This window comes from Janthinobacterium sp. 1L-D-8-B-C4 (assembly GCF_057291295.1).
In genome coordinates this window covers 168,684-226,354 of sequence record NZ_JBXAVX010000004.1, presented here as the reverse complement: position 1 = coordinate 226,354, position 57,671 = coordinate 168,684, and the positions used below count along the sequence as shown (strand labels likewise).

Below are 57,671 nucleotides of genomic sequence, written 5' to 3'. Positions count from 1 at the left end.
GCGTGGTGGCGTGGGATGTACAGGTGACCAACCAGAACGATGAACTGGTGGCCAGCTACGACATTCTGACGCTGGTGTCGAAGCGCGAGTGAGTGTTACAAGCCCAGGCCGAAGGGGTTATCGATGCTGTGCGCCGGCTCGGTGAACCACTTCGGTCCCACCTCCGTCATGTAAAAATGATCTTCATGGCGGATGCCGAATTCGCCCGGAATGCAGATCATCGGCTCGTTTGAAAAGCACATGCCCACATCGAGCGGCGTGGTGTCGCTGCCGACCAGGTAGGGCCACTCGTGGATATCGAGGCCGATGCCGTGGCCGGTGCGGTGCGGCAGGCCGGGCAGCTTGTAGCCGGGGCCAAAGCCATCCTCTTCCAATGACACGCGCGCGGCGCGGTCGACGTCGCCACACGGCAGGCCCAGCCGGGCTGCCGCAAACGCCGCCGCCTGGGCTTTCTTTTCGCTGTTCCACACACTGCGCTGGCGTTCGCTGATGGCGCCAAACACATAGGTGCGCGTGATGTCGGAAATATAGTTCATCACCTGGCAACCGGTGTCGATCAGCACCGTGTCGCCCGCTTTCAGGGTCTGCACGTAGTTTACGCCATGCGGATAGGCGGTCGCCTCGCCAAACAGCACGATGCAGAAATACGAGCGCGGCGCACCCACCTTGCGGTGCGCTCGGCTGATGAATTCTTCCACTTCCACCGTCGTGATGCCCTCGTAAAGCATGCTGGCCGTGGCCACGTGCACGGCCAGTGTCATGTCCATCACGCGCTGCATCAGGGCGATTTCGGCGCTGGACTTGCGACTGCGGCAGTACGCCGTGACTGCGCGCGCGTTTTCCAGCGCGTAGCCAGGGGCCAGCGGCTTGATGCCGTCGTAGATAAAGAAGGCGGCGCTTTCGCAGATGCCCACGCGCGGTGGTTGCTGCGCATTTTGCGCAATACCCATGCGCGCCAGCACGTCGACGAACAGCTGGTACGGGCTTTCATGCTCTTCCCAGCAATTGACACGGCCTTCGATCAGCATGAAACCTTGCAAGGTGCTTTCTTCAAACGCGGGAGCGATATATTCGAGCGCGCCGGACGCAGGCAGGATGGCGCCGACCATGCGTTCGCTGGCATACCATTTGGTGCCGGTGAAATAGGTGAGGTTGGCGCCCGCGTTCAGGTAGATGGCAGATACGCCCAAAGCGCGCATCTGCGCTTGCGCGGTGGCGATGCGTTGTGCGTGTTCGTCCGTGCCGATGGCGGCCATGCCGGCCGTCATGTCCGTCAAGGTGGACAGTGCTGCTTCAATTGATTTGCCGCCGATACCGATGCCGACGTTGCTGACGCTGCTCATACCTGCTCCAAGATGGGTTCTGAAGGCAGGCATGATAGCAGCCGCCCCCGGGGAAGGGGCGGCGGAAAAGCGACTTACTTTTCCAGCTGCGTGCGTACGCGGGCGATCGCCTTGCGTACCTGGTTCGGCGCGGTGCCGCCGACATGGTCGCGCGCGGCAACCGAGCCTTCCAGGGTCAGCACTGCGAACACGTCGTCGCCGGTCAATGGCGAGAACGCCTGCAACTGCTCCAGCGACAAATCGGCCAGGTCGCAGCCGGCGTCGACGCAGGCGCGTACTGCCAGGGCGACGGCTTCATGGGCGTCGCGGAACGGCAGGCCTTTCTTGACCAGGTAGTCGGCCAGGTCGGTGGCGGTGGCGTAGCCTTGCAGGGCGGCCGCGCGCATCGCTTCCGGTTTCACCGTGATGCCGCCGGCCATGTCGGCGAAGATGCGCAGGGTGTCGATCACGGTGTCGACCGTGTCGAACAGCGGTTCCTTGTCTTCCTGGTTGTCCTTGTTGTAGGCCAGCGGCTGGCCTTTCATCAGTGTCAGCAGGCCGATCAGGTGGCCGTAGACGCGACCGGTCTTGCCACGCGCCAGCTCAGGCACGTCCGGGTTTTTCTTTTGCGGCATGATCGACGAGCCGGTGCAGAAGCGGTCGGCGATGTCGATGAAGCCGATGCGTGGACTCATCCAGATCACCAGTTCTTCGGCCATGCGCGACACGTGCATCATCAGCACGGCGGAAGCGGCGCAGAACTCGATGGCGAAATCGCGGTCCGAGACGGCGTCCAGCGAGTTGTGGCAGACGTCGTCAAAGCCCAGCGTCTTGGCCACGCGCAGGCGGTCGATCGGGAAAGTGGTGCCGGCCAGTGCGGCCGCGCCCAGCGGCAGGCGGTTGACGCGCTTGCGCGTATCGGCCATGCGCTCGGCGTCGCGGCCGAACATTTCGACATACGCCAGCATATGGTGGCCAAACGTGATCGGCTGGGCTACCTGCATGTGGGTAAAGCCCGGCATGATGGTGTCGGCGTGCTGCTCGGCCAGGTCGGTCAGGGCGCCGCGCAAGGTGGCCAGCAGGGCAGTGATGTCGTCGATGGCGGAACGCACGTACAGGCGGATGTCGGTGGCCACCTGGTCGTTGCGCGAACGGCCCGTGTGCAATCGCTTGCCGGCGTCGCCCACCAGTTCGGTCAGGCGTTTTTCAATATTCAGGTGGACGTCTTCCAGGTCCAGCAGCCATTCGAACTGGCCGGCGGCGATTTCCTGCGAGATCTGCGCCATGCCACGCTGGATTTCTGCGTAGTCGGCCGGGCTGATGATGGCTTGTGCATGCAGCATTTCCGCATGGGCCAGCGAACCTTCGATATCGAACAGCGCCAGGCGCTTGTCGAAAAATACGGAGGCGGTATAGCGCTTGACGAGGTCCGAGACCGGTTCGGAAAACCGGGCCGACCAGGCTTCGCCCTTTTTGGAGAATTGATCAGTCATGAAAGAGGTCCTTTAGTGTACGGCGATTATAAACAAGGTTGGCCTGCATCAGGGCTTTTAGGGGCGCAGACAGGGTTGAGAAGGCCGGAAATGGGGCTTGCACGCATCAAAATGCGGCCTGTTGCGGGTTTTTCGGCCGTTTCTGCGTTTCGTCAGGGCTGTTTGTATTCTGTTCCGCGATTTGCGCGTTTGGTCGCAATCCGATGGCGTTGACGAGGGGGCAAGTTTAAAGTTCAATCATCGCAGCACACAACCACTGATCCCAGGGACTTGACCATGAACATCGCCAAAAACATCGAAGCCATCGCCATTGCCATCATCGCCGTTGCCGCCGCAGCCAGCATGGCCACCGCTTCGGTGCCGAAAGCGGTGGCCAACGCTGGCGCCAGCGCCGACGCCGTCACCACCCATGTGGTCTATGTCAGCGCCAAGCGCCTGAGCGCCGAAGAAAAAGCCGCACTGTAAGCGTGCTTCGGTCATGACTGCAGGCGCTTGTCGCCCTTTTCTTCTGCATATATTCCATCGATGGCACGATCTGGCGACGTCCGGACTTCCCTGACCATCGATATCCGTGGTTTCCGATGGTTCCGCGTCGAGTATCACGCACCGGTTTTCGTACCTCCACCAATCCAGAGACGATCGTATGGCGAAGGCCTTTTGCCCAGCCTTGCGTGGGCGCGTGAGCGAGCAGGCAGCTTGCCAGCGCGGCGAAGACACCTGGTTGGTGCCGGCGTCAGCACCGGACATTCTTGAGCCATGTTTTTTCTCTCGCCGATGACGCTTCCATTGGACGTCGCCAGGGCGTATCCGCGCCTGTGCAAAAATAATTGACGCAAGCTGTCACAACGCGCCGGCGCCGAACGTCTAAGTGATATGACCAGCGCATGGTGCGCGGTCATCAACCAACCACTGAGGTCATCATGTCCAATACCGCCCGCCTGCCTTTCTTTTCTCTCGCCCCCAATTCGCTCAAAGCGATGATCAATCTGTCGAAGTCGGCCAGCCAGGGCGCGATCGGCGAACGCATTTTCGAGCTGGTCAACCTGCGCGTGTCGCAAATCAACGGCTGCGGTGTGTGCGTCGACATGCATTGGCGCTTCCTGCTCAAACAGGGCGCCGAGCCGCGTCATCTGAATGCCATCGCCGGATGGCGCGAAGCGCCGTTCTTCAGCGCCCGCGAACGCGCCGCGCTGGCCTGGGCGGAAGCCGTCAATGCGCTGCCGCAGCGCGACGATACCGACGCCGCCTATCGCGAACTGCGCGAGCATTACACTGAAAACGAGGTGGTGGAACTGAGCTACGCCATCGCCGCGATTCGCGGTTGGAACGTGCTGAACCTGTCGCTGCGCAACCAGATTCCGGAAGAGCCGGCGCCAGGTTTCTAAACCCCCGCCGATCAATGTAGTATTGGGAAACAAGACCATCACCATGAGCCATCACACCGACACCGACTACCTGGCCCTCTTTACGGCGCTGCGCCCAAGGCTGTTTTCGATCGCCTATCGCATGCTGGGCGTGCGCGCCGATGCCGAGGATGTGCTGCAGGACGCCTGGCTGCGCTGGCATGGCGGCGACAAGGCGCAGATCCAGTCCTGCGAAGCGTGGCTGGTGTCGGTGGTGACCCGGCTGGCCATCGACCGCCTGCGCTCAAGCAAGGCCGATCGCGAGACCTATGTTGGCTGGTGGTTGCCCGAGCCGCTGGTCGAGCTGGATGAAAACACGCCGGAACGCGCGGTGGAGCTGGCCAGCGATGTCTCGTTTGCCTTCATGTGGGCGCTCGAGAGGTTGTCGGCCGACGAGCGCGCGGCCTTTTTGATGCGCCATGTGTTCGATGCCGACTATGTGGAAATTGCCGAAGTGCTGGGCAAGACCGAAGCCACTTGCCGCCAGCTTGCCCATCGTGCCCAGGTACGGGTACGCCAGGAGCGCCCGCGCTTCACCGTGCCCAGGGATGCGCACCGAGAACTGCTGGCGAAATTTACCGAGGCCGCCAGCAAGGGCGACCGCGCGGCGATGCGCGCCCTGATGTCCGACGACGTGCAACTGGTGGCGGACGGCGGCGGCAAGGTGAATTCCTTCCTGCATGTACTGAAAGGCGCGGGACGGGTCGCCGGCGTCTACTGGTCGCTGGAGCACCAGTTCCCGGCGCAAGTCCGCTATCGCGCCGCCCTGATCAACGGCGAACCTGGGCTGCTGCGCTATGTGGCCGGCAAGCTTGAATCGGTGCAGTCCTTCATCGTCGACGGCGAACGGGTGGTGGCGGTGTTCATCATGCGCAATCCCGACAAACTGCGGTCGGTTCCGCAAACCATCTGAGCGGGCTGCGGCCCTGCTTCACTATTCAAAGGAAAAAACATGAGTACCGAAATCAAGGTGCGGGTCGCTGTCGTCTATCACAGCGGCTACGGCCATACCGAACGTTTCGCCCAGGCAGTCGCGCAAGGCGCCGAACAGGCCGGCGCCGATGTCCTGCTGGTCAGCGTGGAACAGGCCGACTTGCACTGGCAGGAGCTGGAGCGCGTCGACGCCATCATTTTTGGCTGCCCCACTTACATGGGCAGCGCCTCGGCGGCGTTCAAGCAGTTCATGGATGACAGCTCGCCCCACGCATTTCTAGCGCAGAAGTGGCAGCACAAGGTCGCGGCCGGTTTCACGAATGCGGCAAGCCGCTCCGGCGACAAGCTGCAAACGCTGCAGCAACTGGCGATCTTCGCCGCGCAGCATGGCATGCACTGGGTTAATCTCGGCCTGCAGTCCGGGCATAACCGCTCGACCTCGACCGAAGACAGCCTGAACCGCCACGGCTTTTTTATCGGCGCCGCGGCGCAGTCCGATGCCGACCAGCCTGCGGAAAACACCGCCACGCCGGCGGACCTGGCGACGTGCGCCCACCTGGGCGCCAGGGTGGCCCTGGTGGCCAGCCAGCTCGCCCATGGGCGTGCAGCACTGGCCTGAGCCGCCGGTGCATGAGGTGAGTATCGATCGCTGCGTTTCATCGCAGCTTTTTGTATTCTGTCCCGCGTTTTGCGCGCTTTGTCGCAATCCGGTGGTGCTTGCAGGGCGATGCGCCTAAAGTTCAATCATCGCAGCACACAACCCACCGAACCACTCACGCAAAGGACATCATCATGAACATCGCCAAAAACATGGAAGCCATTTTCGTTGCCATCATCGCCATCGCTGCTGCCACCAGCATCGCCACCGCCTCGGTACCGAAGTTCCGCGCCGCGCCAGCGTCCGTGGTTGCCAGTGCCGATGTCACGCATGTGGTCTACGTCAGCGCCAAACGCCTGAGCGCCGAAGAAAAAGCCGCGCTGTAAGAATTTCGATCATGCCACAAGCAGTTCCCGCAACAGCATCCGCAGCACACCGCAATACCACATCACAGGCAGTCAGGACGGGCGGCGCCCCCGGTTCTTTCCAGCCTTGCTGACAGCCATGCCAGTCATCATTGCCCGCGTCAACTACCAGCGCAAAAAAGTGGCGATTCCGCCTTTGATCTTGCTGCAATGCAGCACCCGTCTGTGAGTATAATCCTGCGCTTGCGTGTCTGTACCCAGCATGCTCGTCAACAGGAAGTCTCACTCACAACCAAAGGAATCTTCGTGCATCGTTCGCTTATCAGCGCCGCCTGCTGCGCCCTGTTCGCTCTCGCCACACCCTCGCTGCATGCCCAGCAAGCCCCCAATGCCGCCGCTCCCGTCTCCGGCATCGACATGAAAACGCTCGACACGGCAGTGCGTCCGCAAGACGATTTCTACGCCTACGTCAACGGCATCTGGACCCGCAACACCGAAATCCCGGCCGACAAATCGGTCTGGGGCACGTATATCGAATTGCGTGAAATCGCCCAGGGCCAGCTGCGCGCCCTGATCGACGCCACCGTCAAGAATCCCGGCAAGGCCGGCAGCGAAACGCACAAGATCGCCGACCTGTACACCAGCTTCATGAATGAGAAGGCGCGCGACGCCGCCGGCTTCAAGCCCCTGCGCGTGGAACTGGCGCGCGTGGCAGCCATCAAGGACAAGAAGGAATTGCCGGCGCTGTTCGCCTTTTTGCAACGCAGCGGCATCCAGACGCCATTTTCGGCCGGTGTCGCGCCCGATGCGCAAGACCCGGAAAACTACACCGTCAATATCAGCCAATCCGGCCTGGGCCTGCCTGACCGCGACTATTACCTGAAGGACGACGACGCCAAGCTGGTGGCCGTGCGCGCCAAATACCTGAAGCATATCGAAACCATGCTGGCCATGAGCGGCGACAAGGCTGCCGCCGCGCATTCCGCCCAGGTGCTTGACATTGAAACGCGCCTGGCTGCGGCGCAATGGACGCGCGTGCAGATGCGCGATCCCGTCAAGTCTTACAACCGTGTCGCCTTCGACCAATTCGGCGAGCTGGCGCCGGCGTTTGACTGGAAGGCCTACTTTGCCACCGCCGGACTGGCGCCAAAGGCGTCGTCGGCAGTGGTGCGCCAGCCCAGCTTTTTCACTGGCTTTTCGGCAGCCGTGGCCGAGATTCCGCTGGAATCCTGGAAGAGCTACCTGAACTGGCGCATCGTCGAAAGCTATGCGTCCTTCCTGGACAGCGCCACCGTCAAGGAGCGCTTCGCCTTCGAAGGCACGGTGCTGCGCGGCGTGCCGCAAAGCGAACCGCAGTGGCAACTGGCGCTGCGCTTTACCGACAACGCCATCAGCGACGCGGTCGGCAAGCGCTATGTGGAAATGTACCTGCCGCCTGAAACCAAGCCGCGCGTGATGGCCATGTTCGACAATTTCGTCGCTTCGTTCAAAGAAGGCATCGACAATCTGGACTGGATGAGCCCGGAGACCAAGAAAGAAGCGCAACTGAAGCTGGCAGGCCTGAAGCCGAAGATCGCCTATCCTGAAAAATGGCGCGACTACAGCAGCATGAAAACCCAGCCGAACGACCTGATCGCCAACGTGCGCGCCGCGCGTGCCTGGGGCCGCCAGAACAACCTGGACAAACTGGGCAAACCGGTCGACCGCGACGAATGGTCGATGACGCCGCAAACCGTCAACGCCAGCTACAGCCCGGCGCTCAATTCCATCACGATACCGGCCGCGATCCTGCAGCCGCCATTCTTTAACGTGAAGGCCGAAGACGCGGTCAACTACGGCCTGCTGGGCATCACCTTCGGCCATGAAATCAGCCATGCGTTCGACGATTCCGGTAGCCAGTACGACGCCCACGGCCGCCTGCGCAACTGGTGGACGGCGGATGACCGCACTGCCTTCAAGGCGCGCGCGGCAGGCCTGGTCAAGCAGTATGGCAGCTACAGCCCGGTGCCTGGCTACCATATCAACGGCGAGCTGACCCTCGGTGAAAACATCGGCGACAACTCCGGCCTGTCGCTGACGTATAACGCTTATCGCCGCTCGCTCGGTGGCAAGCCTTCACCGGTGATCGATGGTTTGACGGGCGAGCAGCGCCTGTACATCGGCTTCGCGCAGAAATGGCGCGCCAAGCTGCGCCCCGAAGCGGCCATCGCGCAGATCAAGAGCGATCCGCATTCGCCCGGCGAATTCCGCGCCAAGGGCACCGTGATGAACCAGCCAGGCTTTTACGAGGCGTTCGGCATCAAGCCGGGCGACGCCATGTATCTGCCGCCGGAGCAGCGCGTGATCATGTGGTAAGGCTGTAACGATGGTCCCGCCGGCCCGCGATACTACGCGTCAGGGCCCGGCGGGACCAGGCCGTGCTGCTCCCGCAGATGGCGCGCCAGATGCCGGCCATGGCCGGCATCGATCACCTGTTCGGCTGTCGGCAAATATTTATCCACCACCTCATCCATCAGATGGCAGGCATCCTCGAACGGTTGCCTGCACTGCATACACTCCAGCCGCTCATCTTCACTCAACAAATAGCTCCGCTTTCTTTGGCTGGTGTCCGCCAGGTCGACATACCACGTTTCGCACTCGTAGCACTGCACCGAAATATGGCCGCAAGACGGACAGCGCAGGAAGACAAGGTCTTCGTCGCCGCAGCAGTGGAAGTGGGTATAGTCGACGTCGCCGTCGGTCAGCAGGGCGGGGTTGTGGGGTGTGATATCGGACATGCTGGTGAGGTTGGATCAATCGAGGTGCATTGTCAACTCGAAGGCGCTTCCCTTTTCCGAGTAGCGCCAGCCCTTGTCCAGTGCCTGCCTGATGGCGTCCTCGACAATCGAGGGCGTTACAGCACGCGTATCGCCCACCAGCCAGTCATGAGGACGTGCCAGGTTGGTAATCACAAGCAGCGTGCTGCCGCCACCATCGTCATATTCCAACTGCAAGAGTCAGCGTGCGCCCATCGCAAGCCTGTGCGGGCGTTATGCGCGAACGTACCGACCATCGATGTGGCATGGCATGGACCATGATGCCACGACTGCCTTTTTTGCGATTGACATGCTTCCTGGCCTCCTTACTGCCAATGCATCAAACAAGGCGGTATCAGCAGCAGCAAGGCCAGCACCAGGTAGATCAGCTGTAGCGGGATCATCCACTTGGCCCAGGTGATCCATGGTACCCGCGCCAGCGCCAGTACGCCGACGGTGATGCCGGAGGTGGGGATCATCGGCGTGGTGAATTCGCCGAACTGGAATGCCAGGATCGCCGTCTGGCGCGTTACGCCGACCAGGTCGGCCAGCGGCGCCATGATGGGCATGGTGAGGGCGGCCTGGCCACTGCCGGAGTGGATGAAGAAGTTGATCACGGTCTGCATGAAGAACATTTTCTGCGCGGCGAACACGGGGCTCGATGAGGCCACCAGCGGCGTCAGGGCATGCAGCATGGTGTCGATGATCTGGGCGTCGCGCGCCAGGATCATGGTGGCGCGGGCCAGGGCGATCACCAGCGCCACGCCGACCATGTCGCGCGCGCCCTGCACGAAAGACGCGACCAGGCTGTCGGCATCCAGGCGCCCGACCAGGCCCACCACGATCGCCATCACCAGGAACAGGGCGGCGATTTCGTCGATGAACCAGTCGTACTTGACCACGCCCACCACCATCGTCAGCAAAGTCCCCAGGAAGATCCACAGCACGGCGCGGTGGGTGCGCGTCATGCCGGCGAAGCTGTCCAGGTCCATCGTGTGCTCGCGGCGCTTTTCGATGTCGAGCTGGTAAGTCGGGCTTTTCTCGGGGTGGCGCTTGATGCGCGCCGCGTACCACATCAGGAACAGGATGCTGACGGCGGTGGCGATGCTCCAGACGATCAGGCGGTAGCCGATGCCGGAAAAGATCGGCACGCCGGCGATGCCCTGCGCGATGCCAACATTGAAGGGGTTCAGGAAGGCGGCGGAAAAGCCCACTTGCGAACCGAGAAACGGAATCGAGACGCCGGTGATGGTGTCGTAGCCCAACGCCAGCGCCAGCGGCACGAAGATCAAAATGAAGGGGATCGCTTCCTCGTTCATGCCGAAGGTGGCGCCGCCGAGGGAAAACATGGTGAAGAAGACCGGGATAATGGCCGCGCGCACGAAGCGCGAACTGGTGTGGGCCTTGGCGATGGCCTTGATCAGCGAGTCGAACGCTTCGGTTTTCTGCAGCACCGCAAAGGCGCCGCCGACGATCAATACGAAACCGATGATCAGGCTGGCGTCGACAAAGCCCTTGATCGGCGACATCATCAGGGCGGCCAGGCCCTGCGGCTTGTTGGCCACGTAGTGAAACGTGCCGGGGATGATCAGCTGCTTGCCGTTGACCAGCTGGGTGTCGAATTTGCCACCCGGGACCAGCCAGGTGGCCAGTGCGATCATGGCCAGGATGGCGCACAGCAGCACGAAGGTATTGGGCAGCTTGAACGATTTTTTCATGTTGGACGATTTTCTTATTGGCTCAGCAGGCTGCCGCCGCGGTAGGCGATTGCACCGGCCACCTTGCCGACGTTCATGCCGCGCAGCACATGGCGGTGCGCGCTGCGCGCAAAGAACACGCCGGCCACCGTGCAGCGCAGGGTGGTGGTGTCGCCGCTGACAGGGTCGATCACGTCGGCCACCGCGTCGCCGGCCTCCAATACGTCACCCATTTCGCGCAAGTACACCAGCACGCCCGCATGCGGCGCCAGGATCGGCTCCACGCCGGCCAGCGGTGTGGGCACGCATTGCGGCGCTGGCAGGTCGTCGGCCGCACCGGAAATGTCCAATACGCCCTCGATGGCGAGGAAGCGCAGCAGGGCCCGGGCGTCCTGTTCGGCCAGCGCGTAGTTCACTTCCACTTCGCCGCGCAGCTCCACCGTCACCGACAAACAGGCGGCCGGTATTGGATAGCGGCCCTGGAAATGGCTGTCCAGGTCCCACCACAGGCGGCTGCACGCTTCGTCGAACGGCTCTTCGCCGGCCGCCAGTTCCAGCAGCACGGCGCGCGCGCCCAACAGGGCGGTGAGGGGCGCCAGTTGCGCCGCTAGCGGCGTGCCGGTGTACAGGTGCAGGGCAGCCTCATTGTCGCAATGCAGGTCGAGCACGATGTCGGCGTCGATCGCCATGCCAAGCAGGGTTTTTTTCAGGGTTTCCGCATCGGTGCGTGGCTGCCACGAGGCGACCGCGTCGCGCGCCTGCTGGCGGATCAGCGCCACGTTGGTGCCGGTATCCGGCCCCAGTTGGCCGTCGAGCGTGGTTTTCAGTTCATCGGCCACATGGCGGTAGGCGCGGTTGAAATTGATGCCGGTCGACAGGTCAAAACGGCCGAATGGCGCGCCGTGGATCGCTTGCGCCAGGCCGATCGGATTTGCCGCCGGTACCAGGATGATTTCGCCGAGGATCTTGCCGGCCGCTTCCAGCGCCAGCAGTTCGCGCCGCAGGAATTGCGCCACCAGCATGCCCGGCACTTCGTCCGCATGCAGGGCGGCCTGGATATACACCTTCTTGCCGCTGCGGCTGTCGGCCGCCGCGCTACCGAAATGGAAACTGCTGAGTTGATAGGCAACGCTGGCGTGCGGCGTGGAGATGGTGTGCTGGCGAACTTGCATGATGAGGCGCTCCAAAACGGGGCATGGTGGGTGGGTTTTGCGTCGATTATGTAGCATTATTTTCACTAAGTAAATAAATGAAAATCCTTTTACAGATATTGATTGAGTTTTGTTTTTGATATGAGTACAGTGGCTTGCGGCAGACGTTTTCAGAACCATGCCGCATGTCCTTTGCACGCAACAAACACAGGCCGCCAGTGATATGAAGTCAACCGCCAGTCCTGCCTCCGTCGCCGGCGTTCACGCGCCCGATGCGGCGTTTGCGCAGTCCGCGCTGGGGCAGACCCTGATGCGCGTGCTGGCCAGCGGTTCGGCTTCGCACCGGCAGATCGCCGACTATTTGCTGCGCAACCAGCTGCGCGTCACCGCGCTCGGCATCGAAGAACTGGCCGACAGTTGCCAGGTGTCGACTGCCACCATCAGCCGTTTTGCGCGCGATATCGGCCAGAAGAATTATTCGGCCATGCGCGGCGCCATGGCCGAAACCCTGCAGTCGCTGTTGCAGCCGGTGGACAAGCTGCGCCACACCATCGAACATCGCGCGCGCGCCACTTCGCCCGTCACGCAAAGCCTGGAATACGCGGCCGCCAATATCGCCGCCACCGCAGATGGCCTGTCACTGGCGCAGATGCAGGCGGTGGTACGGCGCCTGACGCGGGCCAGGGTGGTGTATGTGATGGGTTTTGGCCTGTCGGCCAACCTGGCCGGCATGCTGGTGCAGCACTTGCAGCCGTTCTGCCCGCACGTGGTGGAAGTGGTCGGCATCGGCGGCTCGGAAGTGGCGGCCGGCCACCTGGTCAACCTGACGGCGCACGATGTGCTGGTGGTGATCTCGTTTCCGCGCTATACGCTCGATTGCATCGGTCTTGCCAGCTTTGCGCGCGACCGCGGTGCGCATATCGTCGCGCTGACCGATTCGCCGGCCTCGCCGCTGGCCGAACTGGCCGACCATGCCTTGTTTGCGCAAAGCACCCATCCGGTACTGCCCAGCAGCGCCAGCACGGCGCTGGCCATGATCGAAGCGCTGGCCGTGGCGCTGATGGTGTCGAACAAGGGCAATGTCGAAAAAGCCGCGCGCCTGAGCGATGTCATTGCGGCCTACCTGTATGGCGGCGAACATGGCGTGCAGGGCCCAAGAAAATCGGCAGTAAAGCAACATAAAAGCAGGGCAGTTCAAAAAAAGCAATCCATATAAAAATTCAGGGTAAACACCATCGGGAGCTTACAAATGCAATTGGAAAATAGAAGCAAGCGCGCTTTGCCGCGCGAATCCGAACTGGCGCGCTCGGTACGGCTGGCGCTGGGGGCGGTCGGCATGACGGCGGCGCTGGGCATGCTGGGCACTGGCGCGCTGGCGCAGACGGCGGACGGCGAAATCGACCCTAGCTTGCGCCGCGTGGAAATCACCGGTTCGGCCATCAAGCGGCTCGAATCGGAAACCGCGCTGCCGGTGCAGGTGATCACGCGCGCGGACATTGAAAAGGCGGGCGTGACGACGGCGGCCGAACTGATGGCGCGCGTGTCGGCCAACGTCGGCGGCCTGACGGACGGCGCCAGCATCAATGTGGGCGGCGACCAGCGCGGCTTCAACAGCGCCAACCTGCGTGGCGTGGGCACCTCGTCGACCCTGGTGCTGCTCAATGGCCGGCGCATGGCCAACTTCGCCTCGCCCGGCGACGACACGGGCGTGGACCTGAACAATATCCCGGCCGCCGCGCTGCAGCGCGTGGAAGTGCTGCTCGACGGCGCTTCGGCCCTGTACGGCACCGACGCCATCGGCGGCGTGATCAACTTCATCACGCGCAAGGATTACCAGGGCCTGGACCTGAACGTGTATGGCAGCCGCACCGATGAAGGCGGCGCCGGCAAGCGCACCGCCAGCATCACGGCCGGCACCGGCAACCTGGAGACGGACGGCTACAATGTGTTTGCCGTGCTCGATGTGCAGAAGACCGATCGCCTGAGTACCTCGCAGCGCAAGTTCATTCCCAACCTGCAGATCCCGCAGCGCCTCGGCCATTTGCTGTCGAGCTTTACCAGTCCGGCCAATATTCGCCTCAGCAGCGCCCAGCGCACGCACCTGCAGGACAACGGTTTTCTCCTCAACGGCCAGCCGATCACGAACCGCCAGATCAATTTCGCGATTCCGAACTGCGCGCCGGCGGCCAATCTGTACCTGCCGAACGGCACCGGCGGCGTCGATGGCTGCACCTATGACTACATGGGCGACACCGAGCTGTATCCGAAGACCGACAAGCAGAACCTGCTCACGCGCGGCGTCTTCAAGATCAATAACGACCACCAGTTGTATGCGGAAGCGGCGTTGAGCCGCTCGCGCAGCTATTACGTGGGTTCGTCGGCGCGCGTGATCGGCTATCTCGATGCCAGCCGTGTGCCGCAACTGGCCAATGCCGGCTTCGGCACGGCGCTCGACGAAGACGGCGAGCCGGTCGGCAGCGAACTGGAACTGCGCATGCGCCTCAATGAAGCGGGCATGCGCACCAGCGAGCTGACCAGCGAAAGCCAGCGCTACGTGGTGGGCGCCACCGGCACCATGGCCGGCTGGGATTATGACGTGGGCCTGAACCATAGCGTCAACGTGGTCAAGGACCGCGACACGCATGGCTATGTGCTGTACGACCAGCTGCTGGCAGGCATCGCGGACGGCCGCATCAATCCGTTTGGTCCATCGAGTGCGGAAGGCCGAGCGCTGCTCGACAGCATCCAGGTCAACGACGAAGTGCGCCATGCGCGCGGCAGCATGGACTCGCTCGACTTCAAGTTCTCGCGCGCTCTGATGGCGATGGGTGGCGGCGACCTGGCGCTGGCGGTTGGCGGTGAAGTGCGGCGCGAACGCACCGAGTTCCGTCCCTCGGCTCTGCTGATGAGCGACAATATCAACAACGACGCGGCGCCCGAAGGCGGCGTGGCCACCAGCGACAGCCGCAACGTGCAGGCCATCTACGGCGAACTGCTGCTGCCGTTTACCAAGCAGTGGCAGGCGCAATTGTCTGGCCGCTACGACCATTACCAGCAAGTGGGCGGTGCGCTCAGTCCCAAGATCGGCCTGACCTTCATGCCGAACAAGCAGGTGCTGATGCGCGCCTCGGCCGGCAAGGGCTTCCGCGCGCCGTCGATGTCGGACCTGCACCGTCCTACCGTCTACAGCAGCACGGCGACCCTGCCCGATCCGGTCTACTGTGCCGAAGAGGGCAATGATTATTCGGTCTGCGCCGACAACTGGGATACGCGCCGCTACAGCAACGACAAATTGAAACCGGAACGCAGCCGCCAGTTCTCGGCCGGCCTGGTGCTGGAACCGAGCAAGCACTGGACCTTCAGCGCGGACTACTGGAACATCAAGCGCACCAACCTGATCAGCGAGATCGGCGACGATATTATCCTGGGCAACCTGGCCAAGTACGGCGACCTGGTGCACCGCGACGAAGATGGCCTGATCGATTACATCGAACTGCGCAAGGAAAACCGCGGCGGGCAAAAAGCCTCGGGCATTGACCTGACGGCCGACCTGCACGGCGTGAAAACGGCGTGGGGACGTTTCGGCGGCCACCTGAGCGGCACCTATGTGCTGGCATCGAAAATCCAGACCAGTCCCGGCGACGCCTATATCAGCAACCTGAATGCGTTTGTCACCGACGGCGTGGTGCAGCGCTGGCGCCATACGATCACCCTGGACTGGGACCTGGGCCCGTATTCGGCCAGCCTGTCGAACACCTATTCGACCGGCTACAAGGACCAGAACTCGGCCATCAATATCGACGATGGCAGCGTGGTGGCGGCCAACCGGGTCAAGGCCTACACGCTCTGGGACATGTCGGGCGCCTACGCTTTCAGCAAGCAGTTCAAGCTGCGCGCCGGCATCCAGAACCTGTTCAACACCAGCCCGCCGTATTCGAACCAGGCCTATTACTTCCTGTCCGGGTATGATCCAACTTATACGGATCCGCGCGGCCGGCGCTTTTATGCCAGCGCAAACTATAGCTTCAAGTAACAAGGTCGTTGTAGTGTGCGGCGCGCGTGTTGCGCGCGCCGTTTTCATCGTATTTGAAAGGCACCATGAAATCGATCACCATCCCGCTTCAACAATTGTGCAACGCCTTTGTGCTGATGGTGGCGCTGGCCATCACGGGCATGCAGGCCGTGGCCGCACCTGCCACGCCAGCCGTTCCCGCCAATGCGCCGCAAGGCACGCTGGTGATCATCGGCGGCGGCTTGCGGGCCGACAACGCCGAAGTGTGGCAGCGCATCGTCGACCTGGCGGGCGGCAAGGGCGCGCGCATCGCCGTGATGGCATCCGCTTCCATCAACCCTGAAAAATCGGGCGCCAGCATCATGGCCAAGCTCAATCAGTATGGCGCCGACGCCTTTTTCGTACCGCTGGGTGTGAAACTGGCCAATAGCGATTACCGCAAGGCGGCCGAAGACCCGGCCATCGTGACCCAGATCAAGTCGGCCAGCGGCATCTATTTTGCCGGCGGCGACCAGGGCCGCATCACCCAGGCGCTACTGCGCCCGGACGGCAGCCGCACCGCCGCATTGGAGGCCATCTGGTCGGTGTATCGCGGCGGCGGCGTGATCGCCGGCTCCAGCGCCGGCGCCGCCATCATGAGCACCACCATGTTCTACGATGCGCGCCCGGTGCTCGACATGCTGAAAATGGGCGTGACGGACGGGCGTGAAATTGCCCCTGGCCTGGGCTTTATCGGCAGCGACGTGTTCGTCGACCAGCACTTGCTGGTGCGCGGCCGCTTTGCGCGCATGATTCCCGTAATGCTGAAAAAAGGCTATCACATCGGCCTGGGCATCGATGAAAACAGCGCCATGATCGTCGACGCCAAGCGCGACGTGGAAGTGATCGGCTACAGCGGCGCGCTGCTGATCGACCTGTCGGGCGCCATCAGCGACCGTGGCGTGAAGAACTTCAATATCAGCAATGCCGCCATCAGCTACCTGGACCGGGGCGACAAGTTCAACCTGATCACCAAGGTATTCACCCCATCGCCGGACAAGGCCGACAACAAGCTCGATCCGAACCAGCCCGACATGCGCGAACCGGTGTTTACCAACGATATCCTCGGCAATAACGCCGTGCTGGACCTGATGGGCAACCTGATCGACAACGCCCAGCAGGAAGCGATCGGCATCGCCTTCGGCAACCCGCGTGATCCGTACCCGGACCTCGGTTTCGAATTTCGGTTCAGCAAGACCGTCAACAGTGTTGGCTACAGCTCGACCGAAGCGGAAGCGTATTCAGTGTTGAAACTGCGCCTCGATATCCGTCCGATCCAGCTGCGCCAGCCTTTGTACCGCTACAAATAAGCGTCAAGCCACCGCCAGGGTGTCGAGCAGCGCGATCAGCCTGGCGGTCTCGATCGGCTTGACGAAATGATGGTCGAAACCAGCCGCGCTGGCTTCCTGCCTGGCCTGCTCGTCGCCGTAGCCGGTCACCGCAATCAGTACCGCGCCGGCCAGTTCTGGCACCGCGCGGATCTGGCGCGCCAGCGCGTAGCCGTCCAGGTCGGGCAGGCCGATATCGAGCAGGAACACATCGGGAACGCAGCTCTGCGCGCGTTGCAGCACCTGCAGTGCATGATGTTCGATGAATACCTGGTGGCCCGTGGTTTCCAAAAACATGGCCAGCATCTCGGCCGCATCGACGTTATCGTCGACTACCATCACCTGCAGCGCGGTCCAGCCGGCGCCACGCTCCTGGGCGGCCGCCAGCGGCGAAGTGGTGCGCTCTTCCTCCGCCATCAAATGCGGCAGGCAGATGGCAAAGCGGCTGCCCAGGCCCAGGCCGTCGCTGCTGGCCACCACCTCGCCGCCATGCAGCTCGACCAGGCTTTTCACCAGCGCCAGTCCAATGCCCAGGCCTCCCTGCGCACGGTCGGTCTCGCGTTCGGCCTGGGCGAACAGTTCAAACGCGTGCTCCAGCACCTTGGCTGTCATGCCGATGCCGTTATCAAGCACGGCCAGCCTCACTTTACCGCCGTCGATATCGATGCTCAAGGCGATATTACCGCCATGCGGCGTGTACTTGGCCGCGTTGTTGAGCAGATTGGCCACCACCTGCACCAGGCGTTTCGGGTCGCCCAGTACCAGCGCCGAAGCTGCCTGGGTCTCTACCCTCAGGCGGTGGCCACGGCTTTCGATCAAGGGACGCACCTGCTCGATCGCATCGGCCACCACGCGCTTGATGTCGGTGCGCACCTTCACCAGCGGGATCATGCCGCGCGTGACGCGCGAGACGTCGAGCAGGTCGTCGATCAAACCGCTGATATGGCGTACCTGACGCCCGATCACGGCGCTGGCCTGCTGCACCCGGGCCGGGTCGGTGCTGGCCAGCTGCAGCAGGTTGGCCGCCGCCGAAATCGGCGCCAGCGGATTGCGCAGCTCATGCGCCAGCATCGCCAGGAATTCATCCTTGCGCCGGTCCGCCTCGCGTAGCGCCTGTTCGGTGCGCGTGCGTTCGCTCACGTCGCGAAACATCAGCGCGACCTTTTTTTCTTCGGCCGGCCCGACGCGGATCGCGTACACATCGAACCAGCGGTTCATCGGCTCCGAGCCTTCCATGAAGCGGATCGATTCGCCCGTCAACCCCACCTTGCCGTAGATGTCGAACCAGCGCTGTTCCAGGTCCGGCACCAGCTGCCTGGCGGTCTTGCCGACCGGGTCGACCAGGCCGGTCTGCCGCTCGAACGCCGGATTGACTTCCAAAAACAGGTAGTCGGCGGGCTTGCCCGCATCGTCGACGATGATCTGGATCACGGCCAGGCCTTCGTCCATCGAGTCGATCACTGTCACATACGATTGCTTGAGTTTTTCGCGCACGCGCACTTCGCCGGTGACGTCGGTGCAGATCGCCAGCACGCCAAGCACCCGTTCTTCATCCTGGATCGGACTGCAGCCATAGGTCCAGTACACGTCTTCGCGCCGGCCGTGGCGGGTCACCGGTACCAGCGCATTTTCATGCCAGGTCGCGCCGCGGCCGGCCATCACGTCATCGACGTCCGGGCCGATGATATGCCAGGCCTCGGCCCAGCACTCCTCGCCGCGCTGGCCCAGCGCGCTCGGGTGGCGCTCCGGTCCCATGGTGCGGCGGTAGGCGTCGTTGTAGAACTGATACAGCTCGTCGCCCCACCAGATGAACATCGGGTGATTGCTGGTCAACAGCAGGCGCAACGTCGATTTCAGCAGCGGCGGCCATTGATCGGGCACGCCCATTGGATGTGACGCCCAGTCGTGGCTGCGCATCAGGGCGCCCATTTCGCCGCCACCGGCGAGAAAGCCGGGCGGCGGCGTGTTTGACAAGTCGGTTTGCTTCACGTGATTACCTTTCAGTTTCAAACGGCCTGAAACCGGGCCATCACCACGCGATTGTAGCAAGCTCTTCAATCAAAACCGCTGTCTTTGTCGCTACAATGTGCTGCGGCGAACGATGAATGTTTGCCGCTTTTTTGCTCAACTCCGTTTTCAGGAACGCCATGCAGCTCACCATCATCCGATCTTTTCTTTCCGCTCTGGCGCTGGCCGCCTGCGTGCTTCCGCTCGCGCAGGCGGCACAGCCGGCCACCATGCGCCTCGACTACCAGCACAGCGGCAATGCACTGGGCGAGCACTATGCGGTCGAACGCGTGCTGGTCGAACCCCTTCCCTGGCCGGGCAGCATGGCGCGCACCATCGACGACAGCAACCGTGGCGTCAACATGGTGGAAGTGGTCGATATCAAGACCGGCAAGGTGCTGTACTCGCGCGGCTTTTCCACCATTTTTGGCGAGTGGAGCAGTACCGACGAGGCAAAAACCACCACCCGCGCGTTCCAGGAATCGGTGCGCTTCCCGCAGCCCGAGCAGCCGGTGCGCGTGCGCATATTGAAACGCGACGAGCGCGGTTTGTTTTCCATCGTCTGGTCTGTCGATGTCGACCCGAAGGCGCAGGACGTGATCCGCCAGCAGCCGCCAGCGCTGGTCAAGCCGATCCCCATCCGCGTCAGCGGTGCTTCGGCCGACAAGGTCGACCTGCTGATTCTGGGCGATGGCTACACAAGCGCCGAGATGGGCAGTTTTGAGGCGACTGCGCGCAAACTGGCCGACCATCTGTTTACTGTCTCGCCGTTTCGCGAGCGGGCGAACGATTTCAATGTGTGGGCCATGGCCGCGCCGACCCAGGAGTCGGGCGTGTCGCGCCCGTCGACCGGCGTGCATCATGCGTCGCCACTGGGCACGCGCTACGATATCTTCGGCAGCGAGCGCTATGTGCTGACCACCGACAACCGCGCGCTGCGCGACCTGGCCCAGCATGCGCCGTATGAATTCATCGAAATCCTCGTCAATAACGACACCTATGGCGGTGGCGGCATCTTCGGCCAGTTCAGCACGGCGGCGGCCAATAACGATTGGGCCAACTACCTGTTCGTGCACGAATTCGGCCACCATTTCGCCGGCCTGGCTGACGAGTACTACACTTCGCCGGTGGCCTACCAGTCGAATGGTGAACGCCAGGAACCGTGGGAGCCGAACGCCACCGCGCTGCGCGATCCAAACAAGCTGAAATGGAAAAGCCATGTGAAGGCGGGCACGCCGCTGCCCACGCCATGGCCCAAGGACGTGTATGACGCCCATGCCCGCGAATACCAGAAACAACGCGCGGCCCTGCGTGCCGCGAATCGCCCGGAAAGCGAAATGAGCGCGCTGTTCAAGGCCGACCTGGCGCGTACCGAGCAGCTGTTTTCAAAGGCGCCGCAGCGCCATGCGGTGGGTGCGTTCGAAGGCGCCAACTACGAGTCGACCGGTTTCTACCGGCCCGAGATGCAGTGCATCATGTTTGACCGGAGCGAGACCTTCTGCTCGGTGTGCCAGGATGGCATCAGCACCATCATCGACCTGTATGCCGGCACGCCGAAACGTTGACCCGCCATGAAAAAGACCATCATCATCATTCTCATCGCCCTGCTCGCTGTCTATGTCGTCAAGCGGATGGTAGTGGACCCGTATTTGTGGAAAAAGGCCATCGCCACGCCCGAACATGCCTTGAAAGTTGGGAGCTTTGTTTTCAACCAGCGGCGTGGCCATAATGGCAGCCAGAGCATGGAAAGCCAGTATTTCATTCTCAAGGTGACGGAAATCCAGGGCGACTACGTACGGATGTCCGTGATCAGGAAGCTGAGAGCCGGCGACCAGATCGTGCAGGGTGATTTTTCCACCACAAAACAGGCGTATGCGCAGGCCAAGGGCAGCATCAGGCAACTCGTCATTACCGGCATATCACGCGACGATCTGTATGGCAGAAGGACCGGCCGCGATCCGCTGCAGATCGATGATTATTTGCTGGAGAAATATCCAGCGCTGAAAACATCGCGCTATTATTTCGAGGATGTGCCCGAGAATAAAAGGAATCGCCCGGTACCCGGTGATCGGATGGAACGCGAAGAGTATTTCACCCTGGTCTATTCAAAAAAAGAAATCATTGAACATGGCCGGCTGGTCGGGTGGATACTGAATAACAGTCCCGAACCGGAATTGTCGAATATATCGGAGAAGATCGATCTGATACTGAATTAGTCTGTGGAACAGTGCGCCGCACAATAGGGGCACTGTCATGGCATGGTCATGGTATTACGGTAGAATTTGATTCAGATCAATGTTGCATCGCCGCAAACGCCGTTATAGTTGTCCCGTATCAAGGTATCTTGACCGCGCGCACCATGCCCTACGGACGCGCCGTCAAGCTGTTGCCATTTATGGAATTCAGACGGAAACGCCACAGACATGAAGATGCACGTTAGCGCAGAAGATGTTCAGCATCAGCTCAATCCCCATACCCCCATCGTTTTGCCGTATGCCCGCGCCGGCAGCGTGACCCTGGCCACCTGCGCACGCAGGCTCAATACGGGCGCGGCGCGCTGCATCAGTGCTACCACCCCCTGGCCCGACCTGCTGCCGCCGCAGCCGCGAGCGTGAGCATGACTCTTCCGCTATTCGGCTTGCAGGGCAAGCGCGGCCTGGTAGTCGGCATCGCCAATGACCAGAGCATCGCCTGGGGCTGCGCCCGTGCGCTGAGCGCGGCCGGTGCGCAACTGGCGCTGACCTGGCTCAATGACAAGGCGCGCCCGCACGTGGAACCGCTGGCGCAGCAGCTGGGTGCGGCCATCACGGCGCCGCTCGACGTTTCCGTGCCGGGCCAGCTCGAAGCACTGTTCGAACAAATTCAACAGCAATGGGGCGGCCTCGATTTCCTGGTCCACTCGATCGCCTTTGCGCCGAAGCAGGACCTGCACGGCCGCGTGACGGACAGCTCGGCCGCCGGTTTTGCGCAGGCGATGGATGTCTCGTGCCACTCCTTCATGCGCATGGCGAAACTGGCCGAGCCGTTGATGGGGCAGGGCGGCAGCCTGATGGCCATGACTTACCTGGGCGCCGAAGAAGTGATCGCCGACTACGGCCTGATGGGCCCCGTGAAAGCCGCACTGGAAGCATCGGTGCGCTACCTGGCGGCCGAACTCGGGCCGGCCGGCATCCGCGTCAATGCGATTTCACCGGGGCCGCTGGCCACTCGTGCGGCATCGGGCATCGCCCATTTCGACCGCCTGCTGGCCGACGCCGAAACGCGCTCGCCGATGCGCCGCCTGGCCAGCATCGATGACGTCGGCGCCCTGTGCGCCTTCCTGGCCGGCGACGGCGCGCGCTCGATCACGGGCGGCACCTTGTATGTCGACGGCGGCTACAACATTCTCAATTAACCGATGGCGGCAGTTTGCGCCTGGCCACCGGGCCGGGTCTGGCAATGCCGTCCAACAAGGAACTCCATGAAGACACCATCCGCAGCCATTTTTTCGACCGGCGGCGTGCCATCGCTGGGCATGCTGGGAGCAACAGCTGATTATGCGCGCGACTCGTGGCAGCGCATCGTGCTGTACGCGGACGTGATGCGCAAGCGCGGCAACCAGTATCAGGAGCACCTGGTCGAAGAGGTGCCGAACGTACTTGATTTTCCGGCCGAAGTGGTGATGACGGGCGTGGACTTGCCGCGCCCCGTCAACTATGGCCTGGTGCGTATCCTGGCGCCCGACCTGCCGCAGCCCGATCCATCGAAGCGCCCCTTCGTGGTGGTCGATCCGCGCGCTGGCCACGGCCCCGGCATCGGCGGCTTCAAGGCCGAAAGCGAAGTGGGTGTGGCCCTGCGCGCCGGCCACCCGTGCTATTTCATCGGCTTCCTGCCCAACCCGGTGCCAGGCCAGACGGTGGAAGACGTGATGCATGCGGAAGTGGCCTTCCTGGAAAAAGTGATTTCCCTGCATCCGCACAGCGAAGGCAAGCCCACCGTGATCGGCAATTGCCAGGCCGGCTGGCAGATCCTGATGACGGCGGCCATGCGCCCCGACCTGTTCGGCCCGATTATTGTCGCCGGCGCGCCCGTGTCGTACTGGGCCGGCTGGCATGGCCGCAATCCGATGCGCTATTCGGGCGGCATGATGGGCGGCAGTTGGGCCACCGCCCTGGCGGGCGACCTGGGTAACGGCCGTTTCGACGGCGCCAACCTGGTGCAAAATTTCGAAAAGCTCAATCCGGCCAATACCCACTGGAGCAAGCAGTACAACTTGTACGCCAACATCGACACGGAAGCGCCGCGCTACCTGGAATTTGAAAAATACTGGGGCGGCCATGTGTTCCTGAACGCCGTCGAGATGCAGTACATCGTCGATAATCTGTTTATCGGCAACCGCCTGGCGACAGCCCAACTGATTACTGCCGATGGCGTGCGCCTGGACCTGCGCAATATCCGCTCGCCCATCGTGGTGTTCTGCTCCAACGGCGACAACATCACGCCGCCGCCGCAGGCGCTGGGCTGGATCACGGACCTGTACCGCGACGACGCCGACCTGCAAGCCCACGACCAGACCATCGTCTACTCGGTGCACGACAGTATCGGCCACCTGGGCATTTTCGTCTCCGGCAAGGTGGGCCACAAGGAGCACCAGAAGTTCGCCAGCAATATCGATCTGATCAACCTGCTGCCGGCCGGCCTGTACGAAGCGAAGATCGTCGACAAGACAGCCGATACCCCGAACGCCGAACTGGCCAGCGGCGACTACGTGCTGTCGGTCGAGCAGCGCCGCCTTGATGACGTGCGCGCCATCGTGCAACCGAGCGTGGAAAACGACCGCAAGTTCGCCGCCGCCGCGCGTATCTCGGAAGTGAACCTGTCGCTGTACCGCAGCTTCATGCAGCCCTGGGTGCGCGCCGCAGTGACGCCGCAATCGGCGCGCATGCTCGAACTGATGCACCCGCTGCGCACGTCGTACGAGCGCTGGAACGACCGCAATCCACTGGCCCGACTTGTCGCAAAGGAAGCTGACAAGGTGCGCGCCCGGCGCATGCCGGTGGCGGCCAACAATCCTTTGCTGGCGCTGCAGGAAGCGTTTTCCAGCGCCATCACGGCGGGCCTGAACAGCTGGCGCGACCTGCGCGACGCGGCCACCGAACAGACCTTTGACTTGGTCTATGGCAATCCGCTGGTGCAGGCGCTGGCGGGCCAGGGCGCGGGCGTGACGCCGCGTCCGCATCCTGGCGTCACGCATGAACACAGCGAAGATGGCGCGATGCTGGACGACGAGATCTACCACGGCGGCCTGGTGGAAGCGGGCGTGCGCGCGCTGTTCTACGTCCATCGCCTGCGCACTGCCGCCGACGAGCGCCGCTTCAACCTGACACTCAAATTGCTGCAGCCCCTGTTCGAGCAAGGCTTGCACATGGATGATTTCCGCACCATCGTGCGGCGCCAGGCGCGCTTGCTGCAGCATGATTTCGAGGCCAGCATGGCGGCCCTGCCGGTGCTGCTGTCGCGCGCCCATCCGGAAGCGGTGCGCGCGATCGCCGCTGGCCTGGAGCAGGTGGTGCTGATGCTGGACGCACCCGCGCCTGAAGAAAAAGAGAGCCTGGCGCAGATGCTGGAGGTCTTCGGACGCGCCACGCAACAAGCCACCGAAACGAAGAACGCGGCAGCCAGAAAAAGCGCCGCGAAATCCGCCACTACCGCATGAAGGTCCAGATGAATCCCCATGATGAGTTGAATATCGTGCGCAACCGCACGTTCGAGCAGATCGCCATCGGCGACAGCGCCAGCATCGTGCGCACCCTGAGCGCCGACGATATCGCGCTGTTCGCGGTGATGTCGGGCGACGACAATCCGCAGCACCTCGACGCCGAATTCGGCGCCGCGTCGCGCTACCAGGGCGTGATTGCCCATGGCATGTGGGGCGCGGCACTGATTTCGGCCGTGCTGGGCACGCGCTTGCCCGGCGCCGGCACCGTGTATGCGGGCCAGACCCTGCGCTTTTTGCTGCCGGTGCGGGTCGGCGACACGCTCGATATCGGCGTGACCGTCACCGGGCGCGAAGCATCCACGCGCAAGGTGACGCTGGCCTGCCGCTGCGTCAACCAGCATGGCGAGATCGTGCTGGACGGCGTGGCCGAAGTGATCGCGCCAAGCGAACAAATCGAGCGCACGCGCGCCACCCTGCCCGAAGTGCGGCTGCACAATGGCGACGGCACGCGCCGCCTGGTGGAACAGGCGCGCAGCAAGGGCCCGATCAAGGTGGCGGTGATTCATCCCTGCGATGAACTGAGCCTGGCCGGCGCGCTCGACGCGCATGCGGCCGGCCTGATCACGCCTGTCCTGGTGGCGCCGCGCGCGCGCCTGGAAGCGGTGGCTGCTGCCGCTGGCCTGAGCCTGGCCGGCATCGCCATTGACGACGTGGAGCACAGCCATGCGGCGGCCGCGCGCGGCGCCGAACTGGCCGGCAAGGGTGAGGTCGAAGCGCTGATGAAGGGCAGCCTGCACACGGACGAACTGATGTCGGCGGTGCTGGCGTCGAGCGCCGGCCTGCGCACCAAGCGCCGCGTCAGCCACTGCTTTTTGATGCAGACGCCCGCCTATCCGCGCCCGTTCATCATCACCGACGCCGCCGTCAATATCGTGCCGACATTGGAAATCAAGGCCGACATCGTGCGCAACGCGATCGACCTGGCGCACGTGATCGGCGTGGCTTGCCCGCGCGTGGCGATCCTGGCAGCGGTGGAAACGGTCAACCCGGCCATGCCGGCCACGCTCGATGCGGCGGCGCTGTGCAAGATGGCCGACCGTGGCCAGATCACGGGCGCCATCCTCGACGGCCCGCTGGCGTTCGACAACGCCGTCTCGATCGCGGCGGCCACCGTCAAGGGCATCGTCTCGGAAGTGGCAGGGCGCGCCGACATTTTGCTGGTGCCCGACCTGGAAAGCGGCAATATGCTGGCCAAGCAGCTTGAATACATGGGCGACGCCGACACGGCCGGCATCGTGCTGGGCGCGAAGATCCCCATCATCCTCACCAGCCGCGCCGACTCGCGCGCCAGCCGCATCGCTTCGTGCGCGCTGGCCGTGATGCTGGCCAGCCACTACCGGAGCACGCCACCATGAACGCATTAAATCATTGCGCTGACGGCGCGCTGATCCTGGTGCTCAATTGCGGCTCGTCGAGCATCAAGTTCGCGCTGTTTGCAGCCGACCAGGGTTCCGTCGGACAGCAGCCCGAATGGAGCGGCAAGGTCGAAGGCATCGGCCGTGAAAAAACCCTGTTCCGCGCGGGCGGGCTGCCGCCCGAAACACTGGTGTTCCCGCAGGAACAGGCGCACCACGAAGCACTGGCGCATATCCGCGAAAAGGTGGTGGAACAACTTGCGGGGCGGCGCCTGCATGCGGTGGCGCACCGCGTGGTCCATGGCGGCAGCAAATATTTCGCCCCCGTGCTGATTGATGCGGCCGTGCTGGCCGACCTGAAGGCCTATGTGCCGCTGGCGCCGCTGCACCAGCCGTTCGCATTGGAGGCGATCGAGGTACTGCTCGAGTCGCGCCCCGATATCGCGCAGGTTGCGTGCTTCGACACGGCTTTTCATCACACCGTGCCGCAGGTCGAGCAGATGCTGGCGCTGCCCTATGATGCCTGGGAACGCGGCCTGCGCCGCTATGGCTTTCACGGCCTGTCGTATGAATACCAGTCGCTGGTGCTCGAGCAGCGTTTCGGCAGCGCCGCGCGCGGCAAGGTGATCGTTGCGCATCTGGGCAGCGGCGCCAGCCTGTGCGCGATGGAAAACCTGGCAAGCGTCGGCACCACCATGGGTTTTTCGGCGCTTGACGGCCTGATGATGGGCACGCGCTGCGGCGCGCTCGATCCGGGCGCCGTGATCTACCTGATGGAGATCGAAAAGCTGTCGCTGGAAAAAGTGGCGCATGTGCTGTACCACGAGTCGGGCCTGCTGGGCATTTCGGGCGTGTCGGCCGACCCGCCGGTGCTGCTGGCGCAGGAGGACCGGCAAGATGAAACGGGCGAGCGCATCCGCGCAGCGCTGGCGCTGTATGTCCGCCGCATCGTGCGCGAGATCGGCGCGCTGACGGCGGTGCTCGGTGGCCTGGACATGCTGGTCTTTACGGCCGGTATCGGCGAGCACAGCGCCGTGCTGCGCCAGCGCATCTGCGACGAACTGCGTTTTGTGGGGCCGGTGCTCGATGGCGAGGCCAATGCGCGCAACGCCAGCCTGATTTCGACGGCGGACAGCCGCATCGTGGTCGGCGTGGAGCCGGCCAATGAAGAATGGGTGGCGGCCCGGCATGCGGCGCGCGCGGTGCTTGCCTGAGAGGTGGAGTTGCCTGTTTGCAGTGTTTTCCCCTTTGAGTGCGCTAGCGCACTGTGTGGTTTTTGATTGTTCTCTACTATGAAGTCATGCCACTGCGGTGTTTCACCAGAAACCAGCGCAGTGCTGGCAAATTTTGAACATTTTGCCCGCCTTTAGTAAAAATAATTTAAACCATATTGAAAGGTCACATCATGAACAAATTACTCGCCGCCCTGATCGCTACCGTGTTTGCCACCGCAGCCATCGCACAAACCACCACGCCAGTTGCCAAAGAACAGGCATCGGCACAAAAAGACGTCAACAAGGCTGTCAACAAGGAAGCCAAAGTAGCTGCCGACGCGAACGAAGACGTCGCCAAGGCACAAGCCAAGGCTGACGAAAAGAAAGCTGACGCCCATAACAAGGCCGCCAAGACCAAAGCCAAGGCCCACGACAACGTGGTTGACGCCGATCCGGAAGACAAAATGAAAGCACAAGCCAAGGCCGATAAAAAAGACGCCAAAGCCGATGCCAAAGCTCACAAGGCTTCCGTCAAGGCTGATGAAAAACTGGCCAAGGAAAAAGTGGAAGCCAACGCTGACAAAGCCGTTGCCGCCACCAAAACCGCTGAAGTCAAGGCCAAGGCCGACGCTGACGTGAAAGCCGCAGCAGCCAAGTAATTGGCGATACCCGCCCGCAGGCCACTCCTGTGGCATGAAAGACAGCTTCGGCTGTCTTTTTTTTCGTCTGGGCGTTTGTGGCTGGCTGCCTGCCAGCCTTGATCGGCATCAAGTCCCCACGTTTTTGCCATGCCATAGTGTTTTTCCGGACAGACTGAAAGGGAAACATCATGGCGACCTCGAACACCACTCCGCAAGTACGCCGCTGCGCCACCATGGACGTGCACCGCCGCCTGCTCAATGAGAGTCCCGCCTATGCGCTTGCGCGCGACGATATCGAAAACATGACCTTGCTGCACCAGGAGGGGCGCGGCATGGCCGGGCGCGCTGGCGTGACGCAGATACCGGTGGTGGTGCACGTGGTGTGGAATACGGCTGCGCAGAATATCTCCGACGCGCAGGTCTCCAGCCAGATCGATGTGCTGAACCGCGATTTCCGCCGCGCCAATCCCGATGTCGAAGCCACGCCGGCGCCGTTCCTGCCATTCACGGCCGACGCGCGCGTCGAGTTCGTGCTGGCGACCAGCGATCCGCATGGCGCCACCACCACCGGCATCGAGCGGCGCCAGACCACGGTGACTTCCTTTGGCGCCGATGATGAAGTCAAGTCGCAGGCCTCGGGCGGGCTCGATGCCTGGCCGGCCGCGTCCTACCTGAATATCTGGGTCTGCCAGCTCGGTGGCGGCTTGCTCGGCTACGCGCAATTTCCGGGCGGCCCTGACGAAACCGACGGCGTGGTGATACTGCAGTCGGCCTTCGGCACCATCGGCACGGCCGCGCCGCCGTTCCACCTGGGCCGCACGGCCACGCATGAAGTGGGACACTGGCTGAACCTGAACCATATCTGGGGCGACGACGGCACCGGCTGCAGCGGCACCGACAATGTCGACGACACGCCCAACCAGGGCGGCGCGAACACGGGCCAGCCGCCGTTCCCCCAGCTGTCGTGCAACAACGGGCCGCACGGCGACATGTTCATGAACTATATGGACTATGTCGACGACCCGGCCATGTTCATGTTTACCGCCGGCCAGGTGGCGCGCATGCAGGCTTGCCTGGACGGCCCGCGCGCCGCCATCGGTACCGGTGGCGGTGGCGCTGGTGCGCTGGCGCCGCGCCAGAACTCCTCGCCGGTAGTGGCCTGGGGCGCCGGCCGGCTCGATATTTTTGTCGTTGGCACCGACCACGCCATGTATCACAAGGCCTGGGATGGCACGGCCTGGCAGCCGTCCGTCACCGGCTATGAAGCGCAAGGCGGCATCTGCCTGGGCCCGCCGCAGGCCGTGGCCTGGAGCCCTGATCGCCTCGATATTTTCGTCACCGGCACCGACAGCGCGCTGTATCACAAATGGTGGAACGGCTCGGCCTGGGGGCCATCGGTAGACGGGTTTGAATCGCTGGGCGGCCTGTGCGTTGGGGACCCGCGCGCGGTCAGCTGGGCACCGAATCGCCTCGACGTGTTCGTCGTCGGCACCGACCGCGCGCTGTATCACAAATGGTGGGACAGCACGGCCTGGAGGCCTTCATTGAATGGCTACGAAAACATGGGCGGCACCTGCCTGGGTCAGCCTGAAGTGGTATCCCGGGGCGCGAACCGGCTCGACATCTTCGTCATCGGTGCCGACCATGCGCTGTACCACAAGTGGTGGGACGGCGCCGCCTGGGGGCCATCGCTGACGGGTTATGAACGGCTGGGCGGCGTGTGCATGTGCTCGCCACGCGCGGTCAGCTGGGGGCCGGATCGCCTCGACGTGTTCGTCACCGGCGCTGATGGCGCGCTGTATCACAAGTGGTGGGATGGCGCGCAGTGGGGGCCGTCGATCGACGGCTTCGAGCTCCTCGGTGGCGTCTGCGTGGGCGAGGTGGAAGCCGTCTCGTGGGCCGAAAACCGGCTCGACGTGTTCGTTATCGGCACCGACAGCGCGCTGTACCACAAGGCTTGGGACGGCGCGGCCTGGCTGCCATCGGTCGATGGTTTTGAAAACCTGGGCGGCGCCTGCACCTCGCGCCCGCGCGCAGTCAGCTGGGGCCCCGACCGACTCGACGTCTTCGTCACCGGCACCGATGGCGCCTTGTACCACAAGGCCTGGGACGGCAACGCCTGGCAGCCAGCCGCCGACGGCTTCGAAGACCTGGGCGGCGTAATATCGTGTTTCTGAACAAGGAGCAGGCATGAGCATAGATCAGCCCAGCGGCAGCTGGACCCATTCCTTCGAGGAAGATAACGCCGGTATCGAAGTCTACCGGCCCACCGCCACGTTTGCTTTTCCGCCCAGCCGCAAGGGCAGGGAAGTGCTGGAGTTTTCCAGCGGCGAGGGGCCGGCAACCGTTGCTTCGCTGACGCCCGGCCCTGACGACCGGCCGCGCGCCGCGCCCGGAGCCATGATGCAGGCACAGGGCAAGGGGCGCTATGCCACCGCAGCCGGCAAGGTGCTGGAAATTATCGAAGCCACGCCCGCCATCCTCAAGCTGGCGCGACGTTAGGGAACCGGGCCGCGCAGCTTGTACGCGAGCGCCGTGCGGTTTGCCACGTCGAGCTTCTGGTACACGGCGTGCAGCTGGTTGCGCACGGTGGCGGGTGACTTGCCCAGCACTTTTGCGATGGTTTTATACGGCGCGCCTTCGGCCGCCATGATGGCCACCTGCCGTTCGGCCGGCGTCAGGTTGCATGGGGAACTACTTGAAACTGCAATGGCCATGCCGGTTCTCCTGTCGATCTGCAGGCATGCCGATGCATGCCTTGCAGGGATAACGGAGAACGGGTGGGAATATGCAAAACTATTTGTGTGAGGTGCAACAAACCAAAAGGCAAGGACTGGGGTCGGACCCTCAGGGGGAATACGTCCCGGTGGGACGTATTCCGATCGCGAAGCGACTGACCCCTTGCTTTTGGGTTACTTAACCGATCGCCGTCATCTTGATCGGCTTCAGTTTCGACGCCAGCGCCTTGCCCTTCCTTGAACGCTTGCCAAAATGCTCGGCCAGCGCGGTGGCGCCGAGCGACACATCCTGCGCCTTGGCGCCCCGGCCGATGCCCGACACCACCACGCCGCGCTGGGTAATCGGCTGCACGGCCAGCAGCTTGTCCTTGCCTTCCAGCTCGATCAGCTTGACGCCGGTGCCACCCTTGGTCAGGGTCTTCATTTCATCGAGGCCGAACACCAGCAAGCGCGTGCTGTCGGTCAGGCAGGCCACGGCGCTGGCCGCCGCGGCAATGACTTTCGGTTCGAGCGGTACATCGCCATCGTCGAGGGTGATAAAGGACTTGCCGCCCTTCAGGCGGCTGGCCATGTCGCCCGCCTTGGCCACAAAGCCGTAGCCGGCGCTGGTGGCCAGCAACAAATTGGTGGCGCCATTGCCCGCAAAGTAGTGCAGGATGCGCACCGCGTTGCCGGGCGTGCCGCCGCTCATGTCGCACAGGGTGGTGATCGGCACGCCGTCGCCGCGTGCGTTGGGCAGGGCGGACACCGGCACCGAATAGATCTTGCCGTTGTTGCCGAAGCCCAGGAGCGTGTCGACCGTGCGGCATTCGAAAGCGCCGTGCAGCGCGTCGCCGGCCTTGAAGGTGAATTGGGCCGCGTCGTGGCCGATGCCGGTACGCGCGCGCACCCAGCCTTTTTCGGAAATGATCACGGTCACCGGCTCGTCGACCACCTTCTGTTCGGCCACGGCTTTTTGCGCTTCCTCGATCAGGGTGCGGCGCGCGTCGCCGAACTGCTTGGCATCCGCTTCGATTTCGCGGATGATGGCGCGCTTCATCGAACCCGGGTTGTCGAGCAGGTCCTGCAGCGATTTTTCTTCCTTGCGCAGCTCGGCCAGCTCCTGCTGGATCTTGATCGTTTCCAGCCGTGCCAGCTGGCGCAAACGGATTTCCAGGATATCGTCGGCCTGGCGTTCGGACAAGTTGAACGCTTCGATCAGCGCCGCCTTCGGCTCGTCCGAATTGCGGATGATATGGATCACCTTGTCGATATTGAGCAGGATCGCTTCGCGCCCTTCCAGGATATGGATGCGGTCACGTACCTTGCCCAGCTTGTAGCCGGTACGGCGCGTGACAGTGGTGAAGCGGAAATCGATCCATTCGCGCAGGATGTCGCCCAGGCCCTTCTGGCGCGGACGACCATCGCCGCCTATCATGACCAGGTTGATCGAGGTCGACGATTCAAGCGAGGTATGGGCCAGCAGCATCAGCATGAATTCTGCCTGGTCCTGGTTCTTTGATTTCGGCTCGAACACCAGGCGCACCGGCGCGGCGCGGCCCGATTCGTCGCGAATCGTGTCGAGCGAATTGAGGATCAGCGCTTTCAGCGCCACCTGCTCCGGCGACAGGGCTTTCTTGCCCAGCCTGACTTTCGGATTGGTCAGCTCTTCGATCTCTTCCAGCACTTTTTGCGACGAGGTGCCCGGCGGCAGTTCCGTGACCACCGCCTGCCACTGGCCGCGCGCCAGCTCTTCGATCTTCCAGCGCGCGCGCACCTTCATGCTGCCACGCCCGCTCGCATACATGTCCTGGATCTGCGTCGCAGGCGTGATGATCTGGCCGCCGCCGGGAAAGTCCGGGCCGGGGATGATGGCCATCAGTTCGGCGTGCGTCATCTTCGGATCGCGGATCAGGGACACCGCCGCCTTTGCCACTTCGGCCAGGTTATGCGACGGGATCTCGGTGGCCAGGCCCACGGCAATGCCGGAAGCACCATTGAGCAGCACCATCGGCAGGCGCGCCGGCAGCAGCTTCGGTTCTTCGGTCGAGCCGTCGTAGTTGGGCTGGAAGTCGACCGTGCCCATGCCGATTTCATCCATCAGCAGCTTGGCGATCGGCGTCAACCGCGCCTCGGTGTAGCGCATGGCCGCCGCGCCGTCGCCGTCGCGCGAACCGAAATTGCCCTGGCCGTCGATCAGCGGATAGCGCAGCGAAAAGTCCTGCGCCATGCGCACCAGCGCGTCGTATACCGACTGGTCGCCGTGCGGGTGCAGTTTGCCCAGCACGTCGCCGACCACGGCGGCCGACTTGCGCGGCTTCGCGGTGGCGTTCAGACCCAGCTCGTTCATCGCATACAGGATGCGGCGCTGCACCGGCTTCTGGCCGTCGCAGACGTCGGGCAGGGCGCGGCCCTTGACCACCGAGATGGCGTAATCGAGATAGGCGCGCTCGGCAAAAGTGGACAGGGTCAGCGCCTCGCCGTCGAACACCGGTTCATCGGGCACGACAGGCTCGGGCTGGGCATCGTCAAATAAATTCGTTTGTGTGGACATGGTGCGGGTTCAGTTCAGTATTGAGTGATTGCGGTTGAATTCGTGGGCCGATTATGACAGCCCGTTATGGGATTGCGCTTGCTGGTGCAGGCGATACAGATGCAGCATGGTGAAATACAGTACGGCCATTGCCAGCACGGCACCCAGCTTGACCATGGTGTGCGATTGCGCGCCCGATAACTGGCCGGCCAGCAAAAAGGTGGCAAGCCCCGGCGCCAGCACCAGCGGCAAGGAGTACTTCCAGCGCAGGTCGGTCGGGGCGAACAGCATGCCGACGCAGGCCCAGGCAAACAGCATGGCGCCCAGCACAGGGACGAGCGCCGGCTGCAAGGCCAGCGCAGCGAGGCCGATGACGCAGCCGATGACCCACGCGGCGCGCAAACGCGGCAGCATGGCCTCAGGCCAGCCGCATTGACCATACAGGCCGTTGGCCGTGCGCAGCGCCAGCACCAGCAGGCAAAACACCAGCATCATGCTGTCGCCGATCGCCAGCGCACTTTGTCCCTTGCCGCTCATGAAGATGCTGGCAAACAGCGACACGCCGACCGCGTAGCCAAGCAGGCCTTGAAGCAAGCTGCGGTTGGCGGCGAACGCCAGCAAGGCCAGCACGCACAGCGCGCTTGCGGTGGCCACACGCAGCGTCGGATCCGGGCCTGGCAGGAACAGCAGCAGCGACACCAGTATGAAAGGAACAATCCATCCCAGCTGCAGCAGGCCGGGACGCGACTGCAAGGCGGGCAGTCGTTCGTTCACTTGTTCCTTGATCGACTGCAGTTTGTCGAACAGCGCTGACGGCCAGCGCAAGGCCAGCACGGCCATCAGCGCAAAGGCCAGCGCCTGGCAACCGAACAGGCTCACCTTGCTGCCGACATCGTCCAGCTGCATGCCGGCCACGCTGACTACGCCGGCCAGCATGAAGTGCAGCGCGAAGCCCAGGCCGGCCGACTGCAAGGCCGTCTGCCGGAAGTAACGCTTGGAAAAGACCGCATGCTCCCAACGCTCGAAGTGCTCGATGTCGAGCTTGTAGACCAGCATTTCGCCGTGATGCCAGCGCAGGGTGTACAGCAGCTCGCGCAATTGTTTTGTGAATTTTTCATCGAACAGCTGACGCGCGTAGGCCGAAGGCGGCTTTTGCGACATGATGACGTCGAGCCCCGGATAATTCTCGCCAAAGTCGACAAAGTGCATGAACGACTGGTCGGCCCGGTAGCGCTGCACGGCGCTGCGTACCAGTTCGTCATGGCTGCGCGCCAGGTAGGAAAAGTCGTCACCCCAGCCCAGCGCGGCAAACACGGCGTCGCGCAGGTCGATGTTGTAGTTGTCGCTGGCGCAGTAGCGCAGCGCACACAGCTCGAATTCTTCGCGTACATCGAAACGCAGCAGGGCAGGGTCCTGCAGGGCATGGGCCAGCGCCGGCTCGACGCCCAACTGCTGCAACTGATCGAGGCAAGCCTGCCAGATACTGGCGGCTTCCTCGGCCGGGTCGATCTCGATTATGCCCCACAGTTCGGCCGGCGGCGGTGGTGGGGTATCAATGATGCCCCACAGTTCGGCTGGCGCCTGTTCCGCTACAGGCTCGACGATGCCCCAAAGTTCGGCTGGCGGTGTCTCCGTCTGCGCTTTATCTGCCGGCTCATGCACTACCAACAGATCGGTGTCGTTTTTTACCCCAACAGCAAGAGCTGGGGTCAGACCCTGAGGGTCTGACCCCTGTTCTTCGGCAAAGCGCGGCGCATGGTGCAGCGCATATTCATACGCGTCGCGCAGTTCCTGGAACGCTTGCGGATCATCGTCGGGACGCGTGACTTTCAGGCGCTTCGCATAGGCGCGCTTGATGGCGCGCTCGTCGCCGGTCGGCTCGGTGCCGAGGATGTCCCATAGACTGCGCCTGCTGTTCATTTACAAAAAGCTCTCGCTCTCGACTTGGCGCAGCACCTCGTCCAATGCCGTGCGCGCCTTGCGGATGGTGGACGGGTCCTGGGATTCAAGCGCGGCCTGGAAGTTGGCCGTATGGGCGGCCAGGTACTGGCGCACGTCGCCCAGCGACTGTTCGTACAGGCGGTCGGCGCGCGTGACCAAGGTGCGGTTTTCGATCTGGTCGCGCGGGTGGATCTTCAGGTCGGCCAGTTCCGCAAAGCGCTGTTCGATCTGCTCCGGCGTCATCACGCCGGCGTTGTCGCTGATGACCATCTTGTGGCGTTCCTGCGTCGCCAGCACCGTCACTTCGGCTTCCAGCACGCCGCTGATATCGTAGGTAAAGCGCACGTCGATGCCCACTTCGCCGGCCTTTTTGGCGGGAATCGGGAAGTTGATCTTGCCCAGGAAGACATTGTCGGCCACCAGGCGCGATTCGCCCTGGTAGATCGCCACATTGATTTCCTTCTGGTTGTCGTGGATGGTGACGATGTTTTCCGTGCGCGAGACCGGCACCACCGAGTTGCGCTCGATAATCGGCAGGTAATGGCCACCCTCGTACTGGTTCGGTCCCACCTGGCGCGAAATGCCGATGCCCAGCGAATACGGCGCCACGTCCGTCATCACCACTTCGTCCAGCGCCGCGTCACGCATTTTCAGGCCGGCCTGCACGGCCGCGCCCAGCGCGATCGCTTCGTCGGGATCGAGGTGGATGGCGGGGAAGCGGCCGAACATGCGCGATACTAATTTACGCACCAGCGGCATGCGCGTGGCGCCGCCGGCCAGCACCACTTCGTTCAGTTCGGCGGCGCGGATGGTGGCGTCGCGCAGCGCGCGCTCGACCGGCACGCGCAAGCGCGTCAGCAGCGGCTCGCACAATTGCGCCAGCCTGTCTTCGCTGATTTCCCAGCTGTAGTCGGTGTTTTCAAAGCGCGTGTTCATGCGCACCGGCGATTGATCCGACAGCAATCGCTTGACCCGCTCGGCCTCGTCGCGCAGCAACTGCTGCTGGCGCGGGTCGAACTGGCGGCTGCCCAGTGCCTTCTGCAAGCCGCTGTGTTCCACAAAGGCCTCGACCAGCACCGTGACGAAATCCTCGCCACCGAGGAAATTGTCGCCGGCCGAGGCGCGCACTTCCATCACGCCTTCGAACAGCTCCAGGATCGACACGTCAAACGTGCCGCCACCGAGATCGAACACGAGGAATTTGCTTTCCTGTTCCTTGTCGCGGATGCCGTAGGCCAGCGCGGCGGCCGTCGGCTCGTTCAGCAGGCGCTCGACGCGCAAGCCCGCCAGCTGGCCGGCGATGCGGGTCGCCTTGCGCTGCGCATCGCTGAAGTAGGCTGGCACGGTGATGATGGCCTCCTCGACCTTTTCACCGAGGAAGGCTTCGGCATCTTCCTTCAAGGCGCGCAGCACCATCGACGACAATTCCTCGGGGCGGAATTGCTGCGTGCCGAGGGTGATTTTCTTCTCGCTGCCCATGTAGCGCTTGAAGACGGACGCCGTCAATTGCGGGTGCGTCTGCAGGCGTTCGCGCGCGGCGCGGCCCACCAGCACGGTGCCGTCGTCGTCGATGCTGACGCACGATGGCGTCAGGTGCTCGCCCAATGCATTGGGAATGATGGATGCCTTGCCGTCGCGCCAGATGGCGACCAGGCTGTTGGTGGTGCCCAGGTCGATGCCGATAATCATCAGATGTCCGCCTCCGCTTCATTGCCGTGTTCTTCGATCCAGGCGCGGCGCCCGGCTGCTTCGCCTTTGCCCATCAACATATTGAAGCGCGCGCTCGAATCCATATGGTCGACCGCGCCCAGCATCACCGGCAGCAAACGGCGCGTGTCGGGATTCATGGTGGTTTCCCACAACTGCTCGGCGTTCATCTCGCCCAGGCCCTTGAAGCGCGAGATCGCCCAGGCGCCTTGCTTCACGCCTTCCTTGCGCAGCTTGTCTTCGATGGCCACCAGTTCGCCGTCGTCGAGCGCGTAGATCTTCTGGATCGGCTTCTTGCCGCGCGCCGGCGCATCCACGCGGTACAACGGTGGACGGGCGATGCAGATGTGGCCCTTCTTGATCAGCGCGGGGAAGTGCTTGAAGAACAGCGTCAGCAGCAGCACCTGGATATGCGAGCCGTCGACGTCCGCATCGGACAAGATGCACACCTTGCCGTAGCGCAGGCCGGACAAATCGGGCGTGTCGCCGGCGCTGTGCGGATCGACGCCGATGGCCACCGCAATATCGTGGATCTCGTTATTGGCAAACAGGCGGTCGCGGTCGGTTTCCCACGAGTTCAGCACCTTGCCGCGCAACGGCAGGATCGCCTGGAATTCCTTGTCGCGGCCCATCTTGGCCGAGCCGCCGGCCGAGTCGCCCTCGACCAGGAACAGTTCATTGCGCGTGATGTCCGACGATTCGCAGTCGGTCAGCTTGCCGGGCAAGACGGCAACGCCCGACGATTTTTTCTTTTCCACTTTTTGCAGCGAGCGCTGGCGCGACTGCGCCTGCTTGATCACCAGTTCGGCCAGCTTCTTGCCGTAGTCGACGTGCTGGTTCAGCCACAGTTCCAGCGGCGGCTTGGTATAGGTCGACACCAGCTTGACGGCGTCGCGCGAGTTCAAACGCTCCTTGATCTGGCCCTGGAATTGCGGGTCCAGCACTTTCGCCGACAGCACGAAGGAGGCGCGCGCAAACACGTCTTCGGGCAGCAGTTTCACGCCCTTGGGCAGCAAGGAGTGCATCTCGACGAAGTTTTTCACGGCGCCGAACAGGCCTTCGCGCAAGCCCGATTCGTGCGTACCGCCATTCGAGGTAGGGATCAGGTTGACGTAGGACTCGCGCACGATGGCGCCTTCTTCGGTCCACGCCACCACCCAGGCCGCGCCTTCGCCTTCGGCAAAGCCTTCGGACTCGCTGCTGGCGTACTGCGCGCCTTCGAACAGCGGGATCAGGGTTTCGCCATTCGATACCTGCGCCAGCGATTCGGTCAGGTAGCCGCGCAGGCCTTCGGCGTACTGCCAGGTTTGCGTGTCGCCGGTTTTCGCGTTGGTCAGCGTGACGATCACGCCCGGCAGCAGCACCGCTTTCGAGTGCAGCAGGCGCTGCAGCTCGGGCTGCGAGATATTCGGCGAGTCAAAATATTTGGGGTTCGGCCAGGCCGTCACGCGCGTGCCGGACTTCTTGCCGTCGCGCGGCGCCGGACGCGAATTGAGCGGCTCGATCACGTCGCCATCGGCAAACACCATGTGGTGCAGGCCGTTGCCGTCGCTTTCCTTGCGCCAGACGGTGATCTCCAGGCGCGAGGACAGCGCATTGGTGACCGACACGCCAACGCCATGCAGGCCGCCCGAGAACGCGTAGGCGCCGCCCGAGCCCTTGTCGAACTTGCCGCCCGCGTGCAGCCGCGTAAATACGATCTCCACGGTCGGCACGCCTTCTTCGGGGTGCAGGCCGACGGGAATGCCGCGGCCATTGTCTTCGACCGTGATGCTGCCGTCGACGTTTTGCGTCACGGCGATATGCGTGCAATGGCCGCCCAGCGCCTCGTCGGAGGCATTGTCGATCACTTCCTGGATGATGTGCAGCGGATTTTCAGTGCGGGTGTACATCCCCGGGCGCTGCTTGACGGGTTCCAGTCCTTTCAGGACACGGATGGATGATTCGCTGTAGTCGGATGCTGGTTTTTTAGTGGCCATACGTGTTCATGCTAAGTAAAGACAGTGGTGGGAACGCCTGGCGCGCATGCTGTGCGGTGAAATGACATAGTGACAGCGGTGGCGATAACTGTATGAATATACAGTATATCGCGCCTCGCGTCACTGGGGGAGCGCATTGCGGCGGGCCGGGCGTCCTTGTGCGGACGCTCGCGCATTCTATCGTGATCGGCGCGCAATGGCGCTACTCCTTGGCAACTATGGTGCGCCGTTCGTGTACCGGCTTGATGGTTGCGCGTGATTTTTACAGTTTGTTTACACCGCCCACCCCAGTCTTTACGAATTTTTTAGGCCCTTCTGGCTAAGCTTCCCCCTATCAAAAATAAACCTGATGAGGGTGGGAATGGATCTCGTATACCTGGGCCTGATGGCCGTCTTTTATGTCGTGGTGGCCGGCTTTGCCAGCGCCTGCGACGCATTGAGTCACACCACGGGGGGCGCGCAATGAACGCCTTTTATGTGCTGGGCGCCGTGGTCTCGGCCGGCCTGCTGGTGTATCTGCTGGTGGCGCTGTTGAAAGCGGAGGAGCTGTAATGACGACGCAATCGATATTGTTGCTGGTGCTGTTCCTTGCGGTGCTGCTGGCGGTGGGTTATCCGCTGGGCCTGTACATGGCCAAGGTGGCCGGCGACGCGCCGATCCGCGGCCTGGGCTGGCTGCAACGCGGTGAAAATGTGCTCTACCGCCTGGCCGGCATGAAAGCCGGCGCCGAGCGCGCCATGGGCTGGAAGCACTACGCCATCGCCCTGCTGTTGTTCAATACCATCGGCGCCTTTTTTGTCTATGGCCTGCAGCGCCTGCAAGGCTTCTTGCCGTTCAACCCGCAGGCAATGCAAGGCGTCAGCCCCGATTCCTCGTTCAATACGGCAGTGAGCTTTGTCGCCAATACCAACTGGCAGGGCTATTCGGGCGAGCAGACCATGAGCTACCTGACGCAGATGCTTGGCATGGCCTGCCAGAACTTCTTTTCGGCCGCCACCGGCATCGCCGTGATCTTTGCGCTGGTGCGCGGCTTTTCGGCCCGCTCGAGCAAATCGATCGGCAATTTCTGGGTCGACCTGGTGCGCTCGACCTTGTACATCCTGCTGCCGCTGTCGCTGGCCTTGTCGGTGGTGTTCATGGGTGAAGGCGTGATCCAGAATTTTTCGCCGTACAAGGAAGTCACCCTGCTTGACCAGGTGAACTATGAAACGCCGAAAGTCGACGCCGCCGGCCAGGCCGTGCTCGATGCCGCCGGCAAGCCCGTAATGGAAGCGCAAGTGGCTGCCACGCAGACCATCGCCATGGGCCCGGTCGCTTCGCAGGAAGCGATCAAGATGCTGGGCACGAATGGCGGCGGCTTTTTCAATGCCAATTCGGCCCATCCGTATGAAAACCCCACGTTCATGTCGAATTTCCTGCAGATGCTGGCCATCTTCATCATTCCCGCCGGCCTGTGCTTCACCTTTGGCCGCATGGTGGGCGACATGCGCCAGGGCTGGGCCGTACTGGCCGCGATGACGCTGATCTTTGTCGTCATGACGGCCGGCGTATTCCAGGCCGAGCAGCAGGCCAATCCGGCGTTGCAGGCGCTGGGCGTCGATCAGCAGCAAAGCACCCTGCAGGCGGGCGGCAATATGGAAGGCAAGGAAACGCGCTTCGGCATCAGTTCGTCCGCCCTGTTTGCGGCCGTGACGACTGCGGCCTCGTGCGGCGCCGTCAATTCCATGCATGACTCGTACATGCCTTTGGGCGGCATGGTGCCGCTGCTGCTGATGCAATTCGGCGAAGTGGTGTTTGGTGGTGTCGGCACGGGTTTGTACGGCATGCTGATGTTTGCCATCCTGGCGGTCTTTATCGCCGGCCTGATGATAGGGCGCACGCCCGAATACCTGGGCAAGAAAATCCAGGCGCATGAAATGAAGATGGTTTCGCTGGCCATTCTGGTCACGCCAACCCTGGTGCTGGTCGGTACGGCCATTGCCGTCATGCTGGAAGCGGGCACGGTGGGCGTAGCCAATCCGGGCGCGCACGGTTTTTCGGAAATCCTGTACGCCTTTACGTCGGCCGCCAACAACAACGGCAGCGCATTTGCGGGGCTGTCGGCCAATACGCCTTTCTATAACGTGATGCTGGCGATCGCCATGTGGTTTGGCCGCTTTGCCGTGATCGTGCCGGTGCTGGCGGTGGCCGGTTCGCTGGCCGCCAAGCAGCGTTTATCGGCCAACGCCGGCACCATGCCCACGCATGGCCCCATGTTCATCGGCCTGCTGGTGGGCGTGGTGATACTGGTGGGTGTACTGAACTACGTTCCTGCGCTGGCCCTGGGCCCCGTTATCGAACACTTGCAACTCTTTACCGCCATCCCATGAAAACCAAGACATTAACCCTGTTCGACCCTGCCTTGCTGCTGCCCGCCATCGGCGACGCCTTCAAGAAACTCGACCCGCGCACGCAGTGGCGCAGCCCCGTGATGTTTGTCGTCTACGTGGGCAGCATCATCACCACCCTGCTGGCGATCCAGGCCCTGAACGGCAAAGGTGAAGCGCCGTTTGGCTTTATCGCGGCCATATCCGTGTGGCTGTGGTTCACCGTGCTGTTTGCGAACTTTGCCGAAGCGCTGGCCGAAGGACGCAGCAAGGCGCAGGCAGCCTCGCTGCGCGCCCTCAAGCAGACCGTGATGGCCAAGAAAATGCAGGTGCCCAAATACGGCACCTCGTGGCTGCCGACCCCGGCCACCGACCTGCGCAAAGGCATGACGGTGCTGGTCGAAGCCGGCGATGTGATACCCGCCGACGGCGAAGTGACGGCCGGCGTGGCCTCGGTCGACGAAAGCGCGATCACCGGTGAATCGGCGCCCGTGATCCGCGAGTCGGGCGGCGACTTTTCAGCGGTCACCGGCGGCACCCGCGTGCTGTCGGACTGGCTGCTGGTGCAAGTGTCCGTCAATCCTGGCGAAGCCTTTATCGACCGCATGATCGCCATGGTCGAAGGCGCCAAGCGCCAGAAGACGCCCAATGAAATCGCCTTGACGATTCTGCTGGTGGCGCTGTCGATCGTGTTTTTGATCGTCACCGTCACGCTGTTGCCCTACTCGCTGTTCGCGGTAGCGGCGGCCGGCAGCGGCACGCCGGTCACCATCACGGTGCTGATCGCGCTGCTGGTGTGTTTGATTCCGACCACCATCGGCGGCTTGTTGTCGGCCATCGGCGTGGCTGGCATGAGCCGCATGATGCAGGCCAATGTGATCGCCACTTCGGGCCGCGCAGTGGAAGCGGCCGGCGACGTCGACGTGCTGCTGCTCGATAAAACCGGCACCATCACCCTGGGCAACCGCCAGGCGTCGAGTTTTGTCGCGGCGCCCGGTGTGACGGAACAGCAACTGGCCGATGCGGCGCAGCTGGCGTCATTGGCTGACGAAACGCCGGAAGGGCGCAGCATCGTGGTGCTGGCCAAGCAGCAGTTCAATATCCGCGAACGCGAGATGGGCAGCCTGAACGCGACGTTTGTTCCCTTCACGGCGCAAACGCGCATGAGCGGCGTCGACATCGGCGCAAGGCAAGTGCGCAAGGGCGCAGCCGACTCCGTGAAAAAATACGTGGAAGCGCTGGGCCAGCCGTATCCGGCGGAAGTGGCGCGCGCGGTCGACGATATCGCGCGCCGCGGCAGCACGCCGCTGGTGGTGGTCGACGCGGGCCGCGTGATGGGCGTGGTGGAACTGAAGGATATCGTCAAGGGCAGCATCAAGGAGCGTTTTGCCGAACTGCGCCGCATGGGCATCAAGACGGTGATGATCACCGGCGACAACAAGCTGACGGCGGCAGCGATTGCAGCCGAAGCGGGCGTGGACGATTTCCTGGCCGAGGCGACGCCGGAAGACAAGCTGAAACTGATCCGCAGCTACCAGTCCGATGGTCGCCTGGTGGCGATGACGGGCGACGGTACCAACGACGCGCCGGCATTGGCCCAGGCCGACGTGGCTGTGGCCATGAATTCGGGCACGCAGGCGGCGAAAGAGGCGGGCAATATGGTCGATCTCGACTCGAACCCGACCAAACTGCTGGAAATCGTTGAAATCGGCAAGCAGATGCTGATGACGCGCGGCTCGCTCACCACCTTTTCGATCTCGAACGATATCGCCAAGTACTTCGCCATCATCCCGGCGGCCTTTGTCGGCACCTATCCGCAACTGAAGGCGCTCGACATCATGCACCTGGCCAGCCCGGCTTCGGCCATCATGTCGGCCGTGATCTTCAATGCGCTGATCATCGTCGTGCTGATCCCGCTGGCCTTGAAGGGCGTGCAGTACCGCGCCATCGGCGCGGCCAGCCTGCTGCGCCGCAATCTGCTGGTGTATGGCCTGGGCGGCATCGTGCTGCCGTTTATCGGCATCAAGCTGATCGACATGGTGCTGTCGGCACTGAACTTCATTTAAAGGATCATCATGAACACCATCGTACGTCCCGCCCTGGTCCTGTTTGCCGCGCTGACCGTGATTTGCGGCGTCGCCTATCCGCTGGCCACGGCCGGCATCGGCAAGATAGTCTTCCCGCATGAAACGGCGGGCAGCATCGTCGAGCGGGAAGGGCGGCCCATTGGCTCGACCCTGATCGGCCAGTCGTTCACGTCGCCGAAATACTTCTGGGGCCGTCCGTCGGCCACCGCGCCGATGGCCAATAACGGCGCCGGCTCGGGTGGCTCGAACCAGGGGCCGACCAACCCGGCTCTCGTCGACGCCGTCAAATCGCGCATCGCCGCCCTGAAGGAGCTTGACCCCGATAACCAGCGCGCGATTCCGGTCGACCTGGTGACGGCGTCCGGCAGTGGCCTGGACCCGGAAATCAGCCTGGCCGCCGCCCTCTACCAGGCGCCGCGCGTGGCCCGCGTGCGCAGCCTGCCTTTGGCGCAGGTGGAAAACGCCATCGCCAAGGCGCAGAAAACCGCGTATATCGGCTTTTTCGGCGAAGCGCGCGTGAATGTGCTGGAACTGAATCTGGCGCTCGATACAATGCAGAAGTAAGATGAAGTTGATTTTTTAACCCAACGGCGAGTGCCGGGGTCGGACCCTCAGGATCCGACCCCAGGTTTTGCCTTGGGTCCGGTTTGATTTTAAAAGACACCCATGCCCTCCAACGACCAACGCCCCGACCCCGACGCCCTGCTGGCCCAGGTCCAGGCACAGGAACACAAAGCCACGCGTGGCCGCCTGCGCATCTATTTCGGCGCCTCGGCCGGCGTTGGCAAGACATATGCCATGCTGGCTGCCGCGCGCAAGCTGCTGGCCGAAGGCGTCGACATGCTGGTGGGCGTGGTGGAAACGCATGGCCGCCAGGAGACGGCGGCCATGCTGGAGGGCTTGCCGCAGCTGCCGATGAAGGTGGTGATCCACCGCGACAAGTCGCTCGCCGAATTTGACCTCGACGCGGCGCTGCTGCGCATGCCCGCCGTCATCCTGATCGACGAACTGGCGCACTCGAACGTGGCCGGTTCGCGCCACCCGAAGCGCTGGCAGGATGTCGAGGAACTGCTGGCGGCCGGCATCGACGTGCTTACCACCGTCAACGTGCAGCACCTGGAAAGCCTGAACGACGTGGTCGGGGGCATCACCGGCGTGCGCGTGGCCGAGACCTTGCCCGATACCGTCTTTGACCGCGCCGACGAAGTGGTGCTGGTCGATATCCCGGCCGACGAACTGCTGCTGCGCCTGAAAGCGGGCAAGGTTTACCAGCCGCAGCAGGCGCAGCGCGCGTCGCAGCATTTTTTCCGCAAGGGCAATCTGATCGCCCTGCGCGAGCTGGCGCTGCGCCGCACCGCAGACCGGGTGCAGGACGATGTGCAGGCCTACCGACTGGAAAAGTCGATCAACCCGGTCTGGAAGACGGGTGCGGCGCTCCTGGCCTGCGTGGGGCCGCATGCCGGCAGCGAACAGGTGGTGCGCAGCGCGGCGCGCCTTGCCGGCCAGCTGAACGCCGAATGGCATGCGCTGTATGTGGAAACGCCGCGTTTGCAGCGCCTGCCGGCGCGCGAGCGCGAACGCATTTTGAACACCTTGAAACTGGCGCAGGACCTGGGCGCGCGCACTGCCATCGTCGCGGCCAGCGATATCGCCGGCGCCATCGTCGACCATGCGCGCAGCGCCAATATCGCCAAGCTGGTGATGGGACGACGCCAGGGCGGGCCGCTGGCGCAGCTCTGGCATGCGGCCAGCGCCGCGCGCATTGCCGGCCTGGCGCCCGATATCGACCTGATCGAAGTGGGCCAGCCGGCGCTTGACGCCGCGCCACGCAAGACGATGGACGACGTGCGCATTCCCCGGCCGGGGCGCGCCTGGCGCTATCTGCTGGCCACCGCTGCCAGCCTGGCCACTTCGCTGGTCTCGGTGCCGCTGCTGCCGTATATCGACCTGGCCAATATTGCCATGCTGTCCCTGCTGACGGTGGTGCTGGTGGCCGTGCGGCTGGGCCGCGGGCCGGCCGCGCTGGCCAGCCTGCTGGGCGTGGCCACGTTTGATTTTGCGTTTGTCCCACCGCGTTTTTCGTTTGCCGTCGGCGACTTTCAATATGTGATCACGTTTGGCGTGATGCTGGCCGTCGGCCTGATCACGGGGCGCCTGACGGCCGGCCTGCGCTTCCAGGCGCGGGTTGCCACGCACCGCGAAGCGCGTGCCCGCGCCCTGTACGAATTTTCGCGCGAACTGTCCGGCGTGCTGCAGACCGAACAGATTTTCGATATCACGCGGCGCGCCATCGAACGCGCATTTCGCGCCCGTGCCACCTTGCTGCTGCCCGATGACGAAGGCCGCCTGCAGGCGCCGCCTGAGCCCGGCCAATTGGACCTGGGCATCGCGCAGTGGGCCTTCGACCGTGCACAGGCGGCCGGCACCGGCACCGACACCTTGCCCGGCTCCGATATTTTCTACCTGCCGCTGATCGCGCCGATGCGCACGCGCGGCCTGCTGGCGCTGCTGCCGCTGGATGCGCCCGAACACCGGCGCTGGCTGCTGGTGCCGGAGCAGCGCCAGCAGCTCGACACCTTTGCCGCGCTGGCGGCGATTGCCCTGGAGCGCGTGCACTATATCGACGTGGCGCAGGGCGCGCTGGTGCAGATGGAATCGGAACGGCTGCGCAATTCGCTGCTGGCGGCGCTGTCGCACGACCTGCGCACGCCATTGACCTCGCTGGTGGGCCTGGCCGAATCGCTGGCGCGCTCCAGCCCGGCCCTGTCCAGCGCGCAGCTGGAAATGGCGCGCTCCCTGCAGTCCGAGACGGTGCGCATGAGCGCCCTGGTGGCGAACCTGCTTGACATGGCGCGCATCGAAAGCGGCCATGTGCGACTGAACCTGCAATGGCAGGCGCTGGAAGAGGTGGTCGGCAGTTCGCTGCGCGCAAGCGCCCCGCAACTGGCCGGTCACCAGCTGCGCACGCAGCTCGCGCCCGGCCTGCCACTGGTGCGCTATGACGCCGTGCTGATCGAGCGCGTGCTGTGCAACCTGCTGGAAAACGCCGCCAAGTACACGCCGGACGGCAGCACCATCACGATAGCCGCCGGCGTGCATGGCCAGTGGCTGCAGGTGACCGTGGCGGACGACGGGCCCGGCCTGCCGCCAGGGCGCGAAGAAGCGATCTTTGAAAAATTCACGCGCGGCGAGCGCGAGTCGAACCTGCCCGGCGTGGGCCTGGGGCTGGCAATCTGCCGCGCCATCGTCGAAGCGCACGGCGGCACGATTGCCGCGCAAGTGCCTGTGCCCGCGCGCGGCGCGGCCATTGTCTTGACGCTGCCATTGGGCACGCCTCCGGCGCTGCCCGAGGAGCTTGATTTGATAGAACCTGGAAACGATCATGAATGAAGCTGTTGTCAATTCCCCCACCGCCCTGCTGGTCGAGGATGAACCGCAGATCCGCCGCTTCGTGCGCGCGGCGCTGGAAGCCGAAGGCTGGCTGGTGCACGAATCGGCCACCTTGCAGCGCGGCCTGATCGACGCCGGCACGCGCCGCCCGGATCTGGTCGTACTGGACCTGGGCCTGCCCGACGGCGACGGCATCGATTTTCTCGGCGACCTGCGCAAATGGTCGGCCGTGCCCGTGATCGTGCTGTCGGCGCGCGTCGGCGAAGACGAAAAAATCCGCGCGCTCGACGCCGGCGCCGACGATTACCTGACAAAGCCGTTCGGCGTGGGCGAACTGCTGGCCCGCGTGCGCGCCACCTTGCGCCGCCAGCGCCAGCCAGCCGCGCTTGACGATGGCGTGGTGCGCTTCGGCGACGTCACGGTCGATGTGCAGAACCGCCTGGTGATGCGCGACAAGCAAATGGTGCATGTAACGCCGACCGAGTTCCGCCTGCTGTCGGTGCTGGTGAAAAACGCCGGCAGGGTGGTCACCAACCCACAACTGCTGCGCGAAGTGTGGGGGCCGTCAAACCTGGAAAACGGCCACTACCTGCGCATCTACATGGGCCACCTGCGCCAGAAGCTCGAAGCCGATCCGGCCCAGCCGCAGTACCTGCTGACGGAAACCGCCGTCGGCTACAGGTTGCTGCTGCCGCTCTAGAACACGACTCTCCCTGGTTTGAAAACAGGCGCCGCGCGCGCCAGGGGAGCGCTTTACCCAAAAATTTTGCAGCAAGGGGCCAGCTGCGCCATCCCGGCAAAGGCCCAACCACCAATGAGAAGTACCTACCATGAACAAAATCGTATTTGCCATCGCCGCCACCTTTGCTACCTTTGCCTCCGGCCTGAGCCACGCACAGGAAGCGAAACCGGACAATGAAGTCAGCTTTAACGTTGCCGGCGTGTCGGACTACCGCTACCGCGGCATCTCGCAAACGCGCCTGAAGCCGGCACTGCAGGGCGGTGCCGACTATGTCAACAACCCCACTGGCCTGTATGCGGGCGCCTGGGCCTCGACCATCAAGTGGACGAAAGACGCGGGCGGCAGCGGCGACGTGGAAGTGGACCTGTATGCGGGCAAGCGCGGCCAGGTCAATGACGATATCGGCTACGACGTTGGCGTGCTGGCCTATGTGTATGCCGACAACGGCTTGAAACATGTGGCCGGCTTTGCCGACGCGGACACCCAGGAACTCTACGGCCAGCTGTCATACGGACCGGCGTACATCAAGTATTCGCACGCAGTGTCGAACCTGTTCGGCATCGTCAACAGCAAGAACAGCGGCTACCTCGATATCGGCGCGAATGTCGACCTGCCGAATGGCTGGACCGGCAACCTGCACGCGGGCCACCAGAAGGTGAAGAACAACGATGCGGCCAGCTATACGGACTGGAAAGTGGGCGTGACGCGCGACTTTGGCGTAGTCACCGGCGCGCTGGCCGTGATCGGCACCAATGCCGGCAAGACAGCCTACGCCTCGCCCGTGAATGGCAAATTCATGGGCAAGACCGCGTTGATTTTGACGGTCAGCAAGGTGTTTTAAACACGACAGTCCATCGGGCAGGTGTTACGCCTGGCGTAGCACTTGCCCCGCCTGCCAACGCGGCAGCGCCAGCATCGCTTCCAGCGCCAGCGCCAGCTTTTCCTGGCCGGCGCCGGACATCGGTGTCATCGGCAGGCGCAGCTCGTCGCGCAGTTTGCCCTGCATCGCCAGCGCCGCCTTGATGGGGCCGGGATTCGGTTCGGCGAACAGCAGCCGTATCGCAGGCAGCATGGTCTTGAACAGGGTGCCTGCGGCCGCGTGGTCGTTCGATTTTACCAGTGCGAATAACTGCGCATACAGGTCGGGGCGCACCTGGGCGGCGGCCGACATGGCGCCATGCGCGCCCATCGCCAGGCTGGCCAGCAGCAGCGCATCGTCGCCGCACAGCACATCGAGATGGGTGTCGCGCAGCAGCTGGCCGAACTGGTCGAGCTGCCCGCCCGCTTCCTTGATGGCGACAAAGTGCGAGTCGCGCGCCAGCAGCGCCGCCGTCGCCGTCGTGATGTGCACGCCAGTGCGGGCCGGCACGTTGTACAGCACGATGGAGTGGTCGGTAGCGGCGGCAATCGCCTGGAAGTGGCGCACGATGCCTTCCTGCGATGGCCGCACATAGGCCGGCGCCGAGATCAGCAGGCCGGCCAGCGGATGGTCGTGATAGCGCTGCACGGCGGCCGTGACGGCGCGCGTGTCGCTGCCGCCGACGCCCATCACGACAGGGAAGCGGGGGCCGACTGCTTCCAGCACGCTATCCAACAGCATGCCCTGTTCGGCCTGGCTCAGCATGGCCGCTTCGCCGGTGGTGCCGCACACCACCAGGCCATCGACGCCGCTATTCGCCAGTTCGCCAGCGAGCTGCTGGGCGGCGTCGAAGTCGATCGCGCCATCGCGAAACGGCGTGACCATCGGCACCCAGACGCCCTGGAAGTGGGCCGTGATGCGCTCGCAGGACATCGCGTGTTCGCACGCGTACTGATTCATCGCGCACCACCGTGGCGTGGATGATCCTGGCAAATGCGGCCAAACTCCGCCGCCGGCATCCAGCGCATTACCGCATCCATCGTCAGGCGCAGCGCCGGCTCGGTCACGCACAGATCGACTCGCATGCGCTCGGCATGATCGACCGCCACGACGCGCATGAACGACAGCATCGCGCCGCAAGTCTTGAACACCAGCTGGCGCAGCGCCGACAGGCAGTCTTTATCGACCGTGATATGGATAAGGAAGGTGGGTTGGCGTAAGGACGTGTCCATGGCGAGGGTGCTTTGCAGCGGTGGTTGAGATGCAATCGAGGTTAGCAGCGGCGATGTAAAGATGGCCTAAAAAGCGTGATCGCTGGCGTAAACGCGGCGTATTTTCTGGCAGTCACGGCCATGTGCGCATGGCCCAGGTGTTGCGTTTTTGGCCCGCATGCGGGGCATGCGTATGTTTTTGTTACAAAATCGAATCGTGCTGTCGGGAACGGAGGTTTATATTGAAACCGTCTCCGCCATCCAGCAAGTCACGCCATGCCAGACGAAAAAGATCCCCCCATAGTTTCTGCCAGCCCGCCTGCGGCCGAGCCTGCGGCGCAAGCTGCCGTGCCACCCACGCGGCCCGACCGCGTCGGCCGTGCTCCCGACGCCGATGAACGCGACCGCCGTTCGCGCGAGCCGACGCCGCGCTACCTGAAGGACAACGACACGCCGTTTGCGCTGGCCTGGCGCGTGCTGACCTCGCGCTACCGGTCGATGCGCGACAAGGCGGGGCGCGACTTCATGCGGCGCACTTTGCGCATCGGTATTTCGGCGCGCATTTTCCATCCCGAGCCGGGCGCCACCGGCCTGCGCAGCAAGAATCTGCAGTACCTGGAAGAGTCGATCGCGCAGTGGGTGATGTCGCGCGATGTGCTGGTGTTCATGATCCCGACCGTCAATACCAACGGCCTGCTGCATCCCAGCAATATCACCCTGCGCCACTATGCGCGCCACCTCGATGGGCTGGTGCTGCAGGGTGGCGCGGACGTGTCGCCGCAGACCTATTCGGAAGCGGCCACCCGCCCCGAATGGAGCGGCGACCGCGCGCGTGACCTGTATGAGCTGGAACTGCTGCATGAATTCGTCGATGCGGGCAAACCTGTGCTGGGCATCTGCCGCGGCTGCCAGCTGATCAACGTGGGCTTTGGCGGCACTTTGTACCAGGATATTGCCTCGGACGTGGAGGGCGCTTCGTCGCATGTGAATGACCTGTACGATCGCCATCGTCATACCATCGTGTTCCCGAAAGGCTCGACCCTGGCCGGCTTGTTTCCGAAAGCGGGCGAGGCGCTGGTCAATTCGATCCACCACCAGTCGGTGAAGGACCTGGGGCGCGATATCAGCGTGGAAGCGTATTCGCATGGCGACAATATCGTCGAGGCGATCCGCTACCAGCGCGCGCGTTTCGTGATGGGGCTGCAGTGGCACCCGGAGTTCCATTCGGCCGGCGGCGTCGAGCTGCTCGATTGCACGCCGATCCTCGATAACTTCCTGCGCGCGGCGCGGGAGACCCGCTTTTGATTACCCGTCGCACAGTGCTGGCCGGCCTGTTGGCCCTGCCGTTGGCCGGCGTGCGTGCTGCGAAACCGGCCAGGGAGGCGCTGCCATTTGCGCTGACATCGCAACCACGTGCAGCTGCGCTGAAAGCGCAGGTGCCGGCCACGATCGCCGCGCAAGTGGTGCGCGCGGCGCAAAAGGCGGTGGACCGGCCGGTACACATGATGGAGGAAGTGCGTACCGGCGGCCTGCTCGATGGCGAAGGCGGGCGCAAGGAGAGCCAGCAGGCGCAGGAAGACTGGCGCCAGGCACGGCTGCAGGCGCTGGCGTGGCGGCTGTCGGGCGAGCCGGCTTATCTCGACAATGCGCGCAAGCTGGCGCTGGCCTGGAGCCGCAGCTACCAGCCCTCGTTCAGCCCCGTCGACGAGACGGAACTGGCCAGCATGCTGATGGGCGTGGACCTGATCCAGGAGCGCTTGAGTACCAGCGAACGCGAGCAGTTGCAGGCATTCTGCCGCACCCTGGCCACTGGTTATCTCAGTGACCCGATCAAGGTCGGCGGCCCATCGACGGCGCGCAATAACTGGCATAGCCACCGCATCAAGATCGGCACTGCCGCAAGCTACCTGACCGGGGACGCGGCCTTGATCGCGCGCGCGAAACAGCGCTTTATGTCTCATGTACCGCGCAATATAGGCGAAGGCGGCGTGCCGTTCGACTTCGAACAGCGCGACGCCCTGCATTACACCACCTACAGCCTGGAGCCCTTGCTGACCGCCGCTTTAATGGCGAAAAACCATGGCGACGACTGGTATGGAGCGCCCGAAGCGCGGCGACTACAGGAAGCGCTGGCCTGGCTGGCGCCGTACGCGCAAGGCAAACAGACGCACGTGGAGTTTGCAAAAAGCGCCGTGCCGTTCGACCGCAAACGCGTGGCCGCCGGCCAGAAAGGTTTTACGGGCAACTGGGATCGCACGGGCGCGGCCAATGTGTATCTGCTGGCGTCGCGTTTCGACGCCGCGTATGCGCCGCTGGCCAAGGAATTGCAGCCGCCAGCGTGGGCGCTGGCGCTGTTCTGATCAATAATTCATCGGCTCGCCCCGAAAACACCTGATCGCCGAATCAACCATGCCCTCCGCGCTGCCCTGCAGGTTGCGCTGCTTGCGCAGATACTGCGCGTCGCTCCACTGCTTGGCCACGTCGGACAGGTGCTTCAGCGCCTGCGTGCTGCCCAGCGCTTCGCCGTGCGGCTCCATCTTGCGCAGGGTGGTCATGATGTCTTCGCGCAGCGACATGGTTTCGTAGGTTTTCGGGTGCGTGATGGCGCCGTCCAGGCCGAAGCGGCAGGCCTGGAAGCGGTTGTAGTTGTAGACCAGGTAATCGTCTTCCACCGGCGGCACTTCCTTGCGTTCGAGCAGGTAGCGGCACAGCGCCTGCAGATAGGCGGCCAGCGCGGCGGCCCGTTCCACCGTCAGCGGCGTGTCGCACACGCGCAGTTCGATGGTGCCGAATTCCGGCTTGGGACGGATATCCCAGTAAAAATCCTTCATGCTCTTGATGATGCCCGTATTTTCCATCTTGGCGAAATACTCGTTCGAGAACTGGTCCCAGCTGAGGGTGAACGGTGCGCGGCCGCTCATCGGAAACGCAAACACGGAGTTCAGGCGCGCCGAATCGAACAGGGTGTCGCGCCCCTGCACATACGGCGAAGACGCCGACAGGGCGATAAAGTGGGGGATATAGCGGTTCAGCGAGTGCAGCAAAAACATGGCGTCGTCGCCCGAGGCACAGCCGATATGCACGTGCTGGCCGAAGATGGTGAACTGCTTGGCCAGGTAGCCGTACAGTTCCGAGATCTCCTGGAAGCGCGCCTTGGAAAAGATCTTTTGCGACGACCATTGCTGGAACGGGTGGGTGCCGCCGCCGGCGATGCCGATATTGAGCTTGTCGCCGGCGGCAATCAATGTGTCGCGGATTTCCTGCAACTGCGCCAGCAGTGGTTCATGGTGCGTGTGCACGCTCGAATTAATCTCGATCATGCTCTCGGTGATTTCCGGCGTCACATTGCCGGGAAACGGCTTCTTGCCCAGCAAATGCAGCAGGTCGGGGCTGGCCGCCGTCAGGTCGTAGTCCGACAGGTTCACCAGTTGCAGTTCGAGTTCGACGCCGAAGGTCAGCGCGGCCGATTGGCCAAAGGGTTCCAGCGGCATTTAGCGCTCCTTGATTTCATGGGTTTCTTTTGCCAGCATCAGCACGCGCTGCACCAGCACCGGGCCGACCAGTTCGAGCATCAGCGCGATGGCAGCCAGCGCGTTCAGTTCGTCGCCAAAATTCACGCCCAGCTGGCGCGCGTGTTCCAGCAGCAGGATGATAAACACCGACACGGGCGTGAGCGCCACGCCGGTCAGAATGCCCTTGCGCCAGGAGATGCCGCTGACGTGCGAAAACGCGGCCACGCCCACCACCTTGGTTAGCAGGCGGCCGGCGATCACGGCGCCGGCCAGCGCCGCGCCGGCCGTTACGCTGGACCATTCCAGGGTCGAGGCGGCGTACACGAACAGCAGCACCGTCAACAGTTCGCCCAGCGCGCCGAAATTGCGCTGCGCCTGGCTGAAGGCCACGCGGCGGTGGCGCGCCACCAGGCCGAAGGTGAGGGTGGCCAGCAGCGGCGACAGGCTGGTGGTGTAGGTCAGGGCCACCAGCAGCATTACCGATAAGGCAAACGCCACGGTGGCGTCCTGCGCCATATTGCCCAGGCGGCGCAGCATGGCCGGCACGATGATGCCGAACACGGTGCCGGCGGCCACCGACGCGGCCAGCACGGCGGCGCTGCTGCTGGTCGCTTCGATCAGGTCGGTCGAACTGTGGAACATCCAGAAGCCGACGATGATATTGAACGTGAACACCGCCAGCACGCAGTTGAGCGCTGTCAGGTGCACCAGCCGTTCGGTCACCTGGCCCGAGCTGCGTTCCTCATTGATCACGCGCATGATGGTGGCCGGCGAGGTCGACATCGACAGCGAGGCCAGCAGCAGCGCCGTCATGCGCGAGGTATCGAATTCAAGGGCGATGAAATACACGATGCCAAACGTGCCCAGTGCTTCGACCAGGCCGGCCACGGCGATCCACGGGTTGTTCTTCAGCCAGCGCAAATTGATGCGGTAGCCGACCTCGAACAGGATCAGGCCGAAGGCCACGTCGGCCAGCACCAGCATCGGGCCGGCGTCGGTTTGCGGCAGGATGCCGACTTGCGCCTGGGCCAGGATAAAGCCGATCACGCCATAAAAGCTGATGCGCGGCAGGCCCGTCCAGCGGTGGCCGAATTCGCCGATGACCCAGGCCAGCGTGATGGCGAACGGCCAGGACAGGTCGGCGGCGATAGCGAGAAGACTTTGCATGCTGATTCCTTTGTAGTAGCGCCGCACCGGCCGGCAGCTTCATCGCTGGCGCGGCAAGCACATATGGTGCAGCGGTAATGCAATTGTTGCGGGGGCGCTGTTGCGTGCTTCCTGATGCGCCGATTCTACCGGAGCAGGGCGCACGCACGCTGTACGCAATCGAACGGTGCACCGGCCATGGCGGCCGTGCACGGGGTGCTGCAGGGGGCGGGAACTTGCCCGCCAGTTGGTGTCGTGCAGCAGTGTACGGCATGGCGGCCTGCTGCCGCCATGGACTTTTCGTTATGCGCTGTTACTTACTGAGCAGTCGCATGCCCCGTTCCAGGCCATCGATCGACAGCGGGAACATGCGGTCATTCATCAACTGGCGCATCACGCCGATCGACTGGCGGTATTGCCACAGGCCTTCCTGCTCGGGATTGAGCCAGATGAATTTCGGGAACGCTGCCGTGAAGCGGGCCAGCCAGGTCGATCCCGCTTCCTCGTTGTTGTACTCGACCGAGCCACCCGGATGCAGGATTTCATACGGGCTCATGGTGGCGTCGCCGACAAAGATCAGCTTGGTATCGGCCGGGTATTTGCGCAGCACGTCCCAGGTAGGAAAACGCTCGGCGTTGCGGCGCCGGTTGTTCTTCCACAGATAGTCGTAGACGCAGTTATGGAAGTAATAAAACTCCATGTTCTTGAATTCGGTTTTTGCTGCCGAGAACAGTTCCTCGGTGCGTTCGATATGGTCGTCCATGCTGCCGCCCACGTCGAACAGCATCAGCACCTTGATGCGGTTCTTGCGCTCGGCGCGCATGCGGATGTCGAGGTAGCCCGCGTTGTTGGCGGTGGCGGCGATGGTCGCGTCGAGCGCCAGTTCGTCCTGGGCGCCTTCGCGCGCGAATTTGCGCAGGCGCCGCAATGCCACTTTCAGGTTGCGCGTGCCCAGTTCGCGCTCGCCGTCGTAATCCTTGTAGCTGCGCGCTTCCCATACCTTCACCGCCGTGCGGTTGCCGCCCTTGCCGCCGATGCGGATGCCTTCCGGATTGGTGCCGCCATTGCCGAACGGCGAGGTGCCGCCGGTGCCGATCCACTTGCTGCCGCCTTCGTGGCGTTCCTTCTGTTCCTTCAGCAGTTCATTGAGGCGGTCCATCAGCTTGTCGTAGCCGAATTTTTCCAGCTGGGCCTTCTGTTCATCGGTCAGCTCGCGCTGCATGCGCTGCAACAGCCAGTCGAGCGGAATCGCCGCATTCGTGTCAAAGGCGGCATTGATGCCCTTGAAGTACTGCGCAAAGGCGCGGTCGAACTTGTCGAAATGCGCTTCGTCCTTGACCAGCGTCAGGCGCGACAAATAGTAAAAATCGTCCATCGAGGCGTCGATCACGTTCTTTTGCAGCGCCTCCAGAAGCGTCAGGAATTCCTTGATCGAGACGGGAATCTTCGCATCCTTGAGCGTGAAAAAGAAGTCGATCAGCATGGCGCCTCTCCTGAGCGGGGTAGCGCCACGATGGGCCGTTGCGCCAGCTTGTAGCGCAGGTGGGCGGCAATTTCCGGCCATTCGCCGCGCGTGATGCTGTACATGACGGTGTCGCGCACGGTGCCGTCGCGCCGCAGCGCATGGTTGCGCAGCACGCCATCTTTTTTCGCGCCCAGGCGCTCGATGGCGGCCTGCGAAGCGTGGTTGAAGTTGTCGGTGCGCAGGCCAACCAGCGCGCAAGCGAGGGTATCGAAGGCGTGCGTCAGCAGCAGCAATTTGCAGGTGGTATTGACATGGCTGCGCTGGCAGCGTTTGGCGTACCAGGTATAGCCGATTTCCACCCGGCCCACCTCGGGCAGCACGTCGTGGTAGCTGGTGGTGCCCAGCACTTCGCCGCTGGCGCAATCGATGACCGCAAAGGCAAAGCGCGACGGGCGCATTTCAATCGCCTTGAAGATGTATTGTTCCACCTGGTCCGGTTCGGGCACCGAGGTGACGCGCAACTGCCACAGCTGGCCGTCGGCAGCCGCCGCGCGCAGGCCTTCGGCGTGGTGCGGCGCCAGCGGTTCGAGGCGGATGCCGTTCAATTCAAGGCTGACGGGAGCGATAGGGTTCACCGGCGCTCCTTAGCGGTTGGTGCGCGACATGAACATCAGGCGCTCGAACAGGCTCACGTCCTGCTCGTTTTTCAGCAGCGCGCCGTGCAGCGGCGGCACCACCGTCTTGTTGTCGCTGCTGCGCAGGGCTTCGACCGGAATGTCTTCGGCCAGCAGCAGTTTGAGCCAGTCGAGAAACTCCGAGGTCGAAGGTTTCTTTTTCAGGCCCGGCACGTCGCGTACGGCGTAAAAGGTCTGCAGCGCCTGCGCCAGCAATTCCTGTTTCAGGTTCGGGTAATGGACGGCGACGATCTGCTCCATCGTGTCCTTGTCGGGGAATTTGATGTAATGGAAAAAGCAGCGGCGCAAAAAGGCGTCGGGCAGTTCCTTCTCGTTGTTCGAGGTGATGATGACGAGCGGGCGGTGCAGCGCCCTGACCATCTCGCGCGTTTCATAGACATAGAATTCCATGCGGTCGAGTTCGCGCAGCAAGTCGTTGGGGAATTCGATATCGGCCTTGTCGATCTCGTCGATCAACAGCACCACCGGCTCGGGCGCCGTAAACGCCTGCCACAGCACGCCCTTGACGATGTAGTTCTGGATATCGCGCACGCGCTCGTCGCCCAGCTGCGAGTCGCGCAGGCGCGACACGGCGTCGTATTCGTACAGGCCCTGCTGGGCCTTGGTGGTCGACTTGATATGCCACTGCATCAGGGGCATGTCCAGCGCGGCCGCCACTTCCTCGGCCAGCATGGTCTTGCCGGTGCCAGGCTCGCCCTTGATCAGCAATGGGCGCTGCAGGGTCAATGCCGCATTCACGGCCAGTTTCAGGTCGGCGGTGGCGACGTAGTTGTCGGAGCCTTCGAAGCGGTGGCCTTGCTGTGGGTGCTGTGCTTGCATGAGCGATCCTGCCAAAATAGGGAAAGACCGAGTATAAACAGAACCGTGGCGCGCCGCCACGCCACGCTCCTGTCGCGGTACGCGCACAAGCCGGTCATGCAGGTGGACTTGCAAGAATATCTTGGTTAGAATCGGCAACTACCAGCTTAATTGTCAACATATAAGATCAACAAAAACCAGCCTTTGCGTTTCTCCGATTACCTTTGTTCACTCTGTGCCAATATGAAAAAAATAATTGCACTTCTCTTGCTTGCCGGCATATCCAATGTCGTCACGGCAGCTGACATCGTAGGAAACGCCAAGGCCGGGACAGCCAAGGTGGAAATGTGTATCGGATGCCACGGCATCCCCGGCTACAAAGCCACTTTTCCTGAAGTCTTCCAGGTGCCGA

General features: G+C 63.1%; 49 protein-coding genes (2 of these 49 cut by a window edge). 30 read left to right on the top strand and 19 right to left on the bottom strand.

All coding sequences use genetic code 11. The annotated features are described in order from the left end of the window. Nucleotides 1-92: the 3' end of a phenylacetic acid degradation bifunctional protein PaaZ gene (gene paaZ / locus AC0Z42_RS09775; RefSeq protein WP_485468031.1), read on the top strand. 1,960 nt of this gene lie to the left of the window's left edge; 92 of the gene's 2,052 nt are visible here — the last part of the coding sequence; its start codon lies off the left edge, out of view; the stop codon is at nt 90-92. 3 nt (nt 93-95) lie between these two features. On the opposite strand, the gene AC0Z42_RS09770 is transcribed toward paaZ, so the two are convergent. Further along, complete coding sequence (locus AC0Z42_RS09770) at nt 96-1,343, bottom strand: M24 family metallopeptidase (RefSeq protein WP_485468030.1); 1,248 nt, start codon at nt 1,341-1,343, stop codon at nt 96-98. A 74-nt stretch (nt 1,344-1,417) separates the two neighbouring features. Beyond that, nucleotides 1,418-2,815 carry an argininosuccinate lyase gene (argH, locus tag AC0Z42_RS09765; protein ID WP_485468029.1) on the bottom strand — a complete coding sequence of 466 codons (1,398 nt, stop codon included), beginning with the start codon at nt 2,813-2,815 and terminating at the stop codon, nt 1,418-1,420. Nucleotides 2,816-3,091: 276 nt separating this feature from the next. Here argH and AC0Z42_RS09760 point away from each other — a divergent pair, with 276 nt between their 5' ends. From AC0Z42_RS09760 to AC0Z42_RS09735, 6 genes are all read left to right on the top strand, one after another. After that, a complete protein-coding gene (locus AC0Z42_RS09760) occupies nt 3,092-3,280 on the top strand; it encodes a hypothetical protein (RefSeq protein WP_485468028.1) in 189 nt (62 codons plus the stop codon). Nucleotides 3,281-3,735: 455 nt separating this feature from the next. Next, complete coding sequence (locus AC0Z42_RS09755) at nt 3,736-4,200, top strand: carboxymuconolactone decarboxylase family protein (RefSeq protein WP_485468027.1); 465 nt, start codon at nt 3,736-3,738, stop codon at nt 4,198-4,200. A 43-nt stretch (nt 4,201-4,243) separates the two neighbouring features. Continuing rightward, entirely contained in the window at nt 4,244-5,131 is an 888-nt protein-coding gene (gene sigJ / locus AC0Z42_RS09750; RefSeq protein ID WP_485468026.1) for an RNA polymerase sigma factor SigJ, read from the top strand. A gap of 39 nt (nt 5,132-5,170) precedes the next feature. Further along, nucleotides 5,171-5,770 carry a flavodoxin family protein gene (locus AC0Z42_RS09745; protein WP_485468025.1) on the top strand — a complete coding sequence of 200 codons (600 nt, stop codon included), beginning with the start codon at nt 5,171-5,173 and terminating at the stop codon, nt 5,768-5,770. A gap of 173 nt (nt 5,771-5,943) precedes the next feature. Next, on the top strand, nt 5,944-6,135 hold the full coding sequence (locus tag AC0Z42_RS09740) for a hypothetical protein (RefSeq protein ID WP_485468024.1): 192 nt from the start codon (nt 5,944-5,946) through the stop codon (nt 6,133-6,135). 285 nt (nt 6,136-6,420) lie between these two features. Continuing rightward, entirely contained in the window at nt 6,421-8,469 is a 2,049-nt protein-coding gene (locus tag AC0Z42_RS09735) for a M13 family metallopeptidase (protein ID WP_485468023.1), read from the top strand. A 32-nt stretch (nt 8,470-8,501) separates the two neighbouring features. Here the strand turns inward: AC0Z42_RS09735 and AC0Z42_RS09730 are convergent, their stop codons facing one another. The 4 genes from AC0Z42_RS09730 to AC0Z42_RS09715 all read right to left on the bottom strand — a co-directional run bounded on the left by AC0Z42_RS09730 (nt 8,502) and on the right by AC0Z42_RS09715 (nt 11,778). Continuing rightward, nucleotides 8,502-8,891: a hypothetical protein gene (locus tag AC0Z42_RS09730; protein WP_485468022.1), complete on the bottom strand. Its 390-nt coding sequence runs from the start codon at nt 8,889-8,891 to the stop codon at nt 8,502-8,504. 15 nt (nt 8,892-8,906) lie between these two features. Next, complete coding sequence (locus tag AC0Z42_RS09725) at nt 8,907-9,101, bottom strand: hypothetical protein (protein ID WP_485468021.1); 195 nt, start codon at nt 9,099-9,101, stop codon at nt 8,907-8,909. A gap of 134 nt (nt 9,102-9,235) precedes the next feature. Beyond that, nucleotides 9,236-10,627, bottom strand: a complete 1,392-nt coding sequence (locus tag AC0Z42_RS09720) for a YfcC family protein (RefSeq protein WP_485468020.1) — start codon at nt 10,625-10,627, stop codon at nt 9,236-9,238. Between the two features lie 14 nt (nt 10,628-10,641). Further along, entirely contained in the window at nt 10,642-11,778 is a 1,137-nt protein-coding gene (locus AC0Z42_RS09715; RefSeq protein WP_485468019.1) for a succinylglutamate desuccinylase/aspartoacylase family protein, read from the bottom strand. A gap of 202 nt (nt 11,779-11,980) precedes the next feature. Here AC0Z42_RS09715 and AC0Z42_RS09710 point away from each other — a divergent pair, with 202 nt between their 5' ends. The 3 genes from AC0Z42_RS09710 (at nt 11,981) to AC0Z42_RS09700 (ending at nt 17,118) form a co-directional block, all read left to right on the top strand. Further along, complete coding sequence (locus AC0Z42_RS09710; protein WP_485468018.1) at nt 11,981-12,973, top strand: MurR/RpiR family transcriptional regulator; 993 nt, start codon at nt 11,981-11,983, stop codon at nt 12,971-12,973. Nucleotides 12,974-13,006: 33 nt separating this feature from the next. Further along, nucleotides 13,007-15,790 carry a TonB-dependent receptor gene (locus AC0Z42_RS09705; protein ID WP_485468017.1) on the top strand — a complete coding sequence of 928 codons (2,784 nt, stop codon included), beginning with the start codon at nt 13,007-13,009 and terminating at the stop codon, nt 15,788-15,790. Nucleotides 15,791-15,930: 140 nt separating this feature from the next. Then, nucleotides 15,931-17,118: a cyanophycinase gene (locus tag AC0Z42_RS09700; protein WP_485468170.1), complete on the top strand. Its 1,188-nt coding sequence runs from the start codon at nt 15,931-15,933 to the stop codon at nt 17,116-17,118. A gap of 3 nt (nt 17,119-17,121) precedes the next feature. On the opposite strand, the gene AC0Z42_RS09695 is transcribed toward AC0Z42_RS09700, so the two are convergent. Continuing rightward, entirely contained in the window at nt 17,122-19,125 is a 2,004-nt protein-coding gene (locus AC0Z42_RS09695) for a hybrid sensor histidine kinase/response regulator (protein WP_485468016.1), read from the bottom strand. A 158-nt stretch (nt 19,126-19,283) separates the two neighbouring features. Here AC0Z42_RS09695 and AC0Z42_RS09690 point away from each other — a divergent pair, with 158 nt between their 5' ends. The 10 genes from AC0Z42_RS09690 (at nt 19,284) to AC0Z42_RS09645 (ending at nt 30,613) form a co-directional block, all read left to right on the top strand. Next, nucleotides 19,284-20,708 (top strand): IgA Peptidase M64, encoded by a 1,425-nt coding sequence (locus tag AC0Z42_RS09690; RefSeq protein WP_485468015.1) that lies wholly within the window; start codon nt 19,284-19,286, stop codon nt 20,706-20,708. A 6-nt stretch (nt 20,709-20,714) separates the two neighbouring features. Next, nucleotides 20,715-21,359 (top strand): hypothetical protein, encoded by a 645-nt coding sequence (locus tag AC0Z42_RS09685; protein ID WP_485468014.1) that lies wholly within the window; start codon nt 20,715-20,717, stop codon nt 21,357-21,359. A 207-nt stretch (nt 21,360-21,566) separates the two neighbouring features. Further along, nucleotides 21,567-21,758 (top strand): hypothetical protein, encoded by a 192-nt coding sequence (locus AC0Z42_RS09680; RefSeq protein WP_485468013.1) that lies wholly within the window; start codon nt 21,567-21,569, stop codon nt 21,756-21,758. A gap of 2 nt (nt 21,759-21,760) precedes the next feature. Beyond that, entirely contained in the window at nt 21,761-22,537 is a 777-nt protein-coding gene (fabI, locus tag AC0Z42_RS09675) for an enoyl-ACP reductase FabI (RefSeq protein WP_485468012.1), read from the top strand. Between the two features lie 66 nt (nt 22,538-22,603). Next, nucleotides 22,604-24,838, top strand: coding sequence for a DUF3141 domain-containing protein (locus tag AC0Z42_RS09670; protein WP_485468011.1), 2,235 nt, complete (start codon nt 22,604-22,606; stop codon nt 24,836-24,838). Between the two features lie 8 nt (nt 24,839-24,846). Then, nucleotides 24,847-26,256 carry a bifunctional enoyl-CoA hydratase/phosphate acetyltransferase gene (locus AC0Z42_RS09665; RefSeq protein ID WP_485468010.1) on the top strand — a complete coding sequence of 470 codons (1,410 nt, stop codon included), beginning with the start codon at nt 24,847-24,849 and terminating at the stop codon, nt 26,254-26,256. After that, a complete protein-coding gene (locus AC0Z42_RS09660; RefSeq protein ID WP_485468009.1) occupies nt 26,253-27,470 on the top strand; it encodes an acetate/propionate family kinase in 1,218 nt (405 codons plus the stop codon). The genes AC0Z42_RS09665 and AC0Z42_RS09660 overlap by 4 nt, the downstream gene beginning before the upstream one ends. Before the next feature lie 191 nt (nt 27,471-27,661). Then, nucleotides 27,662-28,129 (top strand): hypothetical protein, encoded by a 468-nt coding sequence (locus AC0Z42_RS09655; RefSeq protein ID WP_485468008.1) that lies wholly within the window; start codon nt 27,662-27,664, stop codon nt 28,127-28,129. A 170-nt stretch (nt 28,130-28,299) separates the two neighbouring features. After that, entirely contained in the window at nt 28,300-30,288 is a 1,989-nt protein-coding gene (locus AC0Z42_RS09650; protein ID WP_485468007.1) for a DUF8189 domain-containing protein, read from the top strand. A 13-nt stretch (nt 30,289-30,301) separates the two neighbouring features. Next, nucleotides 30,302-30,613 carry a hypothetical protein gene (locus tag AC0Z42_RS09645; RefSeq protein ID WP_485468006.1) on the top strand — a complete coding sequence of 104 codons (312 nt, stop codon included), beginning with the start codon at nt 30,302-30,304 and terminating at the stop codon, nt 30,611-30,613. Here the strand turns inward: AC0Z42_RS09645 and AC0Z42_RS09640 are convergent. From AC0Z42_RS09640 to AC0Z42_RS09620, 5 genes are all read right to left on the bottom strand, one after another. Beyond that, complete coding sequence (locus AC0Z42_RS09640) at nt 30,610-30,828, bottom strand: response regulator transcription factor (RefSeq protein ID WP_485468005.1); 219 nt, start codon at nt 30,826-30,828, stop codon at nt 30,610-30,612. The two genes, AC0Z42_RS09645 and AC0Z42_RS09640, sit on opposite strands and share 4 nt — an antisense overlap. Before the next feature lie 199 nt (nt 30,829-31,027). Beyond that, nucleotides 31,028-33,382 carry a DNA topoisomerase IV subunit A gene (gene parC, locus AC0Z42_RS09635; protein WP_485468004.1) on the bottom strand — a complete coding sequence of 785 codons (2,355 nt, stop codon included), beginning with the start codon at nt 33,380-33,382 and terminating at the stop codon, nt 31,028-31,030. Nucleotides 33,383-33,433: 51 nt separating this feature from the next. Beyond that, nucleotides 33,434-35,281, bottom strand: coding sequence for a J domain-containing protein (locus AC0Z42_RS09630; RefSeq protein ID WP_485468003.1), 1,848 nt, complete (start codon nt 35,279-35,281; stop codon nt 33,434-33,436). Further along, nucleotides 35,282-36,991 (bottom strand): molecular chaperone HscC, encoded by a 1,710-nt coding sequence (locus tag AC0Z42_RS09625; RefSeq protein ID WP_485468002.1) that lies wholly within the window; start codon nt 36,989-36,991, stop codon nt 35,282-35,284. It lies immediately after the preceding gene. Continuing rightward, nucleotides 36,991-38,988, bottom strand: coding sequence for a DNA topoisomerase IV subunit B (locus AC0Z42_RS09620; protein WP_485468001.1), 1,998 nt, complete (start codon nt 38,986-38,988; stop codon nt 36,991-36,993). Before AC0Z42_RS09620 ends, AC0Z42_RS09625 begins: the two co-directional genes overlap by 1 nt. Before the next feature lie 462 nt (nt 38,989-39,450). Between AC0Z42_RS09620 and kdpF the strand changes: the two genes are divergently transcribed. The 7 genes from kdpF (at nt 39,451) to AC0Z42_RS09585 (ending at nt 48,414) form a co-directional block, all read left to right on the top strand. After that, nucleotides 39,451-39,540: a K(+)-transporting ATPase subunit F gene (gene kdpF, locus AC0Z42_RS09615; protein ID WP_034746483.1), complete on the top strand. Its 90-nt coding sequence runs from the start codon at nt 39,451-39,453 to the stop codon at nt 39,538-39,540. Further along, the gene (gene kdpA, locus AC0Z42_RS09610; protein WP_485468000.1) at nt 39,540-41,357 is read left to right on the top strand and encodes a potassium-transporting ATPase subunit KdpA; all 1,818 of its coding nucleotides are present in this window, start codon (nt 39,540-39,542) and stop codon (nt 41,355-41,357) included. The genes kdpF and kdpA overlap by 1 nt, the downstream gene beginning before the upstream one ends. Further along, entirely contained in the window at nt 41,354-43,420 is a 2,067-nt protein-coding gene (kdpB, locus tag AC0Z42_RS09605; protein WP_485467999.1) for a potassium-transporting ATPase subunit KdpB, read from the top strand. The genes kdpA and kdpB overlap by 4 nt, the downstream gene beginning before the upstream one ends. Nucleotides 43,421-43,429: 9 nt before the next feature. Beyond that, on the top strand, nt 43,430-44,005 hold the full coding sequence (gene kdpC, locus AC0Z42_RS09600) for a potassium-transporting ATPase subunit KdpC (protein ID WP_485467998.1): 576 nt from the start codon (nt 43,430-43,432) through the stop codon (nt 44,003-44,005). A 102-nt stretch (nt 44,006-44,107) separates the two neighbouring features. Further along, nucleotides 44,108-46,831: a DUF4118 domain-containing protein gene (locus AC0Z42_RS09595; RefSeq protein WP_485467997.1), complete on the top strand. Its 2,724-nt coding sequence runs from the start codon at nt 44,108-44,110 to the stop codon at nt 46,829-46,831. Continuing rightward, entirely contained in the window at nt 46,824-47,531 is a 708-nt protein-coding gene (gene kdpE / locus AC0Z42_RS09590; protein ID WP_485467996.1) for a two-component system response regulator KdpE, read from the top strand. The genes AC0Z42_RS09595 and kdpE overlap by 8 nt, the downstream gene beginning before the upstream one ends. A 130-nt stretch (nt 47,532-47,661) precedes the next feature. After that, a complete protein-coding gene (locus AC0Z42_RS09585; protein WP_485467995.1) occupies nt 47,662-48,414 on the top strand; it encodes a TorF family putative porin in 753 nt (250 codons plus the stop codon). 24 nt (nt 48,415-48,438) lie between these two features. Here AC0Z42_RS09585 and dapA read toward each other — a convergent pair whose 3' ends face one another. Both dapA and AC0Z42_RS09575 read right to left on the bottom strand, forming a co-directional pair. Further along, on the bottom strand, nt 48,439-49,392 hold the full coding sequence (dapA, locus tag AC0Z42_RS09580; RefSeq protein ID WP_485467994.1) for a 4-hydroxy-tetrahydrodipicolinate synthase: 954 nt from the start codon (nt 49,390-49,392) through the stop codon (nt 48,439-48,441). After that, nucleotides 49,389-49,664 (bottom strand): hypothetical protein, encoded by a 276-nt coding sequence (locus AC0Z42_RS09575; protein WP_485467993.1) that lies wholly within the window; start codon nt 49,662-49,664, stop codon nt 49,389-49,391. Before AC0Z42_RS09575 ends, dapA begins: the two co-directional genes overlap by 4 nt. Nucleotides 49,665-49,919: 255 nt before the next feature. Between AC0Z42_RS09575 and AC0Z42_RS09570 the strand changes: the two genes are divergently transcribed. Both AC0Z42_RS09570 and AC0Z42_RS09565 read left to right on the top strand, forming a co-directional pair. After that, on the top strand, nt 49,920-50,948 hold the full coding sequence (locus AC0Z42_RS09570; RefSeq protein WP_485467992.1) for a gamma-glutamyl-gamma-aminobutyrate hydrolase family protein: 1,029 nt from the start codon (nt 49,920-49,922) through the stop codon (nt 50,946-50,948). After that, nucleotides 50,945-52,003 (top strand): alginate lyase family protein, encoded by a 1,059-nt coding sequence (locus AC0Z42_RS09565; protein ID WP_485467991.1) that lies wholly within the window; start codon nt 50,945-50,947, stop codon nt 52,001-52,003. Before AC0Z42_RS09570 ends, AC0Z42_RS09565 begins: the two co-directional genes overlap by 4 nt. On the opposite strand, the gene AC0Z42_RS09560 is transcribed toward AC0Z42_RS09565, so the two are convergent. The 5 genes from AC0Z42_RS09560 to AC0Z42_RS09540 all read right to left on the bottom strand — a co-directional run bounded on the left by AC0Z42_RS09560 (nt 52,004) and on the right by AC0Z42_RS09540 (nt 57,280). Continuing rightward, on the bottom strand, nt 52,004-53,134 hold the full coding sequence (locus AC0Z42_RS09560) for a YbdK family carboxylate-amine ligase (RefSeq protein WP_485467990.1): 1,131 nt from the start codon (nt 53,132-53,134) through the stop codon (nt 52,004-52,006). Then, entirely contained in the window at nt 53,135-54,322 is a 1,188-nt protein-coding gene (locus AC0Z42_RS09555; protein WP_485467989.1) for a cation:proton antiporter, read from the bottom strand. Nucleotides 54,323-54,614: 292 nt separating this feature from the next. Beyond that, nucleotides 54,615-55,784: a vWA domain-containing protein gene (locus AC0Z42_RS09550; RefSeq protein WP_485467988.1), complete on the bottom strand. Its 1,170-nt coding sequence runs from the start codon at nt 55,782-55,784 to the stop codon at nt 54,615-54,617. Beyond that, nucleotides 55,778-56,401, bottom strand: coding sequence for a GNAT family N-acetyltransferase (locus AC0Z42_RS09545; RefSeq protein ID WP_485467987.1), 624 nt, complete (start codon nt 56,399-56,401; stop codon nt 55,778-55,780). Before AC0Z42_RS09545 ends, AC0Z42_RS09550 begins: the two co-directional genes overlap by 7 nt. A gap of 9 nt (nt 56,402-56,410) precedes the next feature. Next, nucleotides 56,411-57,280 carry an AAA family ATPase gene (locus AC0Z42_RS09540; RefSeq protein ID WP_485467986.1) on the bottom strand — a complete coding sequence of 290 codons (870 nt, stop codon included), beginning with the start codon at nt 57,278-57,280 and terminating at the stop codon, nt 56,411-56,413. Between the two features lie 222 nt (nt 57,281-57,502). On the opposite strand from AC0Z42_RS09540, the gene AC0Z42_RS09535 reads away from it, so the two are divergent. Continuing rightward, nucleotides 57,503-57,671 carry the 5' portion of a c-type cytochrome gene (locus tag AC0Z42_RS09535; protein ID WP_485467985.1) on the top strand. 161 nt of this gene lie beyond the right edge of the window, so 169 of the gene's 330 nt are visible here — the first part of the coding sequence; it begins with the start codon at nt 57,503-57,505; its stop codon lies beyond the right edge, outside the window.

Excerpts from the sequence above, each read along its gene's own strand:
- AC0Z42_RS09770 (WP_485468030.1), bottom strand. The coding sequence starts at position 1,343 with ATGAGCAGCGTCAGCAACGTCGGCATCGGTATCGGCGGCAAATCAATT.
- argH (WP_485468029.1), bottom strand. The coding sequence starts at position 2,815 with ATGACTGATCAATTCTCCAAAAAGGGCGAAGCCTGGTCGGCCCGGTTT.
- AC0Z42_RS09760 (WP_485468028.1), top strand. The coding sequence starts at position 3,092 with ATGAACATCGCCAAAAACATCGAAGCCATCGCCATTGCCATCATCGCC.
- AC0Z42_RS09755 (WP_485468027.1), top strand. The coding sequence starts at position 3,736 with ATGTCCAATACCGCCCGCCTGCCTTTCTTTTCTCTCGCCCCCAATTCG.
- sigJ (WP_485468026.1), top strand. The coding sequence starts at position 4,244 with ATGAGCCATCACACCGACACCGACTACCTGGCCCTCTTTACGGCGCTG.
- AC0Z42_RS09745 (WP_485468025.1), top strand. The coding sequence starts at position 5,171 with ATGAGTACCGAAATCAAGGTGCGGGTCGCTGTCGTCTATCACAGCGGC.
- AC0Z42_RS09740 (WP_485468024.1), top strand. The coding sequence starts at position 5,944 with ATGAACATCGCCAAAAACATGGAAGCCATTTTCGTTGCCATCATCGCC.
- AC0Z42_RS09730 (WP_485468022.1), bottom strand. The coding sequence starts at position 8,891 with ATGTCCGATATCACACCCCACAACCCCGCCCTGCTGACCGACGGCGAC.
- AC0Z42_RS09720 (WP_485468020.1), bottom strand. The coding sequence starts at position 10,627 with ATGAAAAAATCGTTCAAGCTGCCCAATACCTTCGTGCTGCTGTGCGCC.
- AC0Z42_RS09715 (WP_485468019.1), bottom strand. The coding sequence starts at position 11,778 with ATGCAAGTTCGCCAGCACACCATCTCCACGCCGCACGCCAGCGTTGCC.
- AC0Z42_RS09710 (WP_485468018.1), top strand. The coding sequence starts at position 11,981 with ATGAAGTCAACCGCCAGTCCTGCCTCCGTCGCCGGCGTTCACGCGCCC.
- AC0Z42_RS09705 (WP_485468017.1), top strand. The coding sequence starts at position 13,007 with ATGCAATTGGAAAATAGAAGCAAGCGCGCTTTGCCGCGCGAATCCGAA.
- AC0Z42_RS09700 (WP_485468170.1), top strand. The coding sequence starts at position 15,931 with ATGCAGGCCGTGGCCGCACCTGCCACGCCAGCCGTTCCCGCCAATGCG.
- AC0Z42_RS09690 (WP_485468015.1), top strand. The coding sequence starts at position 19,284 with ATGCAGCTCACCATCATCCGATCTTTTCTTTCCGCTCTGGCGCTGGCC.
- AC0Z42_RS09685 (WP_485468014.1), top strand. The coding sequence starts at position 20,715 with ATGAAAAAGACCATCATCATCATTCTCATCGCCCTGCTCGCTGTCTAT.
- AC0Z42_RS09680 (WP_485468013.1), top strand. The coding sequence starts at position 21,567 with ATGAAGATGCACGTTAGCGCAGAAGATGTTCAGCATCAGCTCAATCCC.
- fabI (WP_485468012.1), top strand. The coding sequence starts at position 21,761 with ATGACTCTTCCGCTATTCGGCTTGCAGGGCAAGCGCGGCCTGGTAGTC.
- AC0Z42_RS09670 (WP_485468011.1), top strand. The coding sequence starts at position 22,604 with ATGAAGACACCATCCGCAGCCATTTTTTCGACCGGCGGCGTGCCATCG.
- AC0Z42_RS09665 (WP_485468010.1), top strand. The coding sequence starts at position 24,847 with ATGAATCCCCATGATGAGTTGAATATCGTGCGCAACCGCACGTTCGAG.
- AC0Z42_RS09660 (WP_485468009.1), top strand. The coding sequence starts at position 26,253 with ATGAACGCATTAAATCATTGCGCTGACGGCGCGCTGATCCTGGTGCTC.
- AC0Z42_RS09655 (WP_485468008.1), top strand. The coding sequence starts at position 27,662 with ATGAACAAATTACTCGCCGCCCTGATCGCTACCGTGTTTGCCACCGCA.
- AC0Z42_RS09650 (WP_485468007.1), top strand. The coding sequence starts at position 28,300 with ATGGCGACCTCGAACACCACTCCGCAAGTACGCCGCTGCGCCACCATG.
- AC0Z42_RS09645 (WP_485468006.1), top strand. The coding sequence starts at position 30,302 with ATGAGCATAGATCAGCCCAGCGGCAGCTGGACCCATTCCTTCGAGGAA.
- AC0Z42_RS09640 (WP_485468005.1), bottom strand. The coding sequence starts at position 30,828 with ATGGCCATTGCAGTTTCAAGTAGTTCCCCATGCAACCTGACGCCGGCC.
- parC (WP_485468004.1), bottom strand. The coding sequence starts at position 33,382 with ATGTCCACACAAACGAATTTATTTGACGATGCCCAGCCCGAGCCTGTC.
- AC0Z42_RS09630 (WP_485468003.1), bottom strand. The coding sequence starts at position 35,281 with ATGAACAGCAGGCGCAGTCTATGGGACATCCTCGGCACCGAGCCGACC.
- AC0Z42_RS09625 (WP_485468002.1), bottom strand. The coding sequence starts at position 36,991 with ATGATTATCGGCATCGACCTGGGCACCACCAACAGCCTGGTCGCCATC.
- AC0Z42_RS09620 (WP_485468001.1), bottom strand. The coding sequence starts at position 38,988 with ATGGCCACTAAAAAACCAGCATCCGACTACAGCGAATCATCCATCCGT.
- kdpF (WP_034746483.1), top strand. The coding sequence starts at position 39,451 with ATGAACGCCTTTTATGTGCTGGGCGCCGTGGTCTCGGCCGGCCTGCTG.
- kdpA (WP_485468000.1), top strand. The coding sequence starts at position 39,540 with ATGACGACGCAATCGATATTGTTGCTGGTGCTGTTCCTTGCGGTGCTG.
- kdpB (WP_485467999.1), top strand. The coding sequence starts at position 41,354 with ATGAAAACCAAGACATTAACCCTGTTCGACCCTGCCTTGCTGCTGCCC.
- kdpC (WP_485467998.1), top strand. The coding sequence starts at position 43,430 with ATGAACACCATCGTACGTCCCGCCCTGGTCCTGTTTGCCGCGCTGACC.
- AC0Z42_RS09595 (WP_485467997.1), top strand. The coding sequence starts at position 44,108 with ATGCCCTCCAACGACCAACGCCCCGACCCCGACGCCCTGCTGGCCCAG.
- kdpE (WP_485467996.1), top strand. The coding sequence starts at position 46,824 with ATGAATGAAGCTGTTGTCAATTCCCCCACCGCCCTGCTGGTCGAGGAT.
- AC0Z42_RS09585 (WP_485467995.1), top strand. The coding sequence starts at position 47,662 with ATGAACAAAATCGTATTTGCCATCGCCGCCACCTTTGCTACCTTTGCC.
- dapA (WP_485467994.1), bottom strand. The coding sequence starts at position 49,392 with ATGAATCAGTACGCGTGCGAACACGCGATGTCCTGCGAGCGCATCACG.
- AC0Z42_RS09575 (WP_485467993.1), bottom strand. The coding sequence starts at position 49,664 with ATGGACACGTCCTTACGCCAACCCACCTTCCTTATCCATATCACGGTC.
- AC0Z42_RS09570 (WP_485467992.1), top strand. The coding sequence starts at position 49,920 with ATGCCAGACGAAAAAGATCCCCCCATAGTTTCTGCCAGCCCGCCTGCG.
- AC0Z42_RS09560 (WP_485467990.1), bottom strand. The coding sequence starts at position 53,134 with ATGCCGCTGGAACCCTTTGGCCAATCGGCCGCGCTGACCTTCGGCGTC.
- AC0Z42_RS09555 (WP_485467989.1), bottom strand. The coding sequence starts at position 54,322 with ATGCAAAGTCTTCTCGCTATCGCCGCCGACCTGTCCTGGCCGTTCGCC.
- AC0Z42_RS09550 (WP_485467988.1), bottom strand. The coding sequence starts at position 55,784 with ATGCTGATCGACTTCTTTTTCACGCTCAAGGATGCGAAGATTCCCGTC.
- AC0Z42_RS09540 (WP_485467986.1), bottom strand. The coding sequence starts at position 57,280 with ATGCAAGCACAGCACCCACAGCAAGGCCACCGCTTCGAAGGCTCCGAC.